General features: G+C 42.9%; 32 protein-coding genes (1 of these 32 cut by a window edge). 1 reads left to right on the plus strand and 31 read right to left on the minus strand.

Annotated elements, in window-relative coordinates; translation table 11 throughout:
• Positions 1-130: 130 nt before the first annotated feature.
• The 15 genes from BM107_RS00855 to BM107_RS00925 all read right to left on the minus strand — a co-directional run bounded on the left by BM107_RS00855 (position 131) and on the right by BM107_RS00925 (position 25,083).
• On the minus strand, positions 131-2,398 hold the full coding sequence (locus BM107_RS00855) for a DUF5703 domain-containing protein (RefSeq protein ID WP_090979288.1): 2,268 nt from the start codon (positions 2,396-2,398) through the stop codon (positions 131-133).
• Between the two features lie 269 nt (positions 2,399-2,667).
• Complete coding sequence (locus tag BM107_RS00860; RefSeq protein WP_090979290.1) at positions 2,668-4,086, minus strand: sialate O-acetylesterase; 1,419 nt, start codon at positions 4,084-4,086, stop codon at positions 2,668-2,670.
• Between the two features lie 169 nt (positions 4,087-4,255).
• A complete protein-coding gene (locus BM107_RS00865) occupies positions 4,256-6,235 on the minus strand; it encodes an aceric acid hydrolase (protein WP_244278682.1) in 1,980 nt (659 codons plus the stop codon).
• A 98-nt stretch (positions 6,236-6,333) separates the two neighbouring features.
• Positions 6,334-6,933, minus strand: coding sequence for a hypothetical protein (locus BM107_RS00870; RefSeq protein WP_090979292.1), 600 nt, complete (start codon positions 6,931-6,933; stop codon positions 6,334-6,336).
• A gap of 24 nt (positions 6,934-6,957) precedes the next feature.
• A complete protein-coding gene (locus BM107_RS00875; RefSeq protein WP_090979294.1) occupies positions 6,958-10,395 on the minus strand; it encodes a glycosyl hydrolase in 3,438 nt (1,145 codons plus the stop codon).
• A 57-nt stretch (positions 10,396-10,452) separates the two neighbouring features.
• On the minus strand, positions 10,453-11,748 hold the full coding sequence (gene fucP / locus BM107_RS00880; protein ID WP_090979296.1) for an L-fucose:H+ symporter permease: 1,296 nt from the start codon (positions 11,746-11,748) through the stop codon (positions 10,453-10,455).
• A 107-nt stretch (positions 11,749-11,855) separates the two neighbouring features.
• Complete coding sequence (locus BM107_RS00885) at positions 11,856-12,305, minus strand: MaoC/PaaZ C-terminal domain-containing protein (RefSeq protein WP_090979298.1); 450 nt, start codon at positions 12,303-12,305, stop codon at positions 11,856-11,858.
• A gap of 243 nt (positions 12,306-12,548) precedes the next feature.
• Positions 12,549-13,616 carry a Gfo/Idh/MocA family protein gene (locus BM107_RS00890; RefSeq protein ID WP_090979300.1) on the minus strand — a complete coding sequence of 356 codons (1,068 nt, stop codon included), beginning with the start codon at positions 13,614-13,616 and terminating at the stop codon, positions 12,549-12,551.
• Positions 13,617-14,852, minus strand: coding sequence for an extracellular solute-binding protein (locus BM107_RS00895; RefSeq protein ID WP_090979302.1), 1,236 nt, complete (start codon positions 14,850-14,852; stop codon positions 13,617-13,619).
• The gene (locus BM107_RS00900; protein WP_090979304.1) at positions 14,845-16,005 is read right to left on the minus strand and encodes a CaiB/BaiF CoA transferase family protein; all 1,161 of its coding nucleotides are present in this window, start codon (positions 16,003-16,005) and stop codon (positions 14,845-14,847) included. Before BM107_RS00900 ends, BM107_RS00895 begins: the two co-directional genes overlap by 8 nt.
• A gap of 249 nt (positions 16,006-16,254) precedes the next feature.
• Entirely contained in the window at positions 16,255-17,406 is a 1,152-nt protein-coding gene (locus BM107_RS00905; RefSeq protein ID WP_090979306.1) for a CaiB/BaiF CoA transferase family protein, read from the minus strand.
• The gene (locus BM107_RS00910) at positions 17,403-18,563 is read right to left on the minus strand and encodes an ABC transporter substrate-binding protein (protein WP_090979309.1); all 1,161 of its coding nucleotides are present in this window, start codon (positions 18,561-18,563) and stop codon (positions 17,403-17,405) included. The genes BM107_RS00905 and BM107_RS00910 overlap by 4 nt, the downstream gene beginning before the upstream one ends.
• 138 nt (positions 18,564-18,701) lie before the next feature.
• Positions 18,702-21,218 (minus strand): glycoside hydrolase family 2 TIM barrel-domain containing protein, encoded by a 2,517-nt coding sequence (locus BM107_RS00915; RefSeq protein ID WP_244278683.1) that lies wholly within the window; start codon positions 21,216-21,218, stop codon positions 18,702-18,704.
• Positions 21,219-21,221: 3 nt separating this feature from the next.
• A complete protein-coding gene (locus tag BM107_RS00920; RefSeq protein WP_090979311.1) occupies positions 21,222-22,328 on the minus strand; it encodes a glycoside hydrolase family protein in 1,107 nt (368 codons plus the stop codon).
• Position 22,329: 1 nt separating this feature from the next.
• Positions 22,330-25,083 carry a family 78 glycoside hydrolase catalytic domain gene (locus BM107_RS00925; protein ID WP_090979313.1) on the minus strand — a complete coding sequence of 918 codons (2,754 nt, stop codon included), beginning with the start codon at positions 25,081-25,083 and terminating at the stop codon, positions 22,330-22,332.
• Positions 25,084-25,355: 272 nt separating this feature from the next.
• Here BM107_RS00925 and BM107_RS00930 point away from each other — a divergent pair, with 272 nt between their 5' ends.
• A complete protein-coding gene (locus BM107_RS00930; protein ID WP_090979316.1) occupies positions 25,356-26,129 on the plus strand; it encodes an IclR family transcriptional regulator in 774 nt (257 codons plus the stop codon).
• A 58-nt stretch (positions 26,130-26,187) separates the two neighbouring features.
• Here the strand turns inward: BM107_RS00930 and BM107_RS00935 are convergent, their stop codons facing one another.
• From BM107_RS00935 to BM107_RS01015, 16 genes are all read right to left on the minus strand, one after another.
• Positions 26,188-28,353, minus strand: coding sequence for an alpha-L-rhamnosidase-related protein (locus tag BM107_RS00935; protein ID WP_090979318.1), 2,166 nt, complete (start codon positions 28,351-28,353; stop codon positions 26,188-26,190).
• A gap of 286 nt (positions 28,354-28,639) precedes the next feature.
• A complete protein-coding gene (locus BM107_RS00940) occupies positions 28,640-30,229 on the minus strand; it encodes a sodium:solute symporter family transporter (RefSeq protein ID WP_090979320.1) in 1,590 nt (529 codons plus the stop codon).
• Between the two features lie 672 nt (positions 30,230-30,901).
• On the minus strand, positions 30,902-31,987 hold the full coding sequence (locus tag BM107_RS00945) for a Gfo/Idh/MocA family protein (protein WP_090979322.1): 1,086 nt from the start codon (positions 31,985-31,987) through the stop codon (positions 30,902-30,904).
• Positions 31,988-32,070: 83 nt separating this feature from the next.
• Positions 32,071-34,578: an L-rhamnose mutarotase gene (locus tag BM107_RS00950; RefSeq protein WP_090979324.1), complete on the minus strand. Its 2,508-nt coding sequence runs from the start codon at positions 34,576-34,578 to the stop codon at positions 32,071-32,073.
• Positions 34,579-34,587: 9 nt separating this feature from the next.
• Positions 34,588-35,484: a sugar phosphate isomerase/epimerase family protein gene (locus BM107_RS00955; RefSeq protein WP_244278684.1), complete on the minus strand. Its 897-nt coding sequence runs from the start codon at positions 35,482-35,484 to the stop codon at positions 34,588-34,590.
• Complete coding sequence (locus tag BM107_RS00960; RefSeq protein ID WP_244278685.1) at positions 35,485-37,014, minus strand: DUF4974 domain-containing protein; 1,530 nt, start codon at positions 37,012-37,014, stop codon at positions 35,485-35,487.
• Complete coding sequence (locus BM107_RS00965) at positions 37,015-38,145, minus strand: sialidase family protein (protein WP_090979326.1); 1,131 nt, start codon at positions 38,143-38,145, stop codon at positions 37,015-37,017.
• A 186-nt stretch (positions 38,146-38,331) separates the two neighbouring features.
• The gene (locus BM107_RS00970) at positions 38,332-41,070 is read right to left on the minus strand and encodes an alpha-L-rhamnosidase (RefSeq protein ID WP_090979328.1); all 2,739 of its coding nucleotides are present in this window, start codon (positions 41,068-41,070) and stop codon (positions 38,332-38,334) included.
• Between the two features lie 125 nt (positions 41,071-41,195).
• Positions 41,196-43,979, minus strand: a complete 2,784-nt coding sequence (locus BM107_RS00975; RefSeq protein ID WP_090979330.1) for a glycoside hydrolase family 2 protein — start codon at positions 43,977-43,979, stop codon at positions 41,196-41,198.
• Positions 43,979-45,397 carry a sialate O-acetylesterase gene (locus tag BM107_RS00980; RefSeq protein ID WP_244278686.1) on the minus strand — a complete coding sequence of 473 codons (1,419 nt, stop codon included), beginning with the start codon at positions 45,395-45,397 and terminating at the stop codon, positions 43,979-43,981. Before BM107_RS00980 ends, BM107_RS00975 begins: the two co-directional genes overlap by 1 nt.
• A gap of 116 nt (positions 45,398-45,513) precedes the next feature.
• On the minus strand, positions 45,514-47,346 hold the full coding sequence (locus tag BM107_RS00990; protein WP_090979336.1) for a sialidase/neuraminidase family protein: 1,833 nt from the start codon (positions 47,344-47,346) through the stop codon (positions 45,514-45,516).
• Positions 47,347-47,869: 523 nt separating this feature from the next.
• Positions 47,870-48,811, minus strand: coding sequence for a glycoside hydrolase family 43 protein (locus BM107_RS00995; protein WP_244278687.1), 942 nt, complete (start codon positions 48,809-48,811; stop codon positions 47,870-47,872).
• A 187-nt stretch (positions 48,812-48,998) separates the two neighbouring features.
• On the minus strand, positions 48,999-50,399 hold the full coding sequence (locus BM107_RS01000; RefSeq protein WP_090979338.1) for a glycoside hydrolase family 140 protein: 1,401 nt from the start codon (positions 50,397-50,399) through the stop codon (positions 48,999-49,001).
• Between the two features lie 2 nt (positions 50,400-50,401).
• Entirely contained in the window at positions 50,402-53,533 is a 3,132-nt protein-coding gene (locus BM107_RS01005) for a DUF6298 domain-containing protein (protein WP_244278688.1), read from the minus strand.
• Positions 53,534-53,770: 237 nt separating this feature from the next.
• Positions 53,771-55,432, minus strand: a complete 1,662-nt coding sequence (locus BM107_RS01010; protein WP_090979342.1) for a pectate lyase family protein — start codon at positions 55,430-55,432, stop codon at positions 53,771-53,773.
• Positions 55,433-55,833: 401 nt separating this feature from the next.
• Positions 55,834-57,671 carry the 3' portion of a RagB/SusD family nutrient uptake outer membrane protein gene (locus BM107_RS01015; RefSeq protein ID WP_090979344.1) on the minus strand. The gene runs 13 nt beyond the window's last position, so 1,838 of the gene's 1,851 nt are visible here — the last part of the coding sequence; its start codon lies beyond the right edge, outside the window — the gene reads right to left on this strand; it ends in the stop codon at positions 55,834-55,836.

Below are 57,671 nucleotides of genomic sequence, written 5' to 3' on the forward strand. Positions count from 1 at the left end.
GTTTATTAATATCTGTGTTCATCCTTTTTATCAGTGGTTTATTCTGATTGTTTTTTCTGTTCTATTTTTTGCCACAGATTGCACGGATAAACACGGATTGGTTTTTTATCTAAATCTGTATTTATTCTTTTTATCTGTGGTTGATCATATTCATGATGTCCCGTCTTCTCGATTCGGGTAATACTTTTAAATCGATTAATTTTCCGTCTTTTAACCTTCCTTCAACGGTAGTTTGGTATGGGGCATAAAGTTTGAAATGTACATTCCAGTCTTTTGGCCAGGCCGGGAAAAGATAAATCTTTTTTCCATCGCTTTGCATGAGCATCTCCTGTAAACCAATCATACCCGAGCCACCCCAGTTGTGATCGGGTGTCCAATCGAAGCCTGGTCCCCAGAAGGCCGGAAAACGCCTTCCGGAATCTTTTAATTTAAGGATGGTTAATCGGGCAGCTTCGTCGGTTAAACCTAATCTTGCTGCAAAGATGTTATCTTGCTTCCAACCGATATGGCTGCGAAATTTAAGCAGATCGGTATCGTATTTAAAGGTGTTGATGGCGGTATCCAATCCCGGTTTGCCAATACCATAAATTCCCCAGGGATAAACCGGATAGAGTTGCGGACTTTCGGTGTTATTGATGCGTTCCCAGAGCTTGGCCGGTGCAATAGTGGTGTGCCCCTGGAAAGCCCTGAAACTGATTTCCGGAATGGTTTTGAGCATGGCTGTCCATTCGCTTCGCTTATTTTCGGGTAATGAAGGACTTTCAATCAAGCTTTGTAATACTGTTTTCAATGCAGCGATGGTAGAAGTAGCATTGTATGCCATTTTATAGGTTTCGGCACCGGAGCCCGGATACAAAACCAAATGCCCTTCCCCATCAACTGCTTTGGCCCCGCGTTGTTTGGCCAGATAGGTATAATGCTCCTTGAAAAACGTCAGTGAGCTTTCGATTAAAGGAAGATATTTTTCAATATTCCGCTGATCATAACGTTCTGCTTCGAGGATCATCATACAGAACTCCAGAACGGTATCCCATTCGTATTCGAGCCAGGCATTGTATTCCATCCCTTTGTTAAAATCGGCTGGACGTTTCCAGCCATATTCTGCAGGGTTGGGTAAACCGAAATTTTCGAGTTGCTCGGTAAAACTTGCTCCTTTGTGACCCCAGGCAGCCGCGGTTCTGATCTCCGCATTCGTCAGTAAATCCAGGTAGAAATCAAATTGAGGCTTCATCATATCAAAATCGCCGCTTTTGAGCATGGGCCAGTAAACTAACCGCTGGTTTTGTGCGGTATGGGTACCTCCACCCCAGTTTCTGAAATCGGGCGTGTATTCTAGTGCGCTATCAATGAGTTGCGGATCGAAAGTAAATAGCCCGCCGTTAAATTTAGTAGGGTATCTGCCAAAAGCATTACAGCCCAGCATGTAGCGGAAAAGCTGGTAATTCCTGCCGGATTGATTGGCGGCTTCATCTTTTGCCTGGATGTAAATAAAACTTTTGTTCCAGTAATTGTTCCACCATCTGATGCTGGCCTGCTGATCGTTTTTCGCATGTTGAAGTGTGCTTTTCAATTCCGTTTCCCAGTTGGCAACAGCCGATGTAGTGCTTGTATTCAGGGCAATGGTGAGGTGTTCGTTTGTAGCAGGTGTTTTGCTTTTCAATCTCCAGCCCTGAAAAGGAGTGCTGAGGTAAGTGCCGGCATCATTACCTGCAGCCACCATGTTTTTCCCTGTCATTATCCCGCCAAAAATCAGATTTTTTAAAGGGTTGTAGAGTGTGGTTTGGTATTCGGTTAAACCTTGTTGTTTTACGGTCACATCAAAAACAGTTTGCGGCTGATTCTGATGATAAAATTGTACGCCACCACCTTTAAAAGCAATTTCGTCTTTCCGTGTTTTTACAACGCCTTGAGGAGCCCATTTGTAAGAATTCTGGTTATTTTCTTTGCCTGTGGTAATGCGATCTTGAAAGCGCCAGCTCTCATAATTGGCGGTAGTGTTCATTTTTGCATTCGATTGAATGTCTATATGAATGACTGGTTTAAAAAGATCGACCCAAACCTTGATTTCGCTTTTAATTTTTCCATTGGCGCCGGATATGCTGGCGTAACCATCTTTCAGGATGAGTTCTTGCTTAAAAGTTTGGCCTGCAAACGGATTGGGACTAAACTGCAGCCTGATGCGACCAAGTTTAAGCAAGGTATTGTTTTCATCAAAAGTTCCGCTGCGGGAAATGTAACAATATATCTCTCCTTTTTCTACCCAGAGGTTTAAACCGATATCTCCACCGCCAACAGGCATTGACTCGGCTGAATTGTTACTTTGGGTAGTCCACACCACATTATCTTTTTCTTGCGAAAAGGCAGCGGTTGAAGTGAACCACAAAGACACGAATAGCATAAAGAAAAAGGTTTTGCCTTGCAAACGTAAAATATTTGACCACCTGAGACACCTAAGCACACCTGACTGATGATTTGAAAATACCAACAATATAAGAAAATTAAGCACATTTAAGTTGATTAATAGAGTACTTTGTGGCCTTTGTGTCTTTGTGGTTAAAAAGCTAAGGATGCCTGAGGAATGGCTTAAAAATGCCGGCCATCTAAGTAAATTTAGCACATTGAAGTACTTTTTATATAAATGAGGTGTCTTTCTGGTGAACATCATTATTATTTCTCCCAATTGTCTGTACGGAAAGAGGAAACCGGCAGACCGTCATTTCCGAATAAATCGCCGGTTACAAAATTCTTAAAAGCGTAACGTACGGCCACAGGCACTTTTACCTCCTCAGCCGAAACAACGATACTGCTGCCTTTTATAATGGCATTAGCCGGATAAAACTTCTGATCAGCGCCCGCAATTTCAAATAAAGATAAAGTTTTACCAAAAGAAGTTAACCCGTTAGGTATATTTTTAAACCTCAGGGTTGCATTGTTTTTTTCGATACTTAACGATTCGTAAACCGGGCTAAGTGCACCAAAGCCTTTGATACCATAGGTTTGGGCCAGGGCCAGGTAGGCAAGTCTTTCGCCTCCCTGTTTTTTATTGGCCGGATGGATGGAGTTTTCTTCACCGATATCCATTAAAACCGCCATACCACTGCTGGGTATTTTGCTTAACGATTTGCGCTGCGCATCGCGTAAATATGCCGAATTGTAATTGGTGCCTGGCTTGGCGATGATTGAATAATTGTAAGGCGCAATTTGTGCGTAGTAGAAGGGAAATTCACCATGACCCCATTGTTGTCGCCAGCCCGAAACCATGGCCGGGAACAAATCTTCGTAGCGTTGTGGTCGCTCATAATTCGATTCGCCCTGATACCAGATGGCTCCTTTAATGCCATAACCCATTACCGGATAAAGCATGCCATTGTATAAGGTAGTGGGTGTTCTGCTTACTTCTTTAATAGAATCGACTTTTGAAGGGATTTTAATTTCTGTAAAGGGCTTTAAATCTTCGGGCGACATCCAGGCTTCAATGCTCGAACCGCCGTAACTGTCGTTGATTAGACCAATGGGTATATGGAGCATTTCGCTCAGCAGCGATCCAAAATAATAAGCGGTAGCACTGAAATTAGAAACGGCTTCGGGTTCGGCAAGTTTCCACAGCGAAGGTTTGCTATTGTCCTGCCTTTCGGTAATGGATGAACGCGGAACAGTATACAACCTGATATTGGGGTTTAAAGATTTTAAGATGACTTCATTAGATCCGATAACAGGCTGACTTTTGAATCCTTTCATCGGCATTTCCATATTCGACTGGCCCCCGCAAAACCAAACCTCACCAATGAGGATGTCTTTCAGTACGAGTTTTTCTCCATCATTAAGCGCGATTTCGTATGGTCCGCCTGCTGCAGGTGTAGCCACTTTTACTTTCCACTTTCCGGTTTCATCAGAAGTTATAGCATAGCTGGTTTTGTTCCATGAGGTAAACACTTTAACTTTGGTTGCCGGTTTAGCCCAGCCCCAAATGGCTACCTTGCTTTGCTGCTGCAACACCATGTGATCGGTAAAAATGGAAGCTGGTTTTACTGTGGCCGATGCAATGCTGGAGCAAAGGATCAGGAAAAGTATCAGTTTTAATTTCATTGTTGTATTTTTTTTTTCTTTCGTGATTCCCACGCAATCGGAATCTTAAAGATCATCGTCCTCTCGACTGCAGCGCAGCGAAATGGAGAGATCTATCTAAGCAGATTGGCTTCGCTGAGCCTTCGGGTTCCCGACTACATTGCACTCCGTTTGAATGACGCACATCTGTTTATCTACTAACCGGCAGCCAAACCGACATTTCTGAATGGCCCCTGTTGCCCCAGGCAAAGTAGGGTATCAGTTTAAGTGTGGTTGTGGTGTTTTTATCTTCAATTGGCTTGTAAAGCACATTTTTCCAGTTATTGGGTGCTACAATTTTAGCGGTACCCTCCAGGCTCATTATTTTGGCGCCATTAATATTGATGGTCTTTGCTTCAAATTGGGTTGTGGCAGGTATAAAGGCGTTGAAAATACGCTTACCCGGCAGGTCGGTAGATTCAAGGCAATATACCACCGGGCCGCGTTTTACGGCTACCTGATTGCGGTTTTCCTCTACCAAAGGATTGGCTTCAATTAAAACAGCCTCCATAGGAAGGTTGAGTGTAATCACATCCCCTTTTTTCCAAAGGCGGTTCATTTCAGCATAAGTGCCAGGAACAGCTTTTACCTGTGCGGCTGCTCCATTGATGCTGATTTTCGGATCATGAGTCCAGGCGGGTATTCTCAAAAAAATTGAATAGGCTTTATCGGTACTTTCTTTTACAGTGATTTTGATGTTGCCACTCCAGGGATAGTCGGTTTCTTCGCTCAAAGCAATTTTAGCGCCGTTAGTTAGTGTAGTGCTTAAATTATTGCCCCCATAAAGATTGAACCACAATCCTTTATCTGAAATGCTGTAGGCGTAATTACTAACTTCGGCAATGGTGCGCACCACATTTGGCGGACAACAGTTTGATAGTGCTATGTAAAGTACCCGATCTTTAGACCAGCGCTGTTTGAAAGGTAAATCATCAGATTGTGCCAGCGGATTGGTATACAGGAAATTCTTTCCATCTAAGCTAATGCCTGATAAAACACTGTTGTGAAGCGCCAGTTCCATCACATCGGCATATTTGGCATCGCCAGTAATTTGCAACATGCGCCAGTTCCACAATACGTTACCGATATTGGCACAGGTTTCATTGTGGGCGGTGAAATTGGGTAGCTGGTAATCGCGGCCGAAAGCCTGGTGTATTTTCTGTACCTCGGCCGGATTGTATGAAGTGCCATCAGGCGATGTACCATCGTAAAGGGAACCACAACCGCCGGTAATGTACATTTTATGCTGGTTTACATCATCCCACATCAAATTCAGTGTGTTTAAAAGCGAATCTTTTCCGGTTTCTGCGTACAGATCGGCTACGCCGGCATACAGGTAACTGGCCCTTACGGCATGGCCCATGGCTTTGGTTTGCTGCAAAAAGGGAATCCGGTCCTGGTTATCGTCGGTTCCATCCTCAATTTTTCCTTTAATGGCAATTAAATGTTTGGCCAGTTCGAGGTAGCGCGGATCTTTGGTGGTACGGTACATTTCTACCACACCCATGTAGTGCGAAGGGCAAATGGCATTTCTGGCCAGAGTAGGCGAAGCGGATTTATAGAACCTGTATAAATAATCGGTGGCTTTTTTGGCGATATTAAGCAAGGTGGTTTTACCCGTAGCGCGGTAATGGATGCAACCTGCTGTCATTAAATGACCGATGTTGTACGATTCGAAACTCAGGCGATCCTGAAACTGGTTATTGGCACCGGTTTTACGCTGCTCAATCATGGCTTTGGTATAAATGTAGCCATCTTCGCGCTGCGATTTGCCAATTACAACAATCGCCTTATCCATCATCTCATCTAATTTTGGATTTTTGGTAGAAGCATACAGCACCGCCACCGCTTCCAGTGTTTTGTAATAATCGCCATCGTGAAAGGAAGGGCCGGCATGCGAACCAGTATCAAGGCCAGCGGCAATTTCGAAGTTTTTAAAGGCATGGCTGATTTTAGGATCGTTGTAAATCGCCCACATATTCGGTACCATGGTTTCGGTGGCCACTTTAAAACGGTCGGCCCAAAAACCTCTTGTCCAGGTTACATCACTCATATTAATGCTATGCAGCTTAGCGTATGGGCTATTAGCTGTATTTACCAGCGCTTTATCCTGTGCTACTGCGTTTAACATTAAAAAAAGCATTACGCAAATCATTACCTGAAGTCGTAAAGTCTGAAAGAAAAAATTTCCGATCATATGAGGTAGCTTTTTTATCATTGTTTTCCTTTTTAGCGTTCTAAATCTAGTTTATTGCCAAAATTTCTTAAATTCTGAAGGGTGGGCAATGGCCTGATCATAATTTTCTTTACATTTTTTTTTAGAATTTTTTCGGAGCCCAATGATTTTAAAGTTTCAGTCCTCACTCCTGCTAAAAGATCAAAGACTGTTTCAATCGTTGAATTTTTGCCATCATAAATTACACTGGAGATTTTAACCAATTGAAAAACGCCATTTTTGTAGATGAATTTGTGTTGATAACGAACATCATTTTTTTCGGAGTTCATGACTAAAAACCCTTTTTCAATAAAAAAATATGGAATGGTATTTTTGGTGTGTATACCATTTACATATTGAGGTTCAATTACATCTGTTGAAGAGAAAATCATTTTAAATTGCTTATTTGGCTGTAACAAGAATATCTGCAACCTCAACGGAACTGCTGCATCGATTGTATCCATTGTAATTACAGTTTTGTCGGTTAAGCCATCGTTATTCAAATCACCCTTTTCTAACCTAATGCGGACATTAAAATTATCTTTTACTTGCTTTTGCTGGGCGTAAACAATGGTTTGAGCAAAAGCCAGAATGAATACAATTACTTTTTTCATTTATTTGAAATATCAAATTCTCAATTACTTTTCAAGTTGTATCAGTACCGGTCCGAATAATCCGGCAGGGTTTAATGGCTTGCCTTCTAAACGGAATGGTGCAGTTGTTTTGGTAATTCTTTTGTCTTCAAGCAATTTACTATCGCCAATTAAACGGTTAGCCCAGGTATTTACCACTTCAATGCTGATCTGGTTCTCTCCTCTTTTAACGGCCTTGCTGATGTCTAAACGGTAAGGCGGTGTCCACAAGGTACCGCATGTCACGCCATTGATTTTAACTTCGGCCATGCTCGAGAAAGCGCCTAAATCGACCCAGGCATTTTTGGTATCGCCATTGTAAGTAAAGTTTTTGGTGTAAAGTGCAGTTCCTGAATAGTAGCGGATTGCCGAATCAGGATTTTTGCTCCAATCGCTAAGCTGATTAAAAAGAACCGGTTGGGATGGGCCGCCATAAGCGGGGTCAAATTGCACCTGCCAGTTAGCTGAAATATCCAGTGCTTTTTTATCTACGGGCTTGTTTTCTACAGCTTTCAATCCGCTATCGGCACTTTGTGAAGAAAAAGAACTTACTTCCGGTGTATCCATTACCAGAAAAACAGATTGGTTAGGGTATAAGGTTAAACTGATGTTAGTACCATCAAATGCATTGTTGATCTGATGTGGTTCAGACCATACATCACTTACAGCATCATAGCTTTGTACAGTTTTTTTGCCATTTCTTAAATTGAAGAGTAATGACCTTTTTCTATTTTGCTGATTAGAGACAAAGTAAATTTCCTTGTTACCATCAATTCTATGGGTGTAAGCAATACCAGGTGCGTAATCCTCATTTAATTTATTGCTTGTGAATTCGTTAACCGTTAAGTCTCTTTTCAAGCCTAAAACATCAAAGGTTTCACCATAGAAAGGGGCCTTAAAAATCTGTCCCAGTCCTAATTTTTTGGTATAAACAGGATGGTTATTATTTTTATATGATTCGAAGTTGCCATCCCAAATTTCTTCCACCATTTTATTAAACTCCATGGTGTTAACCTGTTTTATACCATTTTGGTATAGGGGTTTATCTCCAACAATTACCTTCGCACCCGCCCTGATCAGCTCCAAAAGCTTTTTAACTGTTTCATAGCTTATGTACTGGTAATTGGGGTTCATTTTCATATCCCCGGGGAATACCAGAATTTTATAAGTCGTACCGCTTGCAAAAACAACCTCGCCGTTTTTAACGGTTGCAGTGCTCAATACATCCGGGTTAAAACTATCGTAAGCATAACCTCGTAAAGGGTTTACCCAGTTTTCGGGATCGGCCATGTTAGCCGAATGGGTAACCCCGGCAGGGATTTGTCGCAAAGGTTCGCCAACATTGGCTAAACGTTGCTGTTCGGCCTCCACCACCTCCTTGCCAAAAACTCCGGGTAAGGTTGCGACCAGCCTATCGGGTAATACCGACCTGCGGGGTAATTCTTCGCCTGTGAAAACGGCAATATCCACTACAGGTTTACCTTGTTGCAGCAGATTTTGCGTGCGTGTGGCATAATCAACCCAGGCTTTACCCAGTTTCCACCAGGTTTGGTCGCGCTGAAAGTAAAGGCCTACCCCATCTAAGGTCATGCCCGGTTTTCGATCCATCCAGGGGTTGTGCGCAAAAACGTGGTAGCTCAGTTTATTAATGCCCAGGGCATAATTACGGTCTTGCAGGGTTTTCATATTGCCCGGACTTTCGTTCCAATCCATCCGAACGGTGGTAAAGGCCTCTGCCTGAACAATCTTTTTGCCATAAATGTGCGCTCCTGAAATGGCATCGAGCATATCGTTTGGTTTATCGTGCGTAGGGCTGTTCAGCCAAAACTCGCCCATGGGTACATCTACTGTTTTATAGTGCAATAAACCGTCGCTCATCATGGTAGGTGCTACACTCTCTGCGGTAAAGGTTACCCCTTTCTCCTTGGCCAGTTTGGCCAGGGTTTTATAAAACTGATCAACCACCAGCTCGGCAATGGTTTTTCTGATATCATACAGGAAATCTTCAGATACTTTTGCATTCTCTACCGGAAGTCCGGTAAAAATGGGCAGATAAGGTGTTAAATCGTACCCCCGGCGTTTTAAAAATTCGGCTTTAAACAATGGCGACCAGTTCTGGCTGCCACACTCCCAGCTATCTACATGGAAAACGCTCAGTACTCTTCTGGCTATTTCAGGGCCAGCATGTTTTAAAGCTGCTCCATACCAATTGTCGAACTGTAGTTTAACGGCTGCGGGATTAAATTTATCGCATTCCAGCCCCATGCCGCCACCTGCGGTAGCGTTGGTATGCCCTGTTGAGGTATGCCCGATCCTTAAAATGGTCCATTTACCTTTGGGAGCCTTCCAGTTCAAAGTGCCGTCAGGATTTAGTTTATTACTGAGGTTAATGATGTTTTTTAAGGGAATGCAAAGGTTTGGGGCAATTTGAGCATCTGTGCTTCTTTTGCTGATCCGCCAGACAGCGCCATTTTTGCCTTCAAATTGATTAAGCTGCGCTTCGGCCGATAATTCCAGGTTAACGAGTTTTAATGAAGGTTTCCATTTGGCCGCATCTAAATCTTCAGCGCCAGGTTCAGCGCCTTTCTTATCGTAAATAAACCTGAAGAATTGAGCTGTTACAGGCACAATGCTGTGTGTTACAGCTTCATCTGTATCCTGCCAGCCATGCCGTGGTGCTTCCAGGCGCCCGATGGAGCGGAAGGTTTTCCCATCGTTACTCACCTCAATGGCCAGTCGCTGGGCCTGATAATTATTGCCACTAACCTTAATTGTTATGGTTCGGCAGGTGAAAGGCTTTTCAAATTCGTACTGGATGTAACAAGGTTCGTTTGAGCCAAAGTTTTTCTTATTGCCCGGTTGCACCAATCCGGTAGCGTCTGCACCATTGCTGGCCGTAATTTTAGGGATGACGGTTCGGGTAGAGATCCCTTCTCCTACAGGTGATGGATACGCATAAACAGCTATGTCGCGGTAGTAATTTTCCTTATTTTCGGGTACAGGTAGTTGTATTTTATTCTTTGTATTACTGGTGGTTATCTTTGACCAAACTACTTTTTGCATGGAAAGTTCGGGTTTAATCCAGGGACCGCCTGCCAATGCAAAACCATCGCTTACATGCATACCCAGTTTAAGGTTTAAACGTTTGGCTTCGCTCATGGCAAACTCCACCATTTGCCACCATTCGGGGGTAAGTTGTACGCTTGGCGGCTGATAAAGCGGTGTTTTATCGGCACCCTGAATACTCATTAAATAAGCGCCGCCGATACCATTGACTTTCATGGCCTCCAGATCGGCTGTTATGCCGGGTTTCGAAACAGCTCCTTTAATCCAGTACCAGAATACCCAGGGCTTTGCGTTTTCATTTTGCGCATGGGCCCGCTTTGAGGCACAAAAGCTGATCAGCAATATCAATAACAGTGTTTTACTAAACCTGGGTGTCATTTTTTAATTTTATGTTCAATAACTTTAAGTTGATCATAGTAGCAAGGAGTAGATTAATTATGATTTATGCGCCATTTTATAGCCGCTTAAAGCAAAATAAAGCACCACTATAAAGCAAACCAACGGGATGCTGTAACCAAGCTGGATGTGATCACCGTACAGATCAATCAGGGTGCCCATGCCGAAAGGTAAAATGGCACCTCCCACAATTGACATAATTAACCATGAAGAACCTGGTTTGGTATCATCGCCAATACCATCTATGCCCAGGGCAAAAATGGTTGGGAACATGATCGACATAAAGAATCCAAGTCCGCCTAAAGCATACACCACGTATGAACCCTTTCCTAAAATAGCCACCAGGCACAACAAAACAGAGATAATGGCATAAATAGCCAATAGCTTGTTGGAAGATACAAACTGAAGAATAGCTGTACCAGCAAAACGCCCGACAGTGAATAAGAAACCATAAATCGCTAAATAGGATGCCGCGGTTTTCTCATCAAAGCCACCACCTTGCTGGGCCATCCTGATAAAAAAACTGGTTACACAAACCTGCGCACCGACATAAAAAAACTGTGCAACCACAGCCCACCTCAGGTGTTTATGCCTCAATGCGCCAAAGAAACTACCTTTGGCCTCGCCATCAATACTTTTGGTTTTAATTTCGGGCAGGTGGATGAAATAAAATATAACTGCGATAACCAGTAAAATAATTCCTAAAGTGATGTAAGGGGTTTTAACTGATGCTGCTTCTTCTAAAAAGTAACTGTTTCGGTGCTCAGCACTCATGGCCGCGAGTTGTTCTTTGGTATGCGATTTTCCGGAAAGGATAAATAGACCACCGATCATGGGCGCTACCATGGCTGCTAAGCCATTAAATGATGCGGCAAGATTTAACCTGCTGGTGGCTTTTGCCGGATCGCCTAAGACTGCAGCATAAGGATTGGCCGAAGTTTCGAGCATGGTTAAACCACAACCAATGATAAAAAGTGCAATAAGAAAAGTGATGTAGGAAAGGTTATTGGCTGCCGGAACAAATAGAAAAGCACCGATTGCAAAAGCCAGCAGGCCCGAAATCATGGTAGCCTTATAACCCCATTTCTTTAAAATAACGCCTGCCGGAATGGCCATTAAGAAATAGGCAAAGAAAACAGCGGTATCAATTAAGGTAGATTGCCGGTTATTTAAGTTACAGGCTTTTTTAAGGTGCGGAATCAGGATCGAATCGAGATTGTGCGCCATTCCCCACAGGAAAAACAGACTCACTACAAGTATAAATGGCAATAGGTACTTTTTTCCCGATGAGGAATGGTTTTCAGTTACAATTTCGGATGAGGTGTTGTGGTTCATGATATTTGGTTTATTGGTTCATTCGTTCAATAGTTCATTTGTTATTGGTGTGATTTGTTCATTGGAGCTGCCACTGCCAGGCGGAGATCAGTATCCTGATTACTGAACTAATGACTACTGAACTTTTTAACTACAAGAAGATGGTCGCAGACCAATACAACTTCTCCATGCTGGTTAATGATTTCTACATGCTCGGTTACGGTGCCATATTCCGGCCTTTTGCTTTCTCCTTTTTCAGAAATGGTGACTTCGGAGTGGATGGTATCGCCAATAAACACCGGTTTTACGAAACGAAGTTTATCGTAGCCTTTACTCATGGCTTCGGGGTTAATTTCGGAAGCGGTAAGGCCGATACCGATGCTAAAAATCATGGTACCATGTGCGATACGTTGTTTAAAAGGTTGTGTGGCACACCATTCGGCATCCATGTGGTGCGGAAAAAAATCGCCGGTATGGCCGGCATGCACCACAAAATCGGTTTCTGTGATGGTACGGCCTAAAGTGATACGTTTATCCTGTAACTGGTAATCTTCAAAAAATGTGGATTTGAAATACATAATTTAATTTTTTTATAAGCGATACAATCGCCGTTCCCGTTCATCCTCGTTGCAAACGAGGACGATGTGTTCTTAAATTTTATTCATTTAGTTTTTTGCAAAGCGTCTTACGAGGCAACGCTTTGTTTTTTGGCGATGCAATCGCCATTCTCGTTCATCCTCGTTACAAACGAGGACGACTTGTTAACGATATTATCTTTTTAAAAAGATTGCTTCGCCGTTCCTCCTCGCAATGACGCTAATTTATTTAATCTTTATACCACCAGTATCACTAGATTGATAGGCACTTTCTACTACAGCCATCGTATCAATCACATCTTCAACACTGGTGTGTAAAACAGGGCTTGATCCTTCATTATAACGCATTAAATTGGCCATGGTGCCAATAAAGGCTTCAGGAAACCAGGAGCCTTCCAGTTTTACGGTTTGCCATTCCGGTGTTTTACCAGCTTCTGCCACATAATACTCAAACACATCGGGCACGCCATGCGGATAATCCATCAATAAGCCAATTTTGGCTATAATAGCGCCTTTGGTTCCCTCCCATTTTATATAACTTTCCTGATGCTTCGGACCAAAATCATGGTCGTGGTTGGTATTGATTATGGCATGCATCGTATCGCCATAATCGAGTAAAATGGTTGAACGTGATGAGGACAAGCTCTTGGCAGGATGTTTCAGGGTTTTGGCCAGCACGCTATTGGGGTTACCCAAAAACGAACGGATCAAATCAACGTAGTGGATGCTATGATACTGAATCTCTAAACGTGGATGGATGATCACGTGTGGGAAAATTTCCCAGGGGGTTTTAATGGTTACGCGGACTTCCATATCGTAGAGTTCGCCAATCAGACCTTTATCGATAAGGTATTTTGCAGCACTTACAAAAGGTGCAAAGCGCAGCTGAAAGTTAATGGCCGCTTTGAGTTTTTTTGCCCGGCATAAAGCTAAAATTTCTTTAGCCTGGTTAAAATCATCGCCCATGGGCTTTTGGATTAAAACCGCTGCACCATGAGGTAATTGCTTTAGGGTTTCGATATACTGCCCGGGCATAATGGTAATATCGAACACCGTATTTTCAGGCGCTGCAGCAACGGCTTCAGCCACAGTATCAAAAACATGAGGGATGCCGAAAGCATCGGCCAGTTTCTGTGCCCTGGCTTTTGTCCGGTTTACAATGCCATATACTTCAAAGCCCGCAATTTTATAAGCAGGAAGATGTGCATCAGCCACAATTCCGCCGGCACCAATAATGATAATCGGCTGTTTGGTTTCGGGTAAAGCTGGTTTATATTGGATATCGATACTCATTCAATTCAATTTGTTAATCTGGTTTTGGGCTGCCTCAATTAAACCGGCAGATTCTGCCGTGGTATTGATGGCTTTTAACACCATTTCATCAATAATTTTGGCTATTTGCGTCCAGTTTTTATGCTGTGGCAGCGTATTGGCCACCTCGTGTAACTGTTCTAGTTTATGGTAGTATGGAATCATTTCGTTCACTTCTGCGTCTTTCCAGGTAGAAAGCCTGCAACCAATTCCACCTTCAAGCGTCAATAGCTTATCTTGAGCGGCATTCGTGGCAAATTTCAGGAAATCGTAAGCCAATTCTTTGTTTTTACTGCCTTTGGCAATGGTGTAAAGCCAGTATACATTTAAGGATGCCGATGCCTTACCAACTGCTGCAGGCAACAAATCGACACTTACTTTACCTTTTACCTTCGAATTGGCATCTACCTCGCACATGCCGGCAAAACCAAACCAGTTAATCATCATTGCGGCTTCGCCATTGGCAAACGCCAGGCCGGCGGCAACCGATTCAAAATCTTTTGATTTGGGATGAACTGCAGTTTGATCATTTACGATCTTCCGGTAAAAATCAAGACCTTCTACTGCCGCCTGGCAGTTGATTTGAATGTTTCCATTTTGATCAACCAGACTGCCCCCTCTGGTCCACAATTGCAGGCAAAAATCGAAAACGGTATTGTGTCCATCGGGATAGCAGGCAAAGATGCTGCCATATAGGTGCTCGTGCGGGCGGTGAAAAAACTGTGCTGCCTGATGAAAATCCTCCCAGGTTTGGGGTATGGTTAAAGCTTTTCCAAACTGCTTTAAATAATTGGCCTGCTCAGTTTCGCTTTCAAACAAATCTTTGCGGTAGATAAAACACTCCGGACCGTCATGAAAAGGCAAACCCACCACTTCCCAGCCAAAGCGCTGTAATTTGAGCAGCGATTTGCTCCAGCCATTAGGGAAATCTACGGGTTTACGGGTGTTGATATAAGGGTTTAAAACCTCAAATGCCTGGTTCAGGTAACCTTCATACACCCAATCGGTATTGATGTGCGCAATATCAAATGTACCTTTAGCTAAGCCCTGATTGGTGATGGTACTTTCATAAAGCTCGTGCAAATCCATAATCTGCATGTCCAGCTGAAGTGTACAGCCAGAAAAAGCACAGTAGCTGTCCCAGAATTTTTGCATGGCAGATTCAAAAGGGCCAAATTTACGTACAGCTATTCTGAAAGTTTCGGCTTGATTAGACATTTACAGTGGTATGAGTTATAAATTCTTTGATGATTTTTTCGTTGTCCTGTCCCAGTTTGGGCGAACCTTTCGGTGAAGTTAATAATTCTCCGTCAATCCGGATTGGACATCTGGTGGTTTCGTAACGGTAACCGTCAAGCATTTGTACTTCCTGGATCATGTTCAATACCTTAAAGCCATCGTGCGCCATCAAAGCATTCCAGTTTAATACATCCGAACACCAGATATCGGCCGGTTCTAATTTAGAAAGCCATTTTTCGGTGGTTTGGGTAAGCAAATGACTGGCTAATATGGCTTTAATTTCATCGCGTTTCTCAAAGGCTTCGCTTACTTCTGCATAATCTTCCAGTTTTTCGCAGCCGAGTAAATTACCCAATTGCGGAATTGACCCCATGGCCAATGCCAGATAACCATTTTCGGTCTGGTAAATGCCGTAAGGTGCACCTAAGTAAGCGTTTGCGTTGTTTTGTTTAGATCGCTCAGGCAAACTACCACCGTCGTTCATGAAGGTGGTAATGGTTTCAAACTGAAAATCGTAAGCCGATTCCATCATGCTCACCTGGACAAAACCGCCCTCACTTTTTACAGCTTTTCGGTACAGGCAGGCTAAAATCCCCTGGGCCAGATGTGCACCGGCCAGCATATCAACAATGGATAAGCCCATTGCCACAGGACCGCTGTCTGCATTTCCGGTAAGCGATGTCAAACCTGTAACCGATTGTAAGAGCAAATCCTGCCCGGGTTTATTTTTCCATTCACCAGTGGTGCCGTAACCTGATATTTCGCCATATATAATAGTCGGATTTAAAGCGCTCACTGTAGGATAATCGAAGCCTAAACGCTCCATTACACCCGGCCTGAAGTTATGAATCATGACATCGGCCTTTTTTAAAAGCCCGCGTACCATTTCGCAACCTTCCTCACTTTTTAAATCAACCTCAAAACTTTCCTTGTTCCGGTTGATCGCATGAAAAACCGATGATTCGCCGTTCATAATCAGGTTTGAGGTATACAGCGTACGGCAAATGTCGCCAATGCCCAAACGTTCGATTTTGATTACACGCGCGCCCATATCGGCTAAACGCAAACTCGCCGAGGGGCCGGAAAGAAACTGGCTAAAATCGATAACTAAATAATCTTCAAGCGGTCGCATATGTTAATTTATTTTATTCTTTATTCGTCATCCCGACCGTAGTGGAGGGATCTGTTTTGAAAGATTTCTCCGTTCCGCTGCGCTACAGTCGAAATGACGACTTTATGTTGGTTGCCATGGTTTCGTGTCCACCCGAACCATCCTAATTTGTTATAAAGGATTTAGAATAACTGTCACGTTGAGCCTGTCGAAACGTTTTTGAGTATTCATAAAAGTACTTCGACAAGCTCAGGATGACAATCCATTAATTTATTTTATCTCAAACTCTATGTTGATACTTTCCGTATCAAAACCCAATTTTGGCGCAGCTTTAGCCACAAATAATTTTCTTTTATCCAGCCGGATGGGACTAACGGTTGTTTTAATGGTTTTTCCACTCCCTAAATCAAGCTGTTGTTCTATTTCCAGGTTTTTATAGGTGCTTAATGCAGTAGCCGTTTGGTAATTGAGCACCTCGGCACACCAGATGCCATTACTTTCCAGTAGATTAACCCAGCTGGCTGTACGCTCCAGTTTAAAGGTTTCGGAAAGACGAACAATCAGTTTGTCGCGGTTATCGAAAGCTGAACCAGCTTCTACATACAAGTCGCTGATATCACAGCGGATAATGGCGCAGATATTCGGGAGGTTGCCCATGGCCATGGCAATGTAGCCATCCTGCGTTTGGTACATGCCATAAGGTGCGCTAAGGTAGGCATGTGCACTACCCTTTGCCCCACTCCTGTCCGGCAATTTGCCTCCATCATTTAAATACGTCGTAATTACTTCAAACTGTACATCCAGAATAGATTCTAGCAGACTTACTTCAACCAGTACGCTTTTTTGGGTTTTAGCACGCTTAATTAAAGCCGCCATAATGCCTTGTGCCAGGTGGTTGCCGCACATAATATCCGATACGGAAAGGCCAAAAGGCACCGGTCCGTCGGTATCTACACCTGAAAGAAAGGTTAAACCAGAAACAGATTGAACCAGTAAATCCTGTCCGGGTTTATTTTTCCAGGGGCCTTCGTTGCCATAACCCGTAACCACGCCGTAGATAATTTTTGAATTGATTTGTTGCACCTGCGTATAATCCAGCCCAATTTTCTCCATTACACCCGGTCTGAAATTATGGGTCATCACATCTGCTTTGGCGATCAGTTTTTTTATTTTTGCTAAATCTTCCGGATTTTTTAAATCGGCAGTGTAACTCTCTTTATTGCGGTTAATGGTATGAAATAATAAGCTGTCTTCATCCACAAAGAGATTTTTGATGGATAAGGAGCGGCAGGCATCGCCGGTTTGTGGTCGCTCTATTTTAATCACGCGAGCCCCTAAATCAGCCAGTTTTAAACCAGCAGATGGCCCGGCCAGAAACTGGCAAAACTCTAAAACCAAAAGTCCTTCTAACGGCCTGTTCATGATACTGCTAAACTTTTAGATTGCTGATATAACTCGTTCAAAGCAGATAAAACTGTCATTTCATCGCCTTCACCCATTAAATAATCGCGCACTACATCACCGGCATGATCCTGAAAATACATGGATCCATGGTAGCGGGGACGTAAAAAAGCCCTTTGTAAGGCAGGTAATGTGTTGGCAAAATATTGCTGGCTCTGGCGATTTACCTCTTCATTTTTCCATGCAGCCAAATGCCCGGGCTGTCCCCCGCTTTCGAAATATAATGTAGCCTGACAAGTTGGAGAACCCACAAACTCAACATATTTGGCTGCCATTTCTGGTTCAGTACATTTTGCTGAAATAGCCAAACCTGTGCCGCCTAAAGTGCTTCTTAAATTGGTTTTGCCATTCACCGATATCATATCATGAAAGTGCAGCACTTTTCGTGCATAACCATTTCTTGAATAATTGGCATAGCCGTAGGCAAAGGGGCAATAAGCAATGTGATCTGTTTGGGTCATGGCTTCATATACCTGAATGGGGTTTCTGTTGAAATTTGCCGGATCTATTTTTGATGCCAGCTGACGGTACATTTGTAGTGCCCTTACCCCGGTTTCAGTTGAAATTACAGTCTCATCGTTATGGCAGGGATCTTCGCCCAAAGAGCAGCAAAGCGTATAAAAATTCATTAACACATCTATCGGGATGCCTGCAAATGCTACCAGGCCTGCATTGGCCAATGCCATTAAATCTTCAAAAGATTGAGGCAGGGAAAAGCCTTTTTCAGCCAGTAAATCAGGCCGGCTGGCGGCTACGGGTGTGGCTGCATCAATGGGCAACGCCCATAAATGACCATCATAAGTATAACTTTCGTAAGATTGTCCCACCGAATGCTCTTCCTGATCTTTCAAATAGTCATCACTGAGGTAAGAATCCAAAGGAACAATCGACTTGGTTTTGGCGGCAAAGCCTGCCCAGGGATGATCAATCACCAATAAGTCGAAACGCTCTGCCAGTTCCTGGATAGAGAAATCGGCAAATTGCTGCAAGCTCCGCTTTTCCCAGGTGATATTTACCTGAGGGTACAATTCTGAAAACCTTTGTGCAGTTGCCACCATGGGCAGTAAGCCACGACTGTGGTTCCAGGTTATTCCTTTTAAATTGATCGTCTTCTCCACTTATTCTTATTATTTAATTTCTGTCATGGTTCGTGTCTTCACGAACCATTATTTACATGCTCAATTTCGGTTGGTGAGCCACCAACCGATTAGATTATCCAACTGGTTGGTGCCACACCAACCAGCTTTGCAACGCATTTATTTATTTGTTCTAACTTCTATAACTGCCGATGACAAACCTACCGAGGTAGCTGTCAACTTAATTGTTCCGGGTTTAGCTGTAGCCTGCAAAATAGCGAGGCATAAACCATGAAAAGCTTTGCGGTAGTTGGATTTAAAAGGTTCTAAACTCGCCTGAAACCCATTGTCTACACCGGCTATAAATCCATTGCCTTCCACTTTAAAGTCAACCAGGTTATCCGCATTCGGTACTACATTCCCGGCCTTATCTAAAATGCGTACAGTGATAAACGATAAATCTTTACCATCGGCTTTAATCTGTTTTCGATCAGCTATTAATTCAATTTTAGCCGGATCGCCGGCAGTTTTTACTTCACTGGCCAAAACCTCTTTTCCATTTTTGCGCGATACGGCTTTAAGTGTTCCGGGTTCGAAATTTACGTTCCATTGCACGTGTAAATCATCATTCTGTTTTGATTTTTTACCTAAAGATTTTCCATTGAGGTACAGTTCTACCTCGTCAGCCTGGTTGTAGTAAGCCCAAACCTCTACAGATTTGCCCGCTTCCCAGTTCCAGTGTGGCAGGATGTGCAATACCGGTTTATCGGTCCACTCGCTTTGGTACATGTAATACGAATCTTTAGGGAAACCCGCTAAATCGACAATTCCAAAATACGAGCTGCGTGCCGGCCATGGGTAAGGTAATGGCTCGCCGAGATAATCAAAACCCGTCCAGACAAAAAGACCTGAAACATGATCGTATTTTTTGGCTGCTTTCCAGGTTTCTTCGTGCGTAGAACCCCAGTAAGCCGAAACATTATCATAAGCAGAGGCTGACCATTCGCGGTTGCCTTCAGTAAACTTTGTTTTTCCATCTCTTGGCCACCGGCGGATGGTATCTGCCGTATCGTAAAAACCTCTGGTTTCTAATGCTGATGTAGTTTCGGTGGCCAGAAACTTAACACCAGGATAATTTTTAGGCCAATCTTTATATAGTTTATGGTTGTAGTTTAATCCATAAATATCCAGCGCATTGGCCTGGTAAATAAAATTTTTCTTAGCATCGGTTTCGGTTAAGGCCGAGATTACCGGACGACTTTGATCGAGGTTTTTAACTGTTGCCACCAACTCTTTGGTTAGTGCTACACCGGTACTATCGAACTGCTCTCGGATTTCGTTTCCGATGCTCCATAAAATAATGGAGGGGTGATTGCGGTCGCGGAGAACCATATCTTCCAGATCGCGTTTATGCCATTCGGGAAAACTGAGGTGATAATCGTTTTTGTTTTTCTTTTTCGCCCACATGTCAAAAGCTTCATCCATTACGAGAAAACCCATTTCATCACATAAATCTAAAAACTCCGGTGCCGGTGGATTGTGGGCTGTACGGATGGCATTTACGCCCATGGCTTTCATAATTTCGAGCTGGCGCTCCATGGCGCGTAGGTTTACAGCAGCGCCCAAAGCACCCAGATCGTGGTGCAGGCAAACGCCCAGTATTTTGGTGGGTATACCATTTAAAGAAAAGCCCTTTTCTGCGTCGAAATTGAAGGTTCTGAATCCGAATTTAGTCTCATAAGTATCAATAAGCTTATTGTTTTGCAAAATTTGTGTAACCACTTTGTACTGTGCAGGATTTTTTAACGACCAAAGCACAGGGTTTTTAAGCTGGCTATCGCTGTTAACGATTAATCCGGTTGTATCTATTTTGAAGTTTTGTGCTTGTGTTTTTATGATCAGTTTATGCCTGGCATCATAAATAGAATGTACCAAAACTGCTGACTGCTGTTTCGAAGTTTTGTTCTGGATTTGCGTTTTTATACTCACTTTTCCGTCAGTACCCGTAGTTACAAAAGTGCCCCATTTGGCCACCGCAACTTTGGCGGTAGTTGTTAACCATACGTTTCTGTAAATTCCGGAACCGGAATACCAGCGCGAATCGGGCTGTGCTGAATTATCGACCTTCACAGCAATGACGTTATTGCCTGGTTTTAAGAATCTGCTAATTTCGTAAGCAAAAGAACTGTAGCCATAAGGACGTTTACCCAGATAATGGCCGTTTACCCAAACCTCGCTGTTTTTGTAAACACCGTCGAACTCAACGGTAACCAGTTTGTTTTTAAAACCGGCAGGTGCGGTAAATGTTTTCCTGTACCAGCCAATACCAGTTGGCAAGCCACCACCTTCAGGTTTAGCAGGGTTCTTTTCGTCGAATTTGCCTTCAATGCTCCAGTCGTGTGGCAAAGTAAGTCTTCTCCATTTTGAATCATTATACAGCGAATTCTTAGCTGTAGGATCATCACCCAGGAAAAATCTCCAGTCTTGGTTGAAGCTGGTTTTTACTCGGGATTCTCTATCGGTTGGTGTCTCACCGACCGATAATTGTCTATCATGGTTAGTGCCTCGTGAAAAGATTTCTCCATTCCGCTGCGCTCCAGTCGAAATGACGAATAGTGGATTGGCATCACAATTTTGCGAGGCTAATAATCCCAGCAGGGATACCATAAAAACCTTATAAATGCCCGGTATTCTCATTTCTTAATTTTGAATAAAATTCAATTTACTTTTTCCTAAATCCTTCGAAGTGGCCACAGCAATGCCCCGCTGGTCTTGTTTGTCCACCGCACAATAAAAGTGGTAAACAATGCTTTTGTGCTTAACGACGAACGATTTGTGCGCATATAACTCATCATATTTTTCTGATGATTCGATCAGGTTATTGCCCGTCCAGTCGGTCCAGTTAACGAGGTCTTTTGATACCGCAAAACGGTTAAAGGAACCTTTCCTGTCCTGCCAGAAAGCGCCGAAATAAAACATCACATAATTGCTTCCGATCTGCTGGATGACTGCATCGCCGGTAATGCCAACCGGATGATGTAGAACGGGATTTTTAAGGTAGCGTTGCCAATGCACCATATCGTCGGATACTGCCATGCCAATGCGTTCATACCAGCGTGTTTTTTTATTGTTTGCCAGCGAATCGCCAACAGCATTGTAATACATTACAAAGGAATGGCCCGTTAACTTTTTCTGATCGGCAATCACCGTACTTTTAAATAGTTTATGACGGTTTTCCCACCAGCGTACATCGCTGTCGAGCGAGCTTAAAACCGGTTGATCCAGTCGTTTCCATTCCTGCACAACCGACGGATGTTGATCGGTATAAGCCATACCAACAGATAATGGTTCTGCCTCGTATCCTTTTTCCTTGCCACCAAAATACGACATCCAGTATTTGCCATTAAAGCGGTTAGCCTGATAACTACCTCCCCATTTGATATCTAAAAGTGCATTGTAGCCCGCCTTCTGGTTATCGTCCCATTTGCCTGAATCATCGAACGACATTAATTTACCCTGATTTTCCCAGTGCAGTAAATCGCTGCTTTTGGCCATCCAGGTTTCGTAACCGCGCCCGCTAAAAATCAGATAAGTCATGTACCAGTATTTGCCTTCTCTAAAAATGGTGGGACAATCCATTTTATGCTCCTGATCAGCCGGAACCATCACCAATCCGTATTTGAAAGGCGTTTTCACTTCCCGGTAGATTTTTTCCATTTCGACCGCAGATACCGGATTTTTAGCTTCCTGAGCAAATGCTGTAGCGCATGTTAATAGGCCTGTCAGATATATCCAGATCTTGCTCATGCTACTTCACTTTAAATTTATAATAACCCGAACCAATTGCAACCTGGGTTCTGCCGTTGGCTGTACCGAGGTTTTGGAATTTAGCATTGTGAATCTCTGCAAGGCTTTGACTTGCCGAAACCGGAATATAAACCACAGCTGTGGTATTCACTGGAATATTTATGGCGATTTCAAAACCATCGGCCGTTTTTTTCCAGTCGGTAGCTATTTTACCATAGGCTGATTGGTAACTTGTGGTTGCTGTAGTTAAATCACCGACTACCTCAGGGTAAATTTTAATCCGGTTAAAGGCGACCGAGTTTTCATCCTGACGGATTCCACCCACTCCGCTGTAAAACCATTCCATTAAATGCCCCAACATAAAATGGTTATTAGAAACCGTTGGCAGTGCCGCCCAGCTTTCGGTCAAAGCAGTAGCACCCTTGGCTAACTGCATGCCATAACCGGGTACGTCGCTACGGCTGTTCATGTCGAAAATTACATCCGAGCGTCCGGCATCTTCTAAAACGCGTAGTACATAACGGTAGCCAATGTCGCCTGCTGTTAATCCGTTGTTTTTATTTTTAATGTCTTTTACGAGGTTATCAATAACTGACTGCTTATCTTTTTCTTCGACTAAACCCATATAAACAGCCATGGCATTAGCCGTTTGGCTGCCCGATCCGTATTGCCTTGCTTCAGGATTAAAGAATCTGGCATTAAATGCATTGCGTACTGAAACTGCAAGTTTGGCATAAGTCAGTGCATCAGCTTTTTTACCCAATAAGTTGGCTATTTTTTCGAGGATTTTTAAATCATAATAATAAATAGCAGTGGCTGTAATGCCCATCGGGGTAAGCTGTGAAACGCCCGGAGGTTTTGGGCCAAGGTCATACCAATCGCCCAAACCTTGCGATAAAATGTGGTTATTGGCTTTGGTGCTTAAATATTGGATGTAACGCTGCATGGTGGGATAATGATTGACTAAGGCCTGTTTATCGCCATACCACTTGTACAAATCCCAGGGTACTAAAATACTACTACTGCCCCATTCAGGCGAATCGCGGAACATATCGCCTCCCCATTCAAATTTAACATACTCAGGTGCAATTTCAGGAACGAGTCCGTTGGCTAGTTGCGAATTTTGCATATCGACTGAGGCTTTTACAAACAACGGTGCAGCCGAGTAATTGTAATTTACCGAACTGCCCATTAAATGCAATTGCTCTAACCAGCCGAGTTTTTCGCGATGTGGACAGTCGGTAAAAACACTAACCATATTACTTTTAATACCCCAATCGATCAGTTCAAAGGTTTTATTAAACAATTCGTTTGAAGAAATGAATTGGCCAACATTTGGAGCTGCATTACGTACGTGAAGGCCTTTTAAATCTTTGATAATGGCTTTGTTCAATGGGTTTTCTTTTCCGGCCGGAACGCCACCTTTAACCTGCAGATAGCGGAAACCCGTATAGAAAAAACGTGGCCGCCAGGTTTCGGTAGCCTCACCACTTAAAATATAGGTAAAGTAAGCAGGTCCACCCATGTTTTTCTGCGTAACGGTACCATCTTCTTTTAATAGTTCAGCTGGTGTAATGCGGATGGTGTCGCCTGTTTTGCCGCTCACCTGGAGTTCAATAATGCCCGATGCGTTTTGTCCGAGATCATAAACCCAGTCACCATTTGCAGTTTGTGTAATCTGCTTTGCAGGAAAATGATCAAAAATTTTAACAGGCTCTTCTTTCTGGGCGTTTAGCTTCGGACCATTTACTACCAAAGCGCTTTTCCATTTGCTATCATTGAATGCTGCCTGGTTCCAGTTTTTTTGCGCTAAACCGGCGTTATAGTCTTCGCCACCATAAATACTGGAAAAAGTAACCGGCGAGGGTGCTGTTTTCCAGCTTTCGTTGCTGGTTACATTGACCGAAGTGTCATCTGTATATTCGATCAATAAACGGCAGATCATTTTCGGGAAGCCATAAGCCACTTTTAGTTTCCGGTACCTTTCTTTGACCGGCGGGATGTAGTAAAAGCCATTCCCCAGCATTACACCCACGGCATTTGCGCCCTTTTTTAGTTGTTTGGTAATATCATAGGTTACGTATAAAGCTTCGCGATCATATTTGGTCCAGCCAGGGGCTAAAAAATCATCTCCTACTTTTTCGCCATTTAAACTCATTTCAAAGTGACCCAAGCCCGAAATAAAGGCAGTAGCTTTTTTGATGCTTCTGGTTACTGCAAACTCTTTGCGAAACATCGGCAGGATATTATTGCCGTTAAATTTGTCTTTTTTTCCATCCGTCGGTAAAACATTTACGTTTGAATCGGCCAGTTTTTCGTAAGCAATCCATTGGGCGCCTTTCCAGTCAGATGCACTCAACAGCCCCATTTGGAAAAGTGCCGTTTCACTCCAGGCAGATGGCTTGCCCCGGTTATCCCAAACCCGGATTTTCCAGTAATACCTTTGAGCTGATTGTAATGCTGCTCCTCTATATTTTATTTGAATGGACTGACCGGAAATAATCTTTTTAGAATCCCATACCTCACCTTTATCTTGCTTAAGCGAAATCAGGCTCTTTGATACCAGAAGCTGATAAGCGGTTTGCATGATATTGTGCTGATCTGAAGTCATTTGCCAGCTAAAATGTGGTTGCACGGCATCAATCCCAAGCGGATTTGAACGGTATTCGCAGCTTAAATGGAATACCTTAACCTCCTGAGCAAACAGCGGAAAAGTAAACAGGTAAAAAAAAGAAAAAATTACAACTTTGTTCATTAGCCCGTACAGATCGCTTTTGATGCTTGATTTGGTTTATACTTGGTTGTCGTGCTCAATTTAGTTAGAAATAAATTCTTGGTCCTTATAGTATAAGCTGTAGAATTTGTTTAACTTTAAATTTTGCAGGTAATTCAAATATAAATCTTTTTTTTAAATATGAAAACATATATTCAGGTAATAATGATATAATTTCATTCTGAATATGAAATATGAATGCTTTTTGTATGTTTGAAACTGTAAAAAATACGATACAACCAAATTAACCCTGTATGAAAGAAAATGAATCGAAGTATCAGGCACCGGCTTTAGATAAAGGGCTTGATATTTTAGAGTATCTATCGGCTCAATCCATTCCCTTATCACAAACCGAAATTGCCATTGGTATTGAAAAAACACCGAATGAAATTTACCGGATGCTGATGAGTCTGGAAAGCCGTGGTTATATTTTACGCGATGAGGTTTCGGGTAAATACCGGTTGTCGCTCAAACTTTTTTACCTTTCTCACCGCCACTCACCTATTGATGAGTTAAGGAAGGCTGCACAGTTTCCGTTGGAAGAGTTGGCCAATTCGGTACGGCAATCTTGTCATCTGAGTATTTTGTACATGAACCAGGTGATGGTCATTATTCATGCGAAAAGTCCGGGACCAATTGCCCTTTCTATTGAAGAGGGAAATTTGTTTCCGCTACCATTAACTGCATCGGGTAAAGTATTGCTGGCTTATATGCCCGAAGCTGAACGAAATACCATATTAAAAAACAACGCTATTTTTAAAAAATATGCCAAACCACAGCAGGAAGATTTTTTAAACTCTTTGAATGAAATTCAGCAAACAGGTTCATATTTTAAAAACAGTGATGCTGTTTCGGGTGTAACCGATATTTCTGTCCCTATTGGTATTGCCAGCAACAATGGCATTATTGCCTGCTTAACCATTTCGATGCTGAATGCCTTAAATTCCGATCAGGCGATTGACAGTAAAATCATTTTAGCTGAAGCGAACAAATGTGTTAAAAAAATTGAACAAAGAATTGGAGTTTAGCTTCATTTAAACCTAGCAGGGTTTAAAGCCTGCTAGGTTTGCACGGCTACAAAAGAGCTTAGCTCGAATATTTAATCAGATACTCCACTCCTTTTTCAATTGTAACCTCGAACATTCCTTTTGAAATTTCTTTAATTTCTGCTCCTTTCGCTACTGGTTTCGTTTTACTCTTTATCCTGAGTTTACCCTTTCCGGTAGCAGCGCTCGCCTTGATTTCCCTTTTATTCATGTAAACTGAAATATCGCCGTTGGCAGTGGGTACTTTACCTTCCATCCAGGCTAAACCACCTAAATGGGGCTCAATGGTGTAGGTTTCGTAACCCGGAGAATCGGGACTTACCCCGAGGTAATATTTGCCGAGCAGGTAAATCGGGCTGGCTCCCCAGGCGTGGCAAAGGCTTTTTCCAAATGGCCGGCCGTACATGGCCAGGTGTTCGGTACCTTTTTTATCGGGATTATATTCCTCCCAAAAGGAAGTAGCACCCAGCTTGAGCATGCCTCCCCAATAGTTTTTCATCTCTTTTAATACATAGCTTTGTTCACCCATTGCACAAAGTGCTTCCAGCTCATAAAAACGCATGTAAGGTGTAGTAATTTTGTTGATGCTGTCGTTAAGCAATACATGTTCTTTTACGGCGATTTTTTGTTCGGGCGTAAAGTAATCGAAGAAAATCCCGAACATATTGGCGTAGCGCGTTACATTTTCTGTGGGCTGACCTGCTACCCTGCTATGCACCAAGGCGTGTTTGCTTTGATTCCAGTAAATATCGAATATTTTGGCTTTCAATGTTTTGGCTTGTTGTTCATATTTGGTGGCATTTTCGCTGTCGTTGGCCAGTTTGGCACATAATGCCATGGTTTCTAAATTGCGGGCGTAAAGCAGTTGCTCGAAGCTCACTTCCCCATCTTTACTCAACTTATCGGCCCAGTCTATAAAAATCCAGTCACCGGGCATCCATTCCAGCAAACCGTTTTTGTTTTTACGGCCATCAATATAAGTCATAAGTGATTGCATGCGGGGATAAATGTCCTGTACAAATTTTCTGTCGCCGGTAAATTTGTAATAATCGTAAATACCCAAAAACCAATAGAAAGAATAATCCATAATGGTATTGATGTGTGCCGTAACCGGATCTTTGCCGCGCTGGGCCAACAATGTTCTTTTCACGGTCGGCGCATCAAAAAACGAATAATAATTCATGAGGTAACTTTGGTAGGCATCGCCACTCCACACCCATCGGTCACGTTTTATGCCATCGATAAAAAATTCGCGGGTATTGAGGTGAAAAGTGTATTTGGCTACATCGTAAATCTTGTTCAGCTCCGCATCTGAAGATTTAAAACTTCCTCGCTCGGTAACGGGAGCATATTCATAAAGCATGGAGATAGAATCGGCAGAAACGCCATTTTCGGGCTGAAAATTCACATAGCGGAAAGCTTTGGAAAGCGGCATCACCGAATCTTTTTTGTTGGTAAGATCAATCTCCAGGTGATCCAGTGTTTCGCATTTATCTGTTGATAAGGCTTCTTCTTTCGATTCGCCATAATACAAACTCAATTTACCTTTGCCCTTTAAGCCATTCACTTTAATAAAACCGAAGGTTTCTTTCCCAAAATCGGCTATATAACCTGTGCCTGCCTTTTCTGTTTTAACAGCAGTATGCTTCACAACAGGTAACTTAAACGCAGAAGGCAGGCTGTAAGGATCGGTTAATCCCCAGGAGCCTGCAGAAACAAAGTTGGTTCCAGATTTATCGGAAGTTTTGCCACTGGCATCAATCCATTCTTTATCTTCAAAAGTGGTTAACCAGCTTTCATCTGATATAACGGTTTTACCCTGTACAAAAATGGCTGGCACTGTAGCCTGGCTATACACTTTCAGGCTTAGTTTATGCTTTCCGGCCGGGATTCGGATGGATTTCGGAAAGCCGGTTAGGGCCTGACCGTCAATTTTAACATTGTAAGTGCCTTCTACAAAGAGCTTAACTACTTCGGGCTCACTAAGGGTAAACTCTTTATGGAAATCGACCAGCACATAATGACTATCCATTTTCCAGAATACAGGGAAAAATGAACCACGTTCTGTTCTGCGGTTTTGCATCACATTGCTCATGTAGATATCAAAATCGCCGGGATACCAGATCCAGGATGCTTTTTGCGCAAAAGCGGGGATTACCATGGCTTGCAGCAGGGGAATCAGGAGTATTTTTTTTAGGTTTTTCATGTTGCTTGGTTTTAGCTACGGATAACTTAGGTTTATCAGGTTTTTATTTAGCCACGGATGGACACAGATTAACACGGATATAATGTGTTGTTATCTGTGTGTATCCTTTTTATTTGTGGTTCATAATTTGTGTCCGTAATGGGATAATTTAGGTTTTTCATGTTGCTTGGTTTTAGCCACGGATAACTTAGGTTTATCAGGTTTTTATTTAGCCACGGATGGACACGGATTAACACGGATATAATGTGTTGTTATCTGTGTGTATCCTTTTTATCTGTGGTTGATGTTAATGTCCGTTAAAGAAAATATAAAGTGCAACCATTACCATAGCCAATGCAGCCCAGGAAATCCATACAGTCTTATCTGGTTTTTCAATATTGGCTTCATGTTCTTCGTTGATGGTGTAAATACTTGGTGTTCTGTCTAAAAGCGAAATCAAAATGGCGATGAGCAATAAACCCATAAAGATCAGGAAGGATAACATGAGGTAGTGTGGCCAAAGGGTATATTCGCTGGGCGGTAAAACCCATAAATACATAATTCCGGTACTTAAACTCAGTATCGAACCGATGGATAGTGTAAAATTTATGGCTTTTCGGGTAGTCCGTTTCCAGAACACGGTTAACAGAAAAACCACTGAAAGTGGAGGCGCAATAAAACCCAGTACGGATTGGAACACATCGAAGAGGTTTAGACCTTTAATGTTATCGATGGCCAGCACGACAATTACCGCGAAAATACAACCGGCTATAACCGTTAAACGCCCAACATTGATGATCTGCTTATTGGTGGCGTTCGGATTGATTTTCTTCACATACACATCCATGGTAAATACGGTGCTTAACGAATTCAGCGATGAACCTATGGTGCCAACCAGAACCGCGATAAGCACCACGATTACCAAACCATTCATGCCTGGAGGAAAAAGATTGGTTACCATGGTCATGTAAGCTTCGTTAGGATCTTTCAGATTGGGAAAGAGGATATAACACAATATTCCGGTAACGATAAAGAGTGGCAGCGAAAGGATTTTTAGCCAGCCGATAAAGCTCACGCCCAACTGGCCCTGCTTCAGGTTTTTAGCGCCCAAAACAGACTGAACCATTGATTGATCGGTACAGAAAAAGGCTACAGCAGCCACCGGGTAGCCTAAAAGAATGGCATACCAGGGATATTTGGGATCGCTGGCAGGTTGTATGAGGTTCCAGAAATGTCCGGGTGTTTTGCTGTATAGTGCTGAGATTCCTCCAACCCTATGCAGGCCTAGTAAGGTAAGCGAAAGCGAAACCGCAATCAGTAAAATCATCTGGAAAATGTTGACTTTGGCAATGGCTTTCAAACCGCCAAAAAAAGTGAATAAGCCCGCAAAAGCAACCAAAACGGTGACTGACTGCCACATGGGGATGCCTAAAATCTGGCGGACTAAAAAACCACCGGCAAATAAACCTAACGATAGCCAGGAGATTAAAATCTTAACTAATGCATACCAGGCTAATATATTCTGGGTAGAATCGCCGTAACGGTCTCCCATAAATTCGGGCATGGTGCTCACCTTTGCGGCCAGGTACCTGGGGGCGAAAACAATGGCAAGCAGGAAAAGGAAAATAAAGGCATACCAATCGAAGTTTACGGCCACAATACCGGTGGTATAGCCGATACTGGCAAAAGCAAGCAGCATGGATGGGCCTACGTTAGTACCCCACATATTGAAACCAATACTGGCCCAGCCTAAAGATTTATTGGCTAAGAATAAGGTTTCATCATTGTTTTTTGTCTTCGGAAAACTGGCGCGGTACCCGATCACCATCAGGATGACAAGGTAGGAGATTACGATGATGTAATCTAAACTGGTTAAACGTTCTACAATGTTGTGCATTTGGTTAGTTTGGTTTTTTATTTGTTTGCCACAGAATTATTCTTTATCCGTCAGCGGTACATGCGCCTTAGTTTGTCTTCATTGCAAGGCACGAAGCAATTTTTATGAGGTATTTTCTACAGCATAAGTAGTAAGATTGCTTCGTCGTGCCTCCTCGCAATGACGAATTTCTATAATCCTATCGATTCCCGGCTAACGTTGTAACGCTATATTCTGTTGCCACGGAAACACGGATTAACACGGAAACTTTTATCTCGGTTTAATACTTTCCCGATATTTAGAGCATCTAACGAATTTGAATTCCGTGACTTCTGTGTTTCCGTGGCCGATTTTATATATAACATACATTTTAACTTTTGATGTGATACGAACTATTGCTTCTCAACAATCTGTGTCTGTCTTTTTCATCTGTGGTTTAATATTCTATAATCCTATCGATTCCCGGCTAATGTTGTAACGCTATATTCTGTTGCCACGGAAACACGGATTAACACGGAAACTTTTATCTCGGTTTAATACTTTTCCGATATTAAGCATCTAACGAATTTGAATTCCGTGACTTCTGTGTTTCCGTGGTCGATTTTTTATAACACACATTTTAACTTTTGATGTGATACGAACCATTGCTTCTTAACTATCTGTGTCCATCTTTTTCATCTGTGGTTTAATATTTTATAATCCTATCGATTCCCGGCTAATGTTATAACTGCTTAATATTTCCTCTATTTTTACCGGTAAACCTGTTTCGAGCGATTTATCCATGGCCTGCAAAAGCGCAATAGTTCCAATGCCTTCTTTTAAATCAGGGTAAGCGGTAAACTTGTTGTTAATGCTGTCGGCAAAATATTCCAGGTAGTTCTGGTATTCGCCGGCATGGTGGCTCTGGCCTTCGAAACGGAAATAATGTTTCAAAGTGGCATCGCCCCAGGTAATGATTTTTTCTTCGCCTGTTTTGGTGGTTACGGCATAACGCAATTCATGGTAATCGGCCTGGCTGGCCCCTTCTGTCCCCCGCAAAATACAGCTCATTCCACTATCGCGACTTGCAGGCTGGGTTGGTCCGGTGTAAGCACCACTTACGCGAGCAATTCTGCCATCTTTGGCCTTGAAGATAAAGTGCATGGTATCCTGGTTTTTTAAACCAGCTTTTTGCCCATTGCTGCTAAGCATACCATAGCCCATTACTTCTTCAATATCAGGCATATACCAGCGGATAAAATCGACAGGGTGACTTAAACCGCCATATAACCATTTGAACGATTGTTTTAGCGACCAGCCTTTTTCCAAAAACCACCGGTGATCGGCATGGTAGTGGCTTTCGATGGTAATTAACTCGCCGATCAGGCCTTTATCGAAATCTTTTTTCTGGCGCATAGCCGGTTCGAAAAAGCGCGAACTCTGACCGACGAAAATTTTCTTTTTGGTCTTTTTGCTCAGGGCCAGCAGTTCGTTGGCCTGCGAGAGATCATCAATAAAGGGTTTGGTACAAACCACGTGCTTATCGTGTTCCAAGGCCAGTTTGATGTGTTCAAAATGCAAATGATCGGGCGTGTAAATCGCAATCATATCAATTTTATCGCTTTTTAGCATATCGTTGTAATCGGTAGTCCAGTTCTGGAAATCGAACTCCAGAGCCCGTTCTTTGCAAAGTTTTTTATTGGCATCGCAAATCTGGATCAATTTGAACTTTTTGCTGGCCAGTGAGGCAGATATGGTGCTTCTGCCCTCGCCTAATCCTAGTATTCCTAATCTTAACATATTTATTTTTTTGTAAGCGTCATAATTTTAAGTGTCGTCATTGCTTCGTCGGCTGAAAAAGCCTTCTCGCAATGACGATTTCTCTATATCGGTTTAAAGAAAACCCAAACTTCGCCACGTTTTGTGCCTTCAATTCCTTCCTGGTATTTTTTCATTAATGCGTTCCATTCGTCTACCCTGGGGTTATTTTCCGTTGTTTTCAGGTTCAGTTTATCTAAATTTTCGCCTTTGGGTATGCTGATAATCAGCATGAGCTGGCGGCCTTTTTTAAAAATAACCAGCCTTTGAAAATCAGCATTGCAAAAGCCTTTTGATATTTCGGGCCATTTCTCAAACTGCGTTTTGTGGTAAGCGAGGTATTCTTTTTGCAGTTTTTCATCTTTCACCAGGTTGGCAGATAGTATAATATTGTCCCATTCTTTTACCGGTTCGGTTCCACATTGTTTTTTCCGGTCGAAATCGTAAAACACATCATTGTACAGTTTAATTTCACTGGCATTGAGTCTTTTTAAGGTTTGTTGGAGGCTCTCTGTTTTTAAGGTCGAGGTGTAAATGACCAGACGATTCTCCCAAAGGTAAATGGATGAAAGCAGCAGGTTATTTTCTCGGGCAAATGCGGTTAATGCTTTTTCGCCTGGTACTTTTCCTGTTTTAAAAATCAGCTCAAAAACCACAGGTTTATCTATCGCCTTATTAAACTGCCTGCTCCCAGAAATCGATGATTTATCCTTTAGCAGATATTGATATTGCGCTTCCAGACCAGCGTTTTCTTTGATTTTTTCGGCAACTCCAGGCCCGTTATTTTCCCATACATTATCTGGGCCATTGGCATTTTGCAGGTATTTTTCGCTGGGCGTCCAGTTATTTTTTATCGTGAGATAAGAAGATCCTTCGTCGGTGTAGAGGTAAAACCAATGGTCAGGTAAGTGCGCATATTTGGCCGTGTAAATACTGTCGATAACATTTTCGGTAATGAACGAACCAGGTTGTGCAGATAAGGTATAAATGCCGGCTACATCGTACATGTGTTTGCCATAATGATGAATTTTGTTGGCGCTAATGGTATTGTCCCTCATCGCATTTTTGGTTTTTGTCCAGCCCCATCCCATGCTAATCCCTGAATAGGATACATCACTGATTTCATTATGCAGGATTTTAAGTCCGCGTACGTAACCTGCACCAATACCAACAGCGCCCCAATCCTCGTTGGTTACGTCGGTAATCAGGTTATTTTCAATCCGGTTATCCGAGCAAATTTCACGTTCATCCGTTGGCTGGTAAGGTAAATGTACCTCGGTGGCTTCGTCAGAAAAAGTGCCCATTAGTATCCCTGATCCGCCGATATCTTTAAACAAATTGCCTTTAATCAGATTGTTGGTCGTCCCTTTTTGGTAATCGAGTCCGGTTGAAGCGTGGTGTTCGAACCTGCATGCCTCGAAATCGATATGATTGGCATAACTGATCTGGATGGCGGAAGCCGGACGCCCCACCCAGGCCTGGTTCTCCAATGTGCCTTTATCGGAAGTACCTGGTTGATCTAACTTATAGGCGTCGAGCATATACATACCTGCCTGGTGCGGTACATGGCCCTGTTTGGAAGGTAATAACCACGATGCATGCTGAAAAGATATCCCCTGGAAAGAAATATAAGCAACCGGATGATCGATGGTTCCTTCAATTTTAACTAAGGTTTCTAAAGCAGGTGCAACCACATCTGCCTGAAGCATATTCTGCTTTGCTTTAGGCCAGTAATAAACTTTATGGTGCTGTAAATCCTCTAACCACTCGCCCGGTTCATCTAAGAACTGAATGGCATTGGTTAAATAATAGGCAGAATTCCCGGTTTTATCCGAAAGCCACGGCGCTGGCCATGGGTGTTCTGATTGTATGCGGCTTTCGGGCTGTAAAAAGGAAAGTTCGGCAGTGTTCTGCTGTGTTTTTACTGATTTTACCCGCAAATTAGCAATCGCCCACCACTGGTGGATGACCATTTCGATGCCTTTAGCCCCGTTGAGGCTGATGTTTTTATTTAAAGGGATTTTGCAGGTCTGTGATTGGGCATCCCAGGACAAAATGCGGTTCATGGCATCGCCGTTAGCATCTTTGGCCCTAACAGCCTTACTATCATTCACCCAAAGCTGTCTGAACAATAAAGTATTATCGGCAAACATAGGTGCATCAGCCACCCAAACTTTACCCATGGCATTTTTAGGTAAGCCTGCAACCGGGCTAGTTAATTTTTTCCAGCCTTTGACTTTTACGCCACCACTAAAAATAACTGTAGCGCCTGGAGCCGCCATAATCCGGGTGGGACTTTCTTTGGTGCCCGAATCTTCGGGACGAAGCACAATAGCTTCATCTAAAGTGTAATAACCATTTTCGATAATGATATGAATCCCACCTTTAACTGAACTATCGTTTAGCCTGCGCAACTCCCTGGCCTTCCGGATGGCAAAATGTAAGGAAGCCAATGGTTTTTCCTTTGTGCCGGTACTGCGATCTGAGCCCAATTTGGAGACATAAATATCGGCTGCGAATAATTGCGCGCACATTAAATTTAAAATCAGCAAAATGGTTAGGTAGGTTCTCATAAACAAGGGTTATCCGGCTTGGAAAATAGATTTCAGGTATTTGGTATTGGCGGTAAAGTTGTACTTCACATTGGTAGGTTGTTTGGCATCGCGACTGCGTTCTATAACCAGCCAGCCACTCCAGCCCATTTCATCTAACGTTTGTTTTACCTTTTTGAGGTCAATTTTGGGGTCATTTTCGAGCCATACACCATCTTCATTGGTCGCATGGACCTGAATAATATTTTTCCTGCCCAGTATTTTTAGTTCCTGGTTTAAATCGCGACCATTTTTAATTGCATTGGAAAAGTTGAAATAGCTTTTGATGTGTTTACAATTGATTTCTTTCAGCAACTGTAGTTCGCCTTTTGCGTCGAGTGAAGTTTCAATACCGATAACCACCCCTGCTTTGGCCGCCATTTTACCAGCAACTTTTAAACGTTCAACAATCGGTGCCCTTAATTCGGGATTTTTAACCAAATCGCCCTGTACGCCAAGCGGTAAAAAAATAACCTTAATTTTCATGGCTCTAGCAGTATCTAAACAATCCTGAAGCATTTTTTGATAGGTTGGTCGTTTGGCAAAAGACTGGGCATAAAAACCGGTCATGGCAAGGGAACAAAATTCGAGATGAAGTGCGTTTGCTTTTTCGAGGTATTGCGCTCGGATGGCCGGATCTGCCAGTTTATTATCAAAGGTTTCCCGGTCGCCCAGCCCGCCCATATCAATTTCCAATCCATCGGCACCAATTTCACTGGTCAGTTCTAAAGCACTTAATTTCTGGCGTTTGAGGATCATTAAATCAATTACTGCCACTTTGTACCTGCGCTTTGAGCTTGCAGCCAGCAAAACATCGGGCAACATTAAGCTCCCGCCAATTAAGGCAAGATGTTTGATAAAGGTTTTTCTGTTCTGGTATTGCATCATTTAATTCTGGCTTTTTGGAAACAATTTTTGCAGGTTTTCAAAACCCATTACAGCATTTTTAGGCAGTTTTTCACCTTTATCGCCGAAAACATACATGGCATTTTCTTTTTCGATGGTTACTTTGCTTTCATCGTACTTTCCGGCTTTGTTTTTAACAGAATTGCCATTGAGTTTGAAATATTTAACCAGAAAATCGTAAAGGGCAATGCGCTTATTCGGACCGAAGTCATGTTTCTCATCTGGTAAATGCACGTTTTCTACTTTATCCTTTACGCCATAATAGCTGTACATTTTTTGCAGGTATGGGAAATCATGTTCAGGAGTATGGGCGGTCCAGTCGCTACCATCTGATACGAGCAATTGTGGACGCGGTGCAGCCATTGCCGCAAGTTCCACATTATCTGTTCCACCCCCACATTGGTGAATGGGCATACCGCTTTCGCACGGACAGCCGCCATAAAAGTAGGATGACATGGCTACCACAGGGGCGCTGAGTTTAATGCGGTTATCCATTGCGGTCATTAAAATGCAATGGCTGCCGGCGCCCGAACCACCACTAATGGCCACCCGGTTGGTGTCGGTTTCTTTTAGTGAAGTGAAATAATCTAAAATGCGGATTCCTCCAAGTGTTTGTACGGTTTGCGACAGGCTTTTTCTATGGTCTTCGTATTTAAACTGCAACATCGATTCGCCCCAGGCGAAGAGGTCGTAACTAAAGGCCATAGCCCCCATACGGGCTATCATGGCACAACGGATCTGGCAATCGGGACGGTAACGCTGTTTTTCCCAATGTCCATCAGGACTTAAGATTACCGGTATTTTTCCTCTGATATTTAGTGGTTTATAAAGTGATCCGCTGATCCAAACGCCTGGTAAAATCTCTAAAGCAATGTTTTCTACTGAATAGCCATCAAAAATTCGTTTAGCAGTAATAATTAGGTTCGAATTGGGCTTGGCCGGTAAAGGAGATAATTGCAAAGCCTCAAAAAGCTGAGGTTTAATCAATGCTTTCCGTTTCTCCCAGCTGTCCCGATCGCTGTATTTTGAAGCTAAACTATCGAGATAAGCCCAGCCATCCTGTACTTCCCAGCGGTAATATTCATATTCTTTAAGCTTATAAACGCCTGCTTTCTCTTTGTTCACCTTCATATCCAATGGAGTAAGTACATTGGATAAAGTTTCATCTACATCTGCCCGAAAGCGCCAGTTTGCATAGTTTACCCACTTATCTTTTACCTGTGGCTCGGCATATTTAATTTTTACGTGATAACGATTTTCAATATCCTTAAGTACTTCTAATAGAGGTTTTTTATACGCATGATCTGAATTTTGGGTTTGGGCGAAAGTGGTAAACGAGAAAATAGACAGTAGTAAGATGATAATATTTCTTTGATAACCACTCAGTCGATCGTCATTTCGACTGAAGCCAGCCGGCTTTTCGCCGGGTGCGAAATGGAGAAATCTACTTACACAGATTTCTCGACTGCGTTGCACTCCGCTCGAAAGGACGTATTTAAATAAATTTATCATTTAACCCTCCTCGTTTTTAGTTTCAGTAATTACCGGTGCGGTATATCCCTTTAGTTTTGGCCAAATGCCATTTTTAATTTTCTTCAATTTTAATTTTGAAGGATCTACTACTACGTGTTTGATTTTCTCCCTCCGCCAGGTATAAATGAAATGCAACATGCCATCAGTCGTTTGAATAACAGCGGGATAAGAATACTGGCTGATGGGCGAATCTTCTAAAATCAATGCCGCGTACCAGGTTTTACCATCTTTAGAAACTGAAACATTTAACGGTGTGCGCGCACCCTTGGCCAAATCGCCGGGAGGCAATACATGGTTGTAAACCAATACCTGTCTGCCATCTTTCAGCGTAACGGCATCGGTACCTGAATTGTTGTTGGGTAAAGTGGTTTTGGTCAACGGCGACCAGGTTTCGCCATTATCTGTAGACCATGATTCGGCGATGGAGCGGTTTGCGGTACGCGCTAAAATCTGAAGTTTACCTTTTCCATACTGTAAAATACTGGGTTGGATGGCTTTAATTCCGTTTTCCTGCAACGGCCCTACTGTACGCCAGGTTTTGCCGTTATCTTTGGTTACTTCGAAATGTATTTTCCAGCCATTACCTTCACGGCTTGATGGCGCAAAGAGATTTCCGTTGCTCAATAAAACAGGCTTATTTTTAACCGGACCGATATTTCCATTTGGCAGTTTTGTAGCATCCGACCAGGTTTTACCGCCATCTTTTGAACTGCGCATCATGCCCCACCACTCAGATGGTTTAGGCCCTATTTTATAGAACAACAATAAATCGCCCCCTGGCAATTGGTACAGAACGGGATTCCAGGTAGGTAAGCGTTTGCCATCGGCCAAAATACCATTGGCTACAGAAACCGGTGCCAGCCATTTTCCATCAACAAAACGGCTGATGTAAATCTCCACATCGGGATTCCGCTCTTTGGTCCCCCCAAAAAACGAGGCCACTAAGCCTGTCGGGGTTTCGGCAATGGTAGCTGAGTGGCAGGACGGAAACGGAGCCTTATCGTATAAAAACTCCTGTTTAACGATTCCGGTTTGCCATTTTTCTACCTGGGCATGGGCAGTAAGCGTGAAGGCTGCTGCGGCTATGGTTAAAATTCTTTTGAATATCATACTTATTAGTTTTGGTCATTGCGAGGCTGATTTTTAATCAGGCGAAGCAATTTTTTGTTAAATAGATTGCTTTCCTGAGAAATCGGAACTGGCTGACGTGCCTACTCGCAGTGAAGATTTGTTCTCGCGCTATGGTTGTGACCACACAAACCATCATTTTAACTACTTCGTGCCTTGCACCCACGATTAATGTTCTACCACAAACTCATAATCACCTGAGCCCACCTCATAAATGGCTCTGTCTTTTTCTAATTTTATAAATTTTAAATCCTTCATTGAACCTGAATTCTCTATAACTGCCTGTTTGTTTTTTGCCGGAATATAAAGTGTAGCACTCGTATTGGCCGGAATACTTACTTTCCATGTAAATTTACCGGTGGTTTTGGTATAATCGCTTTTAATTAATCCATAAGCCGACTGATAACTTGCATTTACATGATCTAATCCAGCGATCATTTCGGGTTTCATGCTAACTTTTTTAAAGGCCGGGCTTTCCGCTTTAATACCGGCCAGGTTTTCGTAATACCAGATCAGTAAATCGCCCAGCATCATCACGTGGTTTTGCGAATTCATTTTCGGATCGGCGGTATTGCCATTCCAGAGTTCCCAAATGGTGGTTGCGCCGTTATCGATCATATAACCCCAGCTTGGGTAAGTTTTTTGTGTAGCGATGGTATAAGCCAAATCGGGTCTGCCGTAATCGTTCAAACAACGCATTAGCCATTGTACCCCAACCAAACCATTGCTTAAATGCCCTTTATTGGTTACTTCAACGGTATACACTATATTTTTGAAAACCTGATCGATATGCTTTTCCGGAACCATTCCGAAATAGAGCGGAATGATGTTGTCTGTTAAGTTATTATCGCCATAAAAGCCTTTTTCGTTATAAAACCTCTGATTAAAGGCAGCTTTTATTTGATCTCCCAGCGCGTCATAATCTTTATAATCACCTTCATTCCCGCTTATCTTACTGAACTGCATCATCAATTGTGTAAAATGATAGTAGTAAGCCGTCGAAATCAGTTCGGAAGGATACTTTTTATCGGCACTTTTACCTCTGCCTGCCTCAATTGTTACGGGTGGCATGCACCAGTCACCATAACTGTCTTTGGTGAGGATATTATCTTTCATGTAACGGTCTTGCATATAAGCCAACCATTTTTTAATAGCCGGATAGTTTTCAGCCACCGCATGGACATCGCCCGTTTGCCTGTAAAGCATTTCGGTAATGAGCACAATGGAACCTGGCCAGGTCATGTTATCGCTGTAATAACGCCAAAATGCGGGTGCAACATCGGGGATTGCACCATCTTCTTTCTGTGCATTCCTGATATCCTGCAGCCACTTAGCATAAAAACGACCATTATCGAAAAGGAAATTTTCGCCATGCGCAACAGCACCTCTGTCGCCTAGCCAGGGCATACGCTCGTTGCGTTGCGGACAATCAATCGGGATGCCTTTGTAATTTCCGGCGATACCCCACCAGGCATTTTTAAAGATCTGGTTGATTAATGCATTTGACGTTTCGAAAGTACCTGCGGTATTCATTTTATCGTAGATCATTTTCCCAGTAAAGTCGCTGAGGTTTGGGGTGTAATTAAGTCCGGAAAGTTCTACATACCTAAAGCCACGGTAAGCAAAAGTGGGTTCCCATAATTCTGGTTCGCTTCCTTTAAAAGTATATAAATCAGTGCATTTGGCATTGCGCAGGTTTGCCGTAAATAACTCACCATTTTCTTGCAACGATTCGGCAAAACGCATTTTCAATTGTTTGCCCTTTTGGCCTTTAACTTTAATTTGTAACCAGCCAACCATGTTTTGACCCATGTCGAGGATAAATCTGCCGTCAGAGATTGCTTTAACAGCAACCGGTTTGAGTGTATTCATCACTCGCATGTTTTCGTTCATCTGGGCTTCGATGGTTCCCGAAGGTTCCTGTACAAATTCTGCCTTCAGCCATTTGCTGTCGTCGAAACCTGCTTTATTCCAACCCGCAGCTTCTTTTGTGGCATCATATTCTTCGCCATCGTACTCGTTATTTGCACGGATGGGACCATCAGCAGTGCCTTTCCAGCTATCATCGGTGTCGATGTTGGCTGTGCTGCCATCGCTGTAAACAATATGGATGTTCAGCAGCATTTTAGGAAAACCAAAAGTTTTGATTTTATAGGGTTTTTCATTTTGCCGCATGGCGAAGAAACGACCATTGCCTAAAATGGCACCAACCGCATTTTTCCCTTCCTGCAAATAAGTGGTCACATCGTAGGTGTTGTATTTCACGTTTTTATTGTAGTCAGTTGGTGAAGGAGTGAGTACCTCCTCACCTACTTTTTTGCCATTCAGATAAAGTTGGTACAAACCCAATCCAATAATCGAAGCTGTGGCGGATTTTACTTTTTTGGTACTTTGAAATTCCTTCCTGAAATAGCGTGCCGATAAACGGGAGTCGGTTTTGATGTTGTCCCATGGAAAGGCCCGATCGAAACCAATCCAGCCTTTTGGCCAGTCTTTATAATTGAGCAAGCCCATGGTCCACGAATTAGTGGCCGACCATTCGCTTTCGCCTTCAGATGTCCAAACTTTAACTTTCCAGTAGACTTTCATACGACTGGTTAATTTTTCTCCGTTGTACGCAACATGAATAGATTCATCAATGCTTACTTTTCCTGAATTCCAGAGATCTCCATCATTTTGTGCCAGTTTTTCAGTAGTTGAGGCTACTAAAATTTGGTAAGCCTTTTGAACTACATTGCGTTTTGGTGAAAGGATTTCCCAGCTTAAACGCGGCTGTGGCGCATCAATACCTAACGGATTAACCAACATCTCGCATTTCAGGTTTTGCAGGCTCACCCGGGCCACCAGTTTTTGGAGCGGCAAGAGTAGCAGCAGTGTGATTAGCGATATGTAGGTTTTAATGTTCATTTTTTTTGTGATTACACCGATTCAGTTAATTATTTTTTTGCCACAGATACACACAGATAAACACTGATCTTTTTCAGCAATAATTCAATAATATTTTTATCTGTGTTCATCCAATTCGTCTGTGGTTAATTCTTGGTAGAAAAATCAAAATACAAAGTCATATCCAATGCTCTCGCCGGTTCTTTTTCAAAATCGTAAAATACATGTTTCATGCCCATCGGACCGGTGGTTTCTGGTTTTTGCGTTTTGGTACCGATAGCCGAAATTCCGTTCATAAAAGAAATGTCGCCGTTTGGAAAAGTCGGACTCATGTTATCGTATTCTGTGTCTTTCGATTTCTTCGGCGTAAACAGCCTTAAAAAAATATCTTCCCTATCGGTTACTACCCTGAAATTTTGTGCCTTGCCGATAAAATCGCACCAGTACAAATTGGCATAATAGCCTTTAAATTCAGGATATTGCCATGGTGGTTCTCCGGTTGCCGAATCGTTGTAATCTTTTTTCCATACGCCTAGTCGGGTACCTTTCATGCGGTTTTTCCAAACACGGTATGGTCCGCTACCTTTGTAAGTTACGCCTTTCATTTCTGTTTCGGGATAAGAAAAGTTTAAGCCAACGAAAGTGGTAAAATAAGCCGCGGGGAAATATTTTACCTGCATTTTTAACCATCCTGATGGATAAATGGTCCATTCCAGGGTGTTGTAACTTTCTTTTCTGTCAAAAGTTGAAGTGATAACCAGATTTTGGCCATCCATTCTGGTCGTGAAATTTTTAAAGTTATTTACACCTTCCTGTAAAACCGGTCCGTTGTTAAATGGGATGATTCCTTTCGTATTCTCGACCTTTTTCAGTAAACCGTTTGTTTTATCAAAGGTTAGTTGAACGCCGTTAGCCAAAACTTCGAAAGCTGTAGCCGATGTTTTGAGATCCACTTTTGATGATCCGGTGGTTACAACCAGTTTAGCAGCATCATCTTTTGGCAGGCTGATCGGGAAACTCCAGGTAAATAATTCCTTGCCGTAAACATCTTTAGCAGTTAGATACAGTGCATCGAAATTTTTCCAGTCTGCAGGAAGATTGATTTGCAATTTTCCCTTCTTTAAAGGTTTAATATCAGGTGCATTTGCTTTACCTGCTTTGAAATCGGTTTCGGAACCATCGGCTTTTAATCTTTTTAATTTCCATTCAAAACTGCATTGGTTCAGGTTGGTAAAGGCGTACCTGTTCTCCAGAAGGAAAGTACCATCAAATGCAGCGGTGATTTCTCTTTTTTCGACAAATACCGGACTCCATACTTCTTTAATGGTATAAAAACTGCCCTCTTTTTCGTGGTATGGCCCTACAATCCCGTCAGGACCATGGTTACCATCAGTATCCAAAATGCCATTTTTATCGGTACGCACTACAGCCTGATCTGCAAAATCCCAAAGAAAGCCACCTGCAGAAAGCGGGTTGTTCCACATCGCGTTCCAGTAATCTTCTATCCCGGCACCATGGCCGCCATCCCACATGCCATGCAGGAATTCTGTTGGCATTAAAATATTATGACCATGATCGTAATTGCCGATACCATAATTATACTCGCGGTAATGTGTGGTTTCGAAGCCACCAAAAACCTCCCATGGGTGGATTAACGGGCGTTTCTGTAGATCGTTTTCAGGGAAAAGGCGATCGAGTTCCCGGTTGTGTCCACCTTCGTTTCCATTGGCCCAGAATACAATAGATGGATGATTTTCATCGGCGGCCATCATTTCTTTAAATAATTTTGTGCCAGTGGCTGTGTTGTAGGTACCGTGCCATCCGGCCAATTCATCCATCACGAAAAGGCCAAGCGAATCGCAAACATCGAGAAAATGACCATCGGGCGGATAATGAGACATGCGAACGGCATTCATGTTCATGTCTTTCATTAACTGCACATCTGCAATGCTAATTTTTTTACTGGTGGTGCGGCCCGATGAAGGATAAAACGAATGCCGGTTAACGCCTTTAAATTTTATTTTTGCGCCGTTGATATATACGCCATCGCGCTCACGGACTTCAATCGTTCTGAAACCTATTTTTTTGGTGATAACATGAACTGGTTTACCGTCATCATATAAAGTAAAAGTAACTTTATATAGGTTTGGGAATTCTGGCGACCACAATTTTGGTTTTGGAAGTGTATAGCTAATAAAATGATTTTTATTGTCATCTGGCATAACTATAAGGTCTGGAATAAACCCAAAAACCTTTCCATTTTTATCGGTAAGTTTAGTTTCGATTCTACTATAGGAGCCAGATGCATTAACAATAGCCTCAAATATTCCACTTGCTGATGCATTAATTTGAACCCGATTGATATGTGATTCTGGTAAAGCCTCAAGGTAAACGGGACGAAAAATACCACCAAAAATCCAAAAATCTGCTTTGCGTTCTGCATTGTTAACAGATTCATTGGCAGAATGTTTGGCTACTTTAACTTCAAGTAAATTATCGCTACCCGACTTAAGCAGTTTAGTAATATCGTATTTAAATACATAAAACGATCCCTGATGAATTTCTCCGGCCAGCTGACCATTAATTTTGACCTCCGTATCGGTCATGGAGCCTTCAAAAACGATATTAATCTGTTTGTTTTTCCATGTAGCCGGAACACTGAATTTATACTTATAGAGTCCTTGTTCTTTGCCTTTATTTTCTTCTTTATTGAAACCGTAATTGTATTTTCCAAAACCTTGCAGCTCCCAGTTTGAAGGAACGGGAATAGTAGTCCATTTGCCTGAGTTCATGCCTTCTGTACAAAAGAACTCCCAGTTTACGGTATGGTCGTTGCCCGTGCCTGATAGATATAATTTCTCCGTTTGTTGTGCCTTAGCCAGGCAAAACATTAAAATAAAGCAAAGAAATAGTGATGACCGTTTTAACATTAATTGATTTTGAATTGCTGGGTTAATGGATTATCAGTTCGAAAGGGTAAAGCGGGCAAGCCGTTGCTATAAAAATTCCCCGAAGGATTTTCTGCCCAATTGTAACGTACCGCTTTAGGATGCAACACCTCTTTGGCGGATACCCATACTTTTCCGGCTTTAATTTCGGCATTGGCGGGTACAAATTTCCCGTTAGCTCCGGCCAATGTAAAGCCCGCGACAGTGCCAGAATCTTTCACATTTAAATGTTCGAAATTGAGTATGGCCTGGTTAGTCTTAAACGTAACAGCTTGATAAATTGGACCAGAAAAATCTATTTTTTGGTGATAGGTTTTGGCTAAGGCCCAAATTGCCAGGCGCCTGCCTACCTCCCATTTATAGGTGGGATGTAAATCGCCACCGTTATCGTTTAAATCGGAAGTTGAGATCATTCCCGTATTAGGCAGGCGTAAAAGCTGTTCCTGCGCTTCCCAAAATGCAGGTTCTGTATCCGCGCTTAGTACCACTTTTTCGCTTTTTTGCTTGCTGTAATCGAAAGGGGCTATTTGTACGTAATAAAAAGGAAACTCTTCCCTCCAGGCCTTGCGCCAGCTTTGTATCAGCGCTTTCATTTTATACGCATAACTTATGGTTTCATTGAGGAAACAATTCGTTTCACCCTGGTACCACAAAACACCACGAATTTTGAAATTGGTCAAAGGTTCAATCATCGGTACATAAAACTTACCAGGATCGTTGCCTATTTTTTTGTCTTTAAAATAGGCTTCATCAGCAAATGCCTTTTCCGAAATCCAGGGTTCGATAGCACTGCCCGGCACTGCCGAAGAAATTACACCTACTGGAACACCCAATTTTTGTTGTAATTCTTTGGCAAAGAAATAACCTACAGCCGAAAAGGAGCGTAAAGCAGAATCTTCGGCCACACTCCAACTTTTATGAATGGAATCGGGTTTGATTAAAGTTTTTCTGTTTACCAGGAAAATCCTGATCTGCTTGTTTTTGGCCTGTACTACTTCATCAGCAGGAAAGCCCAGTTTTTCATTTTTGGGCTTCGGGATTTTAGCCAGTTTGCGCATGGCATATTCCATGTTCGATTGACCGGAACAAAGCCATACTTCGCCAACCAAAATATTGCTCAGCTCGATGGTATTTGAACCCGAAATGAGCATACTTTGTGGTTGTGCAGCTGTTTTTAAAGGATTTAAAACTACTGCCCAGTTTCCTTTATTATCTGTTAGGGCTTCTTTTTTCTGCCCCGCAAAAGTTACGGTTATGCGCTCGCCTGCTGCTGCAAAGCCCCAGATGTTGATGGGTTTATCGCGTTGTAAAACCATGTTGCTGGAGAGGATTTGTGGCAACAGGATTTTGGCGTTGGCGTTGATCGTAACTAGTGAAGTTAAAATTATAGTTATCGTCATTGCGAGGAGGTACGACGAAGCAATCTTTTTAACCTTGCACAAAGATTGCTTCGCTTCGATTAAAAATCGAAAGCTCGCAATGACGGATATCCTTGAACTCCAAACTGAAAACTGCCTCATAACCCCTCCGTTTTTAAATATTTAATCAGATAAACGGCTTCTTTTTTCTCGGCCTCACCTGCGTTCTTTAAATCGTGGGTTTGATCGGCTGGGGTGTCTATATCCGGGAAACGGCGTACATTGCCTGTACGGAAAACAATGCGCGAAACATTGGCCACCGGTTGGAAAGCCAGACCAGTAAGCACATCTTTACCATTAACGGTAATGGTATAAAAACGATTTGCGGTGTTTAGTTTTAGCTTGATATTGTAGGTTTCACCAGCCTTATATTTTAAGAAATTTTTGTAGCGTGCACCAGCTTTTGCGCTTAGTACACCGGCGGTATCAAAAGTTAAACGTACGGTAGCCATGCCTTTATCATCTTGCAGCTCAATTTCCATTAAACCGAAATTATCCTGCTTAGGCGTAACCGAAAAAGATGTGCTTAGCTTAGCCGAAGCCGGAAACACACGTTCGGCTTTTGCATAATCAAAAGGATCTCTGTCTTTTAGGACTAAATTGCCGTCTTCTACCTTTACCGGTGCCCAAAGCGGACTGTAAATATTCCACAAACCCAAAGCTTTATCGGCAGGCATTTTACTGAAATCATCGTTTACATGGGTGTTAACCGTTGTGCTTACGGGTACCGGAATACCTGAAACCCAAATGTCTTCTTTATTCATGCTGTAGGTAACCCAAAGCTTCTCGTCGGCAGGTTTTCCGTTACCTTCTTCAATACCCCGAACGTATTGCGGACCATACGATTTATAATTGCCTCCATAACGCATGGGCGAGATTTCACCATTTACCAAGGAAAGGTCAGTATAATCCAAACCATTCTTACTGGTGGAGATGGCCAGTGGCCAGCGGTATTCGGATGGATTATACACGGTTGCAAAATGGCCATCGCTGGTTTTTTGGCCCCAGATTTTGGCATTGCTGTTTACAAAACCGGGTGCACGGAATGCACTTTCAGGCCAGCTTTTACCATTGTCGGTACTGATGGCAGTTAAGGCGTTCTTCCAAAGCCCCACTACGCGACCATCGGGTAAATGATAGTAGCTTAAGGCTTTGTATTGTTTTTGCAAAGTAATTAAGGGGTCTTTCCGGTCGGCTTCTTCGTTCCATTGTTGGGTCATTAATTTATTCGCCAACAGCTCGTTACAGGCTTCAGTGAAAGCTTTGCTTTTGCTTTTAGTGTAGTATGGATATTTGGTGTTCTTTTCAGAATAACCTGGGTTGTAACGGATGAAATAAATCGGTCCGTATGTACCATCTGCCTGTATTTCACGTACAGCCCGGCCGATGCCATGTCCGTCATTAGGATCGTCCCTGGCATCGAAACTGATGGCGTAAAAGCCGAGCACCAGGAAAACATTTTTGCTCGAAACATAAAAACCCATTCTTTGGTGCATTACCGCATCCAGATCTTTGGCTACATCTGTACGGCCTTCTTTTGTGGTACCATCCGGAATCCGGTAAACGGGAAAAATAACATCGGGCTTGGTCCAGGCGTAGCCATCTTTTGATGATTGCAGCAGCGTTTGTCCTGGCGGGATGCTCTCGCCTACTTTATCGCTCAAATATTCTACATAAAAGCGGTTGTTCCAATAAGCCAGCATGGGTGCGTGGTTATAGGTCCATCCAAAATTCTCGGCCAATTCTGGGTGCTCGCGGTTTGCACGGAAGGTTTGGATGCTGTGTACACCCACTACCGGTGTTAACCGGCCGTGGTGGTAATCGGAATTAACCAGTGTTTTGCCAGTATAGCGCACGGTATCCTGTGCCTGCACAGTGGATAGTGCCAATGCAAGTAGGATAGCTAAACCAAATATCTGTTGTACTTTCATTTTAATTATGTTCTACGTCATTGCAAGTTTCCAATTTTCATCGGAACGAAGCGATCTTCCTTGCTCAATAGATTGCTTCACGCGTCCGCTCTTTCCCTTACTTCAGTTCGCAATGACGAATTATTTATTAATTAATAATTCTTCAATCACTTTCTTTTTCGCCCAGGTATCTGATGCATTTTCATTTAAATTTATGTTCTACGTCATTGCAAGTTTCCGATTTTTCATCGGAACGAAGCAATCTTTTTTGCCCAATAGATTGCTTCACGCATCCGCTCTTTCCATTACTTCAGTTTCGCAATGACGAATTATTTATTAATCAATACCTCTTCAATCACTTTCTTTTTCGCCCAGGTATCTGATTCATTTTCATTTTAATTATGTTCTGCGTCATTGGGAGTTTCCGATTTTTCATCGGAACGAAGCAATCTTTCTTTCTCAATAGATTGCTTCACGCGTCCGCTCCTTCCCTTACTTCAGTTCGCAATGACGAATTTCTATTTCTTTTAAACCTCGCAGGTTTTTAAAACCTGTGAGGTTTATTCAATAAATCTTTAATCAATTTCTTCTTCACTTTTAAAATAGTACCGTGTTTATGTCCTTCCGGTACTGAAATTTCGCTAGTTATATCTTTAAAGGTTTTAAAATCAGTAGTTTTCATGGCCGAATAGTTTTTTTGTCCGTAAGCATCGAAATAAACCAGCCAGTCTTTTCTGGTTTTTACCACTGTCGGACCTTCGGTTAGTTTAGGGCTAAAAGCTTCAGATACATTCGTATAGGGGCCTAAAGCCGAGGATCCAAAAGCCACTTTTAAATTGCGGTTAGGCCGGGTATTATCTTTCAGTACCAGTACATAATCTTTTGCTTTACGTTTAACAATCACGGCGTCGATCACGCTAAAGCCGGGATCGAGAAATAACCTGGGTTGAGAAAAGCTTTTGAAATCTTTGGTCGTAACCGAGTACATGCGGTGGTTATTTTCCTCCTCTTCTATCCCTTTCGCAAACCGGAACGGTATGGTCGATGCCCAGATGATGACATATTCTTTATTCTCCTCATCGTAAAAAAGCTCCGGCGCCCAAACGTTCACGGTTTCAGGTTCGTTCTCCATTACCGGAATAAATTGCTGTTTACTCCAGTGGATCAGATCTTTGGAGCTGGCATAGCCAAAACCTTTATCGCCTTTCCAGCTGCAGGTCCAAACGAGGTGAAAAGTACCATCAGGGCCTTGTACCATGGATGGATCACGCAGTACTTTTTGAGTTCCGACTGTTGGTTTTAAAAAGATTTTGTTGAATTCGGTCCAGTGGTACGCATCGTAACTGTACAGCAAGCGCAAGCCTTCTGTTGCCGGTTCATGGAACGAGGTAAACAAATAAGCCTGTTTACTGCAGGAAGTTAACCCGCAAAGTACCAGGCCTAAAATGGCTAACCGTAAGGAGGATATGAACTTTAATTTTAACACTTTCTTTGTTTATCGTGGTGCCAGACATTGCTATCCGGTACTTTCATTTGTTTCTTTTCAGCATCAGATGGTAACAGCTGACGACACGTTATAGGATCGTCATTTCGACTGAAGCGCAGCGGAACGGAGAAATCTGTTGAGAAGATCAAAAGATTTCTCCACTATGGTCGTAATGACGATCTTTCTATTATATTTTATCTAAAATCAACACCCAGTCGTTGCCGTTGGCAGCTTCGCCGGGAGGGTTAAACTCATGGATGCCTTTGTTTTCCAGCTCACCAATCGGGATGGTTTTTCCGGTACGTGGATCAAACCATGAAGCTTTCACATCATCGCCATCAATTTTACCCATTTGCACCTTAAAATTTCTTCCGGTGTAGGTATAACACATGGCGAAATCTTCGCCCCTTGTTGCCAATACGCGATCATATTTTTCACCGTTGCGACCTGCGATTAACGTTTGGTCGGGAACGCGGTCGAAATAACTGCGCGAAAGCAGCAGCGTTTTTAAATACCGCATTTGAGTAGCTCCCTGTGCATTTAAAGCTGTAATCCATTGCTCTTTCGGGCCATAAGCCGGTTTTTTATCGGTAAACTTGTACATCTGCATTACCGAATTGTGGCCGTACGTATAACCAAAAGCACCCGCAAAAACCGACCAGTAACCATATCTTCTCACATCTGCAGCTGTCCAGCGTGGCTGTAAGGTATCGTGTAATCCTTGCGGAATACCCTCATAGGAGGGTTCGCCATCAATCGTTGGTTTAACGGGTTTTAACCGGTAATCGGCTTCGATGTATTTCCAGTTGTCTTCGCCATAGTGCAATTTTTCGTTCTTAGAAGTATCCTGGTCGTAACGGCGGTGGCCGGATTGTACCATATCAAAATCGCACCAGGGCGAGTTATGGAACCATTGCGAAGAAGCTGTTCTGCCACGCGGATGGAAAGTAATTAAATGATTCGGATCATTGGCTCGCAAGGTTTGACCAATGGCATTCCACACTTTTAAGCCATCAGCGCCTTTTATGTCGCCACCATTTAACCAGATGATATTCCATTTCTCACGATATCTTTTGGCTAAAAATTCAGCATATTTTTTAGCCTGCGCCTCCTTTACTTTGCCGGCTTTAACATTAGTTCCCCAAACGGGTACCAATGCCATGTATAGGCCTTTTTCTGCGGCTTTATCTACAATATAATCTACATGGTCCCAGTAATCGTAGGCTACAGAATCTTTCGGATTATTGCCCGTGGTAAGCATGGGTTTGGCGACGTCGCCATGCACTACTGATGAATCTAAATACACATTGCGCGAAGGCACATCGTGCAAAACCATCACCTGGATTACGTTAAAGCCCTTCTGTTTTCGATCTTCGAGATAAGTATTGGCTTCTTCGCGGGTCAATCTGCTAAACAGCAACCAACCGGTATCGCCCAGCCAAAAGAAAGGTTTTCCGTCTCCGGTGGTTAAATACCTTCCGTTTTCGGAAACCAGCAAGCTTTTATCGCCAAAATGTGGCCTTTCCTTACAGCCGAATGCCAGCAGGTAAAGCAGGCATAAAAGGAATGTCTGAGATTTAAGCTTCATAACTAAATTTTGTTGATGATGATGAGCTCTTCGCTGCTACCGGTTTTATTGATTCTCGCCACAGCATTTCCGTTTATTTTTTCTTCTTTCAGCACTTTGCCATTTTTTGGGTTCAATATTTTTACACTGAATTTTCCTGTAGCTTTACTCAGGTCTAAGCTTAATGGCTCGGTCGAGGCATTATAGAGTACATAAGTTTTTCCGGCATTTTCCAAACCATATTGTTTTACATTTTTTCCGGCCGGTAGAAAAGGTTTAGTGCCCGAGATCAGGTTTAACGTGACTTTATCGATATGATCGGCATTGGAAAGCGAGCCTCCTGCCATTAAAATGGCCCAGCCAAAATTTTCGTAATTATCCCCCGAATAGATGATTGCTTTTTCAGGGAATTTGGTTTTATATTCAGAAACAGCACGGTAAACTTCTTCAAAAGAGGTTTTCTTTGGTTTTAGAAGCCGTGCATGCTGACGCGGCGCCAGGCTTAAGCCTCCTTTAGGCGCATAAGCTGTACCATCTGCCTGATAATGCCAGTAACGGATATCAATTAAATCAACTACATTGGCACGCTCCGGATCAGCCAAAATTGCGTCCTGAACATCTTTGGTAACGCTCAGGCCAATAATCGGGTGTTTCCCGGTTTCTTTTTCCCATTCTTTAATGGTATCGATCCAGAACTGCACAAAATGCAATGGACCGGTAAACTCGGCACCAATAAGCTGGATGACGCCAGAATTTCCTTCAAAATTCTCCAGGCACTTGCGGATATAGGCTTTATGAATGGCCCTGCGGTGTTCGTTACTGATATCATAGAACTGTTCGGCCATAAAAATCCGTTTATCACCTGCATAGGGAACCGGTTCCGGAAAACCTGTGCTGTTTATGTTGTTAGCCGTACGCCACGGAAAATCAGCGTAATGTGCACCTGCTTCGATAATGTTGTGCTGAAAATAATTTTCGTGGATGAGTACCAGGCCTTTCTGATCGGCCAGGTTTGCAAAGTTTTTTAAACGGTCCCAATACCAGAGGTTGTATTTGGTGATGTCGTATTTACTCAGGCCATCCCAGGCTTTGTCCTGTCCGCTACGGGCAAAAGGCAACTCGTAAAAAGGTACCCAAACCTCGCCGTCCATCCGGCGGATGCGTTCGTGGTCATCTCTTCTCCTGTCGTACCAGAGACCATAATTGTGATCGAGGATTTTCACCGAACCATTCTTCATCGAATCAGTGATATCATCCAGGTTATCGGTTAAACCATTGCCTTCACGCCCTGGTACAAAACGCGTAATGTGAAATTTAGTGTTTTTCAATCCATAAGGCCGGGCACTTCCATTCCACCAGGGAACTTCCTGTCTGTCGCCTAATATAATTTCATTTCCGCGGGTAATCCAGCCATTTTTAATGCTCATTACGTCAGCGGTTTGTGTGTTACTCATCTTATGAATCCCTGAAGCGGTTAACAGCTTAGCCTGGCCTTTCTCTGTAGGGATCTTATTTCTTTCGGTGGCCGAATCGATATATTCAGATAAAGTTAAAGCGGGTTTGTAGGCCAGTTTGGTCAGTTTTACTGCTACATCAACCGGTGGACTGCTTGATGCTTCTGTTTCAACCGGAAGTATAAAAGCGCTGGCATCTATACTATTGCCAACCCTGTCTTTCAATTGTGCATAGTACAAACTGCGTGGCTGAATCTGCTCGTTCGACATATCCCAATAACCATCGCCCGAAAACTGAGCCCAGGTACCGAAAGCCCAGTTTTGAGCAGTTGGAGGTTGATAATTATCTAACCTGGCCGCGCTGCATTGCCAAAAAACACTGTTTGCGGCGCTCCATCCTGCTCCTTGCCCATCCTGACCACGGTTTAAATAACTTAAGGCCTGTCCGTCGATATTCACAATATCGAATAATACGCCCGAAGCCCAGCTATCGTAAGCTCCGCTGAAAGAAAATGGCAGGTATGCCTGGCATTGTACAAAAACATTTGGGCCTGGGGCACAGAAACCGACGACAAAATCGTGGTAACCGTATTCTGAATATAACCTTTGGAAAAGTGTTTGTTGCCCTGTTGTTAAAAAGGTATAACGGCGCTCACCACCAATTTCGGATACAGGTGCCAACGATTTACAATCTTCAACGGTAATTCTTTTTGCGCTGGCCAGTACATTCACAGCAGAACCTGCAAAGTGTTCAAAAACCACCTGGCGTACCCAGGCATCTTCCACATTTTCGAGGCAAATGGCTGTCCAGCGGTGGTATTCGTCTTTAATATTGTCTTTATGGTAATCCGATTCAAGCTTCAGGTTCTCGATTCCTACCTGTGTGATCCGGCCATTCCATTTGTATTTGGCCACTGTTGCACCACCAAATTTAGCATCGAGCGCTGTGGTAATGGGCGCATCGAAAGTAATGGTCGATCCATTGATAGCGATAATTTTGCGATCCCAGAAAATATCCCTGGTACCCGGTTTCCAGCCCAGGGCGCTTTCGCCACCGCCGAACTCAACAGTTTTCAGGGTTTCGATCCACGCGCTGGTCGATGGCCGCTGAATGGTGATTCGGTCACCCACTTTAAAGCTGCCGGTATTGGCCAGTGTAAGCCGGATGGCATTTACTGGTGCATAAATATCTGTAACAGCCACAGGTGTTTTCTGCGTTTTATCATTTTTACCCAAAACCCTGATCACCCCCATGCGGTCTAAACCAGTAGCAAAAATTCTAGTACCATCGGCTCCCATACCACTACCCCTGATAATGACGCCGGAAGCCGCAATTTTTAAAGTGCCGGCAACTTCATACGTTCCTTTTTCGAGTAAAACAGCCCCTCGCAAACCATCTTTTCCGGGCTGCATGGCCGAAACGATATCAATCGCCCGCTGGATGTATGGTGTTGCATCTCCTTTAACCAAAGGAACAACGATTTTAGCTGTTGCTGTCGGAATGGCTTTTTCGCCAGCCATATAACCTGCATAAGAAAAATCGGGAATGCGGTTGCCCTGAGCATCGGCTGTGTAAGCCAATTTTCCATCGTTACCTTTAAAAACGGGCTTAGGTGGTTCAACTGGCCTGGTTTTCTGGGCAAAGCATGCCGCTCCCATCAAAAACGCGATGACCAGCATCGGTACGGTTTTGAATGGCATTGATTTTAATATTTGGTTAGTTTTGGGCATTTGCGTTTTTTAAAGTATTAATCATTGCGAGGCAATGGAAATTATGGTCATCCGGATTGTAAAGCGGTGAAACGGAGATCTCTCCCAGTTCAGATTTTAGCTTCGCTGAGCAATTGTGGTTCACGGCTCCGTTGCACTGCGCCCGAAATAATTGGTAAATTGCGAGATGAGTGGCGACACTTCCCTTCAAGCCTCTACCTTATCCGTTTATCTCAATTCCGGCCTCACTTTATTCACGTCTACCACGCTGTTTAAATATACTTCGATGTTCGAATAACCGCTTTTGGTAATTTTAACGGCATCTGAAGCATCTTTAGGATTTAATCCCTGTTTAATCTCATAAGCGTCAGGCATGCCATCATCGTCTGAATCTTTGTAAGGTGTACCCTTGTACTCCGGATAGCCGCCCACCTGCGAAATTTCGGTAATGATACCCAGTTTATAAGAATCACCTTTTAACCTGCGGTGTTCAAACTGGAAAGCGGAAGGTTTGGCATCAGGATGTACTTCGATTTTGCCGGTAGCCACCTGCTTTACCACACGGGTATCAACCGGGTCGCGTTTAGGTAAGGTAGCACCCGCATTGGCCAGTACATAATCTCTAGCTTGCAAGGTTGGGATAATGCTGATTTTTGGCATCGGAAAAGGTTTTTTCGCCTTCATCGCTGGGAAATATTTACTAGCCGTTTCGAATGGCATTAAATTCCCCTTTTTATCTTCCATTTGTACGCCACCAGCCCAGTTATCACGGGTTACTTTCTCATTTCCATCGATAATATTGCCACTTACGTAGGCCCTGCCGAACACCACGTAAGGCAGTTTACTCCGGCCTGATTCGGGTTTTAAAATGCGGTAGCTGATGGGGTCGCCCAATTCGGTAACCGGACCAGGTTTGTAGAAGTTATTGATGATATTGTATTGTGCAGTATAATCACCACCATCAGTTGAGCGGTTGTTCCAGTTGAAAACCACGTTATTGGCAAAGTTGAAAATACCATTCCAGCCAATGGATGGGTTACGGGCACCATTATCTGCCCAAAGGTTGCGGACAAAAGCGCAGTTTTCGCCACCTAAAGTACTGCCGAAAGCGTGGTTCCAGTAATCCAGCGCTTCAGAGAAGATCGAATTCTGGATGGTGATATTCACTGTGCCCAGTTTTTCTTCAATTTTACCGGTGCTGTCGTTATACATGTGGCGGTACATCGACATATTTTCATCTAATCCCCAACTGGCCGAAACGTGGTCGATCATGATGTTGCCTACCGGATTACCACCAATGGCATCGTCGCGACGACCCACAAACGTTTCTCCTCTTCTAAAACGCATGAAACGCACAATTACATCGTGGGTATTTAGCCAAACCGATTCACCGGCTACGCAAACCCCGTCGCCGGGTGCCGTTTGACCAGCAATGGTAATATATGGTGCACGGATGATTAAAGGGGTTTTTAAGCGGATAATACCGGCAACATTAAATACCACAATGCGGGCTCCGCCCTGCTCACAGGCGTCGCGCAATGAACCCGGACCGCTATCGTTTAAATTTTTTACTACAATAACCCTTCCGCCGTGGCCGCCAAAACTATAGGCTCCACCACCTTCAGCACCCGGGAAAGCCAAAAGTTCTGATTGTGGTAAATCAGTTGGCCGGCCTGCCCACGGAATATAAGGTTTACCTGCTGCAGCTTCCTTAGCGATAACAGGCTTGGCCTTTTCCCAGGCAATATCTGATTGATGGTAAGCTTCTTTAAGCATCGAATCGGATGATTTTTTTACATCATCAGGGATTTTAGGGTATTGCGCGAAAGCATGATTGGTGGAGAGCATTAATGCTGTTGCGAACAACAGATTTAAAAAGTTCTTTTTCATTTGTGTTTTGCCCGTTAAGGAAACTAAAGAAATGTCGCAAATATTTTTAACTTAACCTAAATGCCAGGTTAATTTTTTTAAAAAATTGCGGCTTTATCTTTTGCTAATCCTATGATTGTATTTTGGTTAGAAAGTATATAATGTTTCAAATTTGCATGCTGTATGGCCTTGTTTTCGGTATAATTTTAGCGAAATTTTGTATCATGTTACCAAAAGGTGAAATGACCCGCCAGTCCGTCAAATTACATCCGTTCAATCCAGTTACAAGATAGCAATAAAATTCATATATAAATGTAACATTCTTAAGTGAAAAAAAGGAAACAAATTAATGTTTCCTTTTTCAAACCAAATATAAAAAAACAGAGCGGTGAGCAAACCGCCCCTAAAGAGATTGTGAATGATTATTGAAGTGGATCGAATGGACCGCCCCAGGTATTGTTTTGTTGCAAATTAACGTTGTTGTTGATTGCAGCAGTTGGAATGCCATAGAAATAATTACCCGACTGGAAATTAATGTTTTGGTTATCAAGCGCTTTTAAACTTAACGTAAAGCTTGAAGCGTATAGAGCGTCTAATGAATTTGATGCAGAAGCCTCCCTGTTTGAAGCAATATAATCCGTTGCCAGCGTTCCGCTTCTTTTTAGCTGTATGACAAGTGCATTTCTTTTCATTCCATTAAGGGTCGGTTCAAGTAGTTTCCTCCTTCTCAGATCAAAAAATCTTTTACCTTCAAATGCAAATTCAACCTGTCTTTCTTTCATAATGGTAGCAACCAGATCGCTACGTGACATGCCAGCGTCTAAGCCGTACAGTCCATCAGCCCCAGCCTCAATGCCTGCTCTTTTTCTAATGGCGATCAAATTAACATATGGTTCATCCGCAATGCCTGATTTATTCAATTCTGCCGCACTTTCTGCCAGATTCAACAGCACTTCTGCATAACGGATTTCAATCCAATCGGTACCGATGAATGTACTTGGCGAAGCTTTGGTTTCATCTACTCCTTTACGTAGATAGAAGCCAGTGTTACTCGCTGCAGTTGCTTCTGTCGTTTTATTGGTGGTACCTGTAGCTGCGCTGTAATAATAATACGTCCATAAGCGTGCGCCATTCATGACATTACCCCAGGTTGCACCATTATAAGCAATAGTGGCGTAAAATCTTGGGTCTCTGTTTTTATAGAAGGTAGACATGGCATACGGATATTTTGTTGATGCGCCAGGTCCGCTAGCCGGCTTGCCATCCAGCATCGGAAAAGCTAAACTCATTTCGTAGCTAGGTGTAAATGAGCCGCTTCCTGAAACAGATCTGGGTCTGGCACTATTATCAAATGAATTATTATTAGCATTGATATCAACAGATGATGTATTAAATCCTGTTACCAATACTGCTTCGGGATTTGCCGGGCCACCGTTCGAAGTTCCCCCTTCGGTTGTCCACATGGTGTAGTCGAATTTAGGATAAAGTCCAAAACCATTCGCAGACAATATGGTTACGGCAGTCTTATTTGCATCGTAGGCTGCCTGCCATCTGGCCACATCATTATTGGGATTAAACTGCGGGCTGGCATAAGTTAGCAATACCCTACCCATAAAAGCAGCAGCTGCACCTGACGTAATTCTACCATAATCTGCCTGTTTAGGCCATTTTGCAGGCAAATATTTTACACATGAATCCAGATCGCTTTTAATCTGTGCAAATACTTCGCTGGTTTTAGCACGAGGTGTTAGCGCCAGTTGTTTTGCCTCGTCGCCAACGGCGTTAAGCGGCACCAGGATCAAGGGTACCCCACCATATAATTTAACGAGTTCGAAATATCGATATGCTCTCCAGAAATAGGCCTGTGCCGCAAACCGACGTTTCACGGCTAGATCTAGTGTACCTGCATTCAAATCTCTCAGGAAAGTATTAATTGTCCGGATTTTTCCGTAACTGTTATTGTTGGCATTGGCTACCCCTAAATCGGTAACACTTTCTATTGTAGCGGTTCCTAAAACAAAAACATTACTTCCCTGGCCTTCTTCTGTGAGGTTATATGTTCCGGCTGAGTGAATGGAACCGCCTGTACTACCGAACCAACCCGGTTGGTTTTGACTATATAAATAATCAACATTTAACTTCACCGTGGTTGAATCATTAAAAACCTGCTCTGCGGTAAAATTTCCCAAATCAGATTTTTCCAGAACTTTTTTGCAGTTTGTTAGCGAAATTACGGCTAAACTCAATGCAGTTATAACGA

This window comes from Pedobacter suwonensis (assembly GCF_900111825.1).
Lineage (GTDB): Bacteria > Bacteroidota > Bacteroidia > Sphingobacteriales > Sphingobacteriaceae > Pedobacter > Pedobacter suwonensis.

Excerpts from the sequence above, each read along its gene's own strand:
- BM107_RS00855 (WP_090979288.1), bottom strand. The coding sequence starts at position 2,398 with ATGCTATTCGTGTCTTTGTGGTTCACTTCAACCGCTGCCTTTTCGCAA.
- BM107_RS00860 (WP_090979290.1), bottom strand. The coding sequence starts at position 4,086 with ATGAAATTAAAACTGATACTTTTCCTGATCCTTTGCTCCAGCATTGCA.
- BM107_RS00865 (WP_244278682.1), bottom strand. The coding sequence starts at position 6,235 with ATGTTAAACGCAGTAGCACAGGATAAAGCGCTGGTAAATACAGCTAAT.
- BM107_RS00870 (WP_090979292.1), bottom strand. The coding sequence starts at position 6,933 with ATGAAAAAAGTAATTGTATTCATTCTGGCTTTTGCTCAAACCATTGTT.
- BM107_RS00875 (WP_090979294.1), bottom strand. The coding sequence starts at position 10,395 with ATGACACCCAGGTTTAGTAAAACACTGTTATTGATATTGCTGATCAGC.
- fucP (WP_090979296.1), bottom strand. The coding sequence starts at position 11,748 with ATGAACCACAACACCTCATCCGAAATTGTAACTGAAAACCATTCCTCA.
- BM107_RS00885 (WP_090979298.1), bottom strand. The coding sequence starts at position 12,305 with ATGTATTTCAAATCCACATTTTTTGAAGATTACCAGTTACAGGATAAA.
- BM107_RS00890 (WP_090979300.1), bottom strand. The coding sequence starts at position 13,616 with ATGAGTATCGATATCCAATATAAACCAGCTTTACCCGAAACCAAACAG.
- BM107_RS00895 (WP_090979302.1), bottom strand. The coding sequence starts at position 14,852 with ATGTCTAATCAAGCCGAAACTTTCAGAATAGCTGTACGTAAATTTGGC.
- BM107_RS00900 (WP_090979304.1), bottom strand. The coding sequence starts at position 16,005 with ATGCGACCGCTTGAAGATTATTTAGTTATCGATTTTAGCCAGTTTCTT.
- BM107_RS00905 (WP_090979306.1), bottom strand. The coding sequence starts at position 17,406 with ATGAACAGGCCGTTAGAAGGACTTTTGGTTTTAGAGTTTTGCCAGTTT.
- BM107_RS00915 (WP_244278683.1), bottom strand. The coding sequence starts at position 21,218 with ATGAGAATACCGGGCATTTATAAGGTTTTTATGGTATCCCTGCTGGGA.
- BM107_RS00920 (WP_090979311.1), bottom strand. The coding sequence starts at position 22,328 with ATGAGCAAGATCTGGATATATCTGACAGGCCTATTAACATGCGCTACA.
- BM107_RS00925 (WP_090979313.1), bottom strand. The coding sequence starts at position 25,083 with ATGAACAAAGTTGTAATTTTTTCTTTTTTTTACCTGTTTACTTTTCCG.
- BM107_RS00930 (WP_090979316.1), top strand. The coding sequence starts at position 25,356 with ATGAAAGAAAATGAATCGAAGTATCAGGCACCGGCTTTAGATAAAGGG.
- BM107_RS00935 (WP_090979318.1), bottom strand. The coding sequence starts at position 28,353 with ATGAAAAACCTAAAAAAAATACTCCTGATTCCCCTGCTGCAAGCCATG.
- BM107_RS00940 (WP_090979320.1), bottom strand. The coding sequence starts at position 30,229 with ATGCACAACATTGTAGAACGTTTAACCAGTTTAGATTACATCATCGTA.
- BM107_RS00945 (WP_090979322.1), bottom strand. The coding sequence starts at position 31,987 with ATGTTAAGATTAGGAATACTAGGATTAGGCGAGGGCAGAAGCACCATA.
- BM107_RS00950 (WP_090979324.1), bottom strand. The coding sequence starts at position 34,578 with ATGAGAACCTACCTAACCATTTTGCTGATTTTAAATTTAATGTGCGCG.
- BM107_RS00955 (WP_244278684.1), bottom strand. The coding sequence starts at position 35,484 with ATGATGCAATACCAGAACAGAAAAACCTTTATCAAACATCTTGCCTTA.
- BM107_RS00960 (WP_244278685.1), bottom strand. The coding sequence starts at position 37,014 with ATGATAAATTTATTTAAATACGTCCTTTCGAGCGGAGTGCAACGCAGT.
- BM107_RS00965 (WP_090979326.1), bottom strand. The coding sequence starts at position 38,145 with ATGATATTCAAAAGAATTTTAACCATAGCCGCAGCAGCCTTCACGCTT.
- BM107_RS00970 (WP_090979328.1), bottom strand. The coding sequence starts at position 41,070 with ATGAACATTAAAACCTACATATCGCTAATCACACTGCTGCTACTCTTG.
- BM107_RS00975 (WP_090979330.1), bottom strand. The coding sequence starts at position 43,979 with ATGTTAAAACGGTCATCACTATTTCTTTGCTTTATTTTAATGTTTTGC.
- BM107_RS00980 (WP_244278686.1), bottom strand. The coding sequence starts at position 45,397 with ATGACGATAACTATAATTTTAACTTCACTAGTTACGATCAACGCCAAC.
- BM107_RS00990 (WP_090979336.1), bottom strand. The coding sequence starts at position 47,346 with ATGAAAGTACAACAGATATTTGGTTTAGCTATCCTACTTGCATTGGCA.
- BM107_RS01000 (WP_090979338.1), bottom strand. The coding sequence starts at position 50,399 with ATGAAGCTTAAATCTCAGACATTCCTTTTATGCCTGCTTTACCTGCTG.
- BM107_RS01005 (WP_244278688.1), bottom strand. The coding sequence starts at position 53,533 with ATGCCATTCAAAACCGTACCGATGCTGGTCATCGCGTTTTTGATGGGA.
- BM107_RS01010 (WP_090979342.1), bottom strand. The coding sequence starts at position 55,432 with ATGAAAAAGAACTTTTTAAATCTGTTGTTCGCAACAGCATTAATGCTC.